This is a genomic window from Streptomyces sp. NBC_01306, assembly GCF_026340465.1.
Taxonomy (GTDB): Bacteria; Actinomycetota; Actinomycetes; order Streptomycetales; family Streptomycetaceae; genus Streptomyces.
In genome coordinates, this window is sequence record NZ_JAPEPC010000001.1 from 7,156,164 (window position 1) to 7,213,262 (window position 57,099).

The 57,099-nt window shown below is 70.8% G+C and carries 53 protein-coding genes and 2 pseudogenes (2 of these 55 running past the window's edge); 30 read left to right on the forward strand and 25 right to left on the reverse strand.

What is annotated here, in order from left to right:
- Positions 1-372, reverse strand: the start of a protein-coding gene (locus tag OG385_RS31735) for a serine hydrolase (protein WP_266860011.1). 1,503 nt of this gene lie to the left of the window's left edge; only the first 372 of its 1,875 coding nucleotides appear in the window; its start codon is at positions 370-372; the stop codon falls past the left edge of the window.
- Positions 373-543: 171 nt separating this feature from the next.
- On the opposite strand from OG385_RS31735, the gene OG385_RS31740 reads away from it, so the two are divergent.
- The 4 genes from OG385_RS31740 (at position 544) to OG385_RS31755 (ending at position 6,046) form a co-directional block, all read left to right on the forward strand.
- Entirely contained in the window at positions 544-1,650 is a 1,107-nt protein-coding gene (locus OG385_RS31740) for a nitronate monooxygenase family protein (protein ID WP_266860013.1), read from the forward strand.
- Positions 1,650-3,212 carry an acyl-CoA synthetase gene (locus OG385_RS31745; protein WP_266860015.1) on the forward strand — a complete coding sequence of 521 codons (1,563 nt, stop codon included), beginning with the start codon at positions 1,650-1,652 and terminating at the stop codon, positions 3,210-3,212. Before OG385_RS31740 ends, OG385_RS31745 begins: the two co-directional genes overlap by 1 nt.
- 83 nt (positions 3,213-3,295) lie before the next feature.
- Positions 3,296-4,393 (forward strand): calcium:proton antiporter, encoded by a 1,098-nt coding sequence (locus tag OG385_RS31750; RefSeq protein ID WP_266860017.1) that lies wholly within the window; start codon positions 3,296-3,298, stop codon positions 4,391-4,393.
- Between the two features lie 111 nt (positions 4,394-4,504).
- Positions 4,505-6,046 carry an acyl-CoA synthetase gene (locus OG385_RS31755; RefSeq protein ID WP_266860019.1) on the forward strand — a complete coding sequence of 514 codons (1,542 nt, stop codon included), beginning with the start codon at positions 4,505-4,507 and terminating at the stop codon, positions 6,044-6,046.
- Positions 6,047-6,192: 146 nt separating this feature from the next.
- On the opposite strand, the gene OG385_RS31760 is transcribed toward OG385_RS31755, so the two are convergent.
- Complete coding sequence (locus OG385_RS31760) at positions 6,193-6,666, reverse strand: ArsI/CadI family heavy metal resistance metalloenzyme (RefSeq protein ID WP_266860021.1); 474 nt, start codon at positions 6,664-6,666, stop codon at positions 6,193-6,195.
- A gap of 78 nt (positions 6,667-6,744) precedes the next feature.
- On the opposite strand from OG385_RS31760, the gene OG385_RS31765 reads away from it, so the two are divergent.
- Together OG385_RS31765 and arsB are read left to right on the forward strand one after the other, a co-directional pair.
- Positions 6,745-7,143 (forward strand): helix-turn-helix transcriptional regulator, encoded by a 399-nt coding sequence (locus OG385_RS31765; RefSeq protein WP_266860023.1) that lies wholly within the window; start codon positions 6,745-6,747, stop codon positions 7,141-7,143.
- Positions 7,140-8,231: an ACR3 family arsenite efflux transporter gene (arsB, locus tag OG385_RS31770; protein ID WP_266860025.1), complete on the forward strand. Its 1,092-nt coding sequence runs from the start codon at positions 7,140-7,142 to the stop codon at positions 8,229-8,231. Before OG385_RS31765 ends, arsB begins: the two co-directional genes overlap by 4 nt.
- Here arsB and OG385_RS31775 read toward each other — a convergent pair whose 3' ends face one another.
- Positions 8,232-8,729, reverse strand: a complete 498-nt coding sequence (locus tag OG385_RS31775; protein WP_266860027.1) for an SRPBCC family protein — start codon at positions 8,727-8,729, stop codon at positions 8,232-8,234.
- Between the two features lie 47 nt (positions 8,730-8,776).
- On the opposite strand from OG385_RS31775, the gene OG385_RS31780 reads away from it, so the two are divergent.
- Together OG385_RS31780 and OG385_RS31785 are read left to right on the forward strand one after the other, a co-directional pair.
- Entirely contained in the window at positions 8,777-9,385 is a 609-nt protein-coding gene (locus tag OG385_RS31780) for a TetR/AcrR family transcriptional regulator (protein ID WP_266860029.1), read from the forward strand.
- A 335-nt stretch (positions 9,386-9,720) separates the two neighbouring features.
- The gene (locus OG385_RS31785) at positions 9,721-9,897 is read left to right on the forward strand and encodes a hypothetical protein (RefSeq protein ID WP_266860031.1); all 177 of its coding nucleotides are present in this window, start codon (positions 9,721-9,723) and stop codon (positions 9,895-9,897) included.
- Between the two features lie 666 nt (positions 9,898-10,563).
- Here the strand turns inward: OG385_RS31785 and OG385_RS31790 are convergent.
- The 3 genes and pseudogenes from OG385_RS31790 to OG385_RS31800 all read right to left on the reverse strand — a co-directional run.
- Positions 10,564-10,740 (reverse strand): annotated as a pseudogene (locus OG385_RS31790) (repressor LexA); the annotation flags it as partial.
- Positions 10,740-10,979, reverse strand: coding sequence for a hypothetical protein (locus OG385_RS31795; RefSeq protein ID WP_266860042.1), 240 nt, complete (start codon positions 10,977-10,979; stop codon positions 10,740-10,742). The gene OG385_RS31795 and the pseudogene OG385_RS31790, both read right to left, overlap by 1 nt.
- Positions 10,980-11,122: 143 nt before the next feature.
- Positions 11,123-12,202, reverse strand: a complete 1,080-nt coding sequence (locus OG385_RS31800; RefSeq protein ID WP_266860044.1) for a cation diffusion facilitator family transporter — start codon at positions 12,200-12,202, stop codon at positions 11,123-11,125.
- 120 nt (positions 12,203-12,322) lie between these two features.
- Here OG385_RS31800 and OG385_RS31805 point away from each other — a divergent pair, with 120 nt between their 5' ends.
- Positions 12,323-12,706 carry a metalloregulator ArsR/SmtB family transcription factor gene (locus OG385_RS31805; protein WP_266860046.1) on the forward strand — a complete coding sequence of 128 codons (384 nt, stop codon included), beginning with the start codon at positions 12,323-12,325 and terminating at the stop codon, positions 12,704-12,706.
- Between the two features lie 357 nt (positions 12,707-13,063).
- Positions 13,064-14,224 carry a glutathione-independent formaldehyde dehydrogenase gene (locus OG385_RS31810; RefSeq protein WP_266860048.1) on the forward strand — a complete coding sequence of 387 codons (1,161 nt, stop codon included), beginning with the start codon at positions 13,064-13,066 and terminating at the stop codon, positions 14,222-14,224.
- Between the two features lie 214 nt (positions 14,225-14,438).
- On the opposite strand, the gene OG385_RS31815 is transcribed toward OG385_RS31810, so the two are convergent.
- Positions 14,439-14,891: a GNAT family N-acetyltransferase gene (locus OG385_RS31815; protein WP_266860050.1), complete on the reverse strand. Its 453-nt coding sequence runs from the start codon at positions 14,889-14,891 to the stop codon at positions 14,439-14,441.
- A gap of 11 nt (positions 14,892-14,902) precedes the next feature.
- Positions 14,903-16,069 carry a helix-turn-helix domain-containing protein gene (locus tag OG385_RS31820; RefSeq protein WP_266860052.1) on the reverse strand — a complete coding sequence of 389 codons (1,167 nt, stop codon included), beginning with the start codon at positions 16,067-16,069 and terminating at the stop codon, positions 14,903-14,905.
- A gap of 204 nt (positions 16,070-16,273) precedes the next feature.
- Between OG385_RS31820 and OG385_RS31825 the strand changes: the two genes are divergently transcribed.
- The 8 genes from OG385_RS31825 (at position 16,274) to OG385_RS31860 (ending at position 23,063) form a co-directional block, all read left to right on the forward strand.
- Positions 16,274-16,651, forward strand: coding sequence for a DUF6415 family natural product biosynthesis protein (locus OG385_RS31825; protein WP_266860054.1), 378 nt, complete (start codon positions 16,274-16,276; stop codon positions 16,649-16,651).
- Positions 16,644-17,045, forward strand: coding sequence for a hypothetical protein (locus OG385_RS31830; RefSeq protein WP_266860056.1), 402 nt, complete (start codon positions 16,644-16,646; stop codon positions 17,043-17,045). Before OG385_RS31825 ends, OG385_RS31830 begins: the two co-directional genes overlap by 8 nt.
- 396 nt (positions 17,046-17,441) lie before the next feature.
- A complete protein-coding gene (locus OG385_RS31835) occupies positions 17,442-18,647 on the forward strand; it encodes a hypothetical protein (RefSeq protein ID WP_266860058.1) in 1,206 nt (401 codons plus the stop codon).
- Positions 18,644-19,042, forward strand: a complete 399-nt coding sequence (locus OG385_RS31840; RefSeq protein ID WP_266860060.1) for an NAD(P)-binding domain-containing protein — start codon at positions 18,644-18,646, stop codon at positions 19,040-19,042. Before OG385_RS31835 ends, OG385_RS31840 begins: the two co-directional genes overlap by 4 nt.
- Positions 19,043-19,555 (forward strand): hypothetical protein, encoded by a 513-nt coding sequence (locus tag OG385_RS31845; protein WP_266860062.1) that lies wholly within the window; start codon positions 19,043-19,045, stop codon positions 19,553-19,555. It abuts the gene before it with no gap.
- Complete coding sequence (locus OG385_RS31850; protein ID WP_266860064.1) at positions 19,552-20,685, forward strand: hypothetical protein; 1,134 nt, start codon at positions 19,552-19,554, stop codon at positions 20,683-20,685. The genes OG385_RS31845 and OG385_RS31850 overlap by 4 nt, the downstream gene beginning before the upstream one ends.
- Before the next feature lie 368 nt (positions 20,686-21,053).
- A complete protein-coding gene (locus tag OG385_RS31855) occupies positions 21,054-21,929 on the forward strand; it encodes a radical SAM/SPASM domain-containing protein (RefSeq protein ID WP_266860066.1) in 876 nt (291 codons plus the stop codon).
- Positions 21,930-21,938: 9 nt separating this feature from the next.
- Complete coding sequence (locus OG385_RS31860) at positions 21,939-23,063, forward strand: 50S ribosomal protein L11 methyltransferase (protein WP_266860068.1); 1,125 nt, start codon at positions 21,939-21,941, stop codon at positions 23,061-23,063.
- 199 nt (positions 23,064-23,262) lie between these two features.
- Here the strand turns inward: OG385_RS31860 and paaK are convergent, their stop codons facing one another.
- Complete coding sequence (gene paaK / locus OG385_RS31865; RefSeq protein ID WP_266860070.1) at positions 23,263-24,573, reverse strand: phenylacetate--CoA ligase PaaK; 1,311 nt, start codon at positions 24,571-24,573, stop codon at positions 23,263-23,265.
- A gap of 408 nt (positions 24,574-24,981) precedes the next feature.
- Between paaK and OG385_RS31870 the strand changes: the two genes are divergently transcribed.
- Positions 24,982-26,196 carry an NAD(P)/FAD-dependent oxidoreductase gene (locus OG385_RS31870; protein WP_266860072.1) on the forward strand — a complete coding sequence of 405 codons (1,215 nt, stop codon included), beginning with the start codon at positions 24,982-24,984 and terminating at the stop codon, positions 26,194-26,196.
- Positions 26,197-26,328: 132 nt separating this feature from the next.
- Here the strand turns inward: OG385_RS31870 and OG385_RS31875 are convergent, their stop codons facing one another.
- Positions 26,329-27,636, reverse strand: a complete 1,308-nt coding sequence (locus OG385_RS31875; RefSeq protein ID WP_266860074.1) for an MFS transporter — start codon at positions 27,634-27,636, stop codon at positions 26,329-26,331.
- Between the two features lie 70 nt (positions 27,637-27,706).
- Here OG385_RS31875 and OG385_RS31880 point away from each other — a divergent pair, with 70 nt between their 5' ends.
- Positions 27,707-28,795, forward strand: coding sequence for a GlxA family transcriptional regulator (locus OG385_RS31880; protein ID WP_266860076.1), 1,089 nt, complete (start codon positions 27,707-27,709; stop codon positions 28,793-28,795).
- On the opposite strand, the gene OG385_RS31885 is transcribed toward OG385_RS31880, so the two are convergent.
- Positions 28,756-30,378: an acyl-CoA synthetase gene (locus OG385_RS31885; RefSeq protein ID WP_266860078.1), complete on the reverse strand. Its 1,623-nt coding sequence runs from the start codon at positions 30,376-30,378 to the stop codon at positions 28,756-28,758. The genes OG385_RS31880 and OG385_RS31885 overlap by 40 nt on opposite strands.
- A gap of 206 nt (positions 30,379-30,584) precedes the next feature.
- On the opposite strand from OG385_RS31885, the gene OG385_RS31890 reads away from it, so the two are divergent.
- The 7 genes from OG385_RS31890 to OG385_RS31920 all read left to right on the forward strand — a co-directional run bounded on the left by OG385_RS31890 (position 30,585) and on the right by OG385_RS31920 (position 37,364).
- Positions 30,585-31,385: a crotonase/enoyl-CoA hydratase family protein gene (locus OG385_RS31890; RefSeq protein ID WP_266860080.1), complete on the forward strand. Its 801-nt coding sequence runs from the start codon at positions 30,585-30,587 to the stop codon at positions 31,383-31,385.
- Between the two features lie 116 nt (positions 31,386-31,501).
- Positions 31,502-32,473, forward strand: a complete 972-nt coding sequence (locus OG385_RS31895) for a Zn-ribbon domain-containing OB-fold protein (RefSeq protein WP_266860082.1) — start codon at positions 31,502-31,504, stop codon at positions 32,471-32,473.
- Positions 32,473-33,519 carry a thiolase domain-containing protein gene (locus OG385_RS31900; protein WP_266860084.1) on the forward strand — a complete coding sequence of 349 codons (1,047 nt, stop codon included), beginning with the start codon at positions 32,473-32,475 and terminating at the stop codon, positions 33,517-33,519. Before OG385_RS31895 ends, OG385_RS31900 begins: the two co-directional genes overlap by 1 nt.
- A complete protein-coding gene (locus OG385_RS31905) occupies positions 33,516-34,715 on the forward strand; it encodes a thiolase domain-containing protein (protein WP_266860086.1) in 1,200 nt (399 codons plus the stop codon). Before OG385_RS31900 ends, OG385_RS31905 begins: the two co-directional genes overlap by 4 nt.
- 142 nt (positions 34,716-34,857) lie before the next feature.
- Positions 34,858-35,100 carry a DUF397 domain-containing protein gene (locus OG385_RS31910; RefSeq protein ID WP_266860088.1) on the forward strand — a complete coding sequence of 81 codons (243 nt, stop codon included), beginning with the start codon at positions 34,858-34,860 and terminating at the stop codon, positions 35,098-35,100.
- 190 nt (positions 35,101-35,290) lie between these two features.
- Complete coding sequence (locus tag OG385_RS31915) at positions 35,291-35,791, forward strand: hypothetical protein (RefSeq protein ID WP_266860089.1); 501 nt, start codon at positions 35,291-35,293, stop codon at positions 35,789-35,791.
- A gap of 241 nt (positions 35,792-36,032) precedes the next feature.
- Entirely contained in the window at positions 36,033-37,364 is a 1,332-nt protein-coding gene (locus tag OG385_RS31920) for an N-acetylmuramoyl-L-alanine amidase (RefSeq protein WP_266860090.1), read from the forward strand.
- Positions 37,365-37,528: 164 nt separating this feature from the next.
- Here OG385_RS31920 and OG385_RS31925 read toward each other — a convergent pair whose 3' ends face one another.
- Entirely contained in the window at positions 37,529-38,668 is a 1,140-nt protein-coding gene (locus tag OG385_RS31925) for an aminoglycoside phosphotransferase family protein (protein WP_266860092.1), read from the reverse strand.
- Between the two features lie 233 nt (positions 38,669-38,901).
- Here OG385_RS31925 and OG385_RS31930 point away from each other — a divergent pair, with 233 nt between their 5' ends.
- Complete coding sequence (locus OG385_RS31930) at positions 38,902-40,401, forward strand: hypothetical protein (RefSeq protein ID WP_266860094.1); 1,500 nt, start codon at positions 38,902-38,904, stop codon at positions 40,399-40,401.
- Positions 40,402-40,454: 53 nt separating this feature from the next.
- Here OG385_RS31930 and OG385_RS31935 read toward each other — a convergent pair whose 3' ends face one another.
- Entirely contained in the window at positions 40,455-41,903 is a 1,449-nt protein-coding gene (locus tag OG385_RS31935; protein ID WP_266860096.1) for a PP2C family protein-serine/threonine phosphatase, read from the reverse strand.
- 641 nt (positions 41,904-42,544) lie between these two features.
- On the opposite strand from OG385_RS31935, the pseudogene OG385_RS31940 reads away from it, so the two are divergent.
- Positions 42,545-42,937 (forward strand): annotated as a pseudogene (locus tag OG385_RS31940) (hypothetical protein); the annotation flags it as partial.
- 154 nt (positions 42,938-43,091) lie between these two features.
- Here the strand turns inward: OG385_RS31940 and OG385_RS31945 are convergent.
- The 10 genes from OG385_RS31945 to OG385_RS31990 all read right to left on the reverse strand — a co-directional run bounded on the left by OG385_RS31945 (position 43,092) and on the right by OG385_RS31990 (position 53,067).
- Complete coding sequence (locus OG385_RS31945) at positions 43,092-44,132, reverse strand: NAD(P)-dependent alcohol dehydrogenase (RefSeq protein ID WP_266860098.1); 1,041 nt, start codon at positions 44,130-44,132, stop codon at positions 43,092-43,094.
- 60 nt (positions 44,133-44,192) lie between these two features.
- Entirely contained in the window at positions 44,193-44,960 is a 768-nt protein-coding gene (locus OG385_RS31950; protein ID WP_266860099.1) for an SDR family NAD(P)-dependent oxidoreductase, read from the reverse strand.
- Positions 44,961-44,999: 39 nt separating this feature from the next.
- A complete protein-coding gene (locus OG385_RS31955) occupies positions 45,000-45,620 on the reverse strand; it encodes a TetR/AcrR family transcriptional regulator (protein WP_266860101.1) in 621 nt (206 codons plus the stop codon).
- 134 nt (positions 45,621-45,754) lie between these two features.
- Positions 45,755-47,011, reverse strand: a complete 1,257-nt coding sequence (locus tag OG385_RS31960) for a chitinase (RefSeq protein ID WP_266860103.1) — start codon at positions 47,009-47,011, stop codon at positions 45,755-45,757.
- Between the two features lie 139 nt (positions 47,012-47,150).
- Complete coding sequence (locus OG385_RS31965) at positions 47,151-47,672, reverse strand: hypothetical protein (RefSeq protein WP_266860105.1); 522 nt, start codon at positions 47,670-47,672, stop codon at positions 47,151-47,153.
- A 62-nt stretch (positions 47,673-47,734) separates the two neighbouring features.
- Complete coding sequence (locus tag OG385_RS31970; RefSeq protein WP_266860106.1) at positions 47,735-48,148, reverse strand: nitroreductase family deazaflavin-dependent oxidoreductase; 414 nt, start codon at positions 48,146-48,148, stop codon at positions 47,735-47,737.
- A gap of 57 nt (positions 48,149-48,205) precedes the next feature.
- A complete protein-coding gene (locus tag OG385_RS31975) occupies positions 48,206-48,532 on the reverse strand; it encodes a hypothetical protein (RefSeq protein ID WP_266860107.1) in 327 nt (108 codons plus the stop codon).
- A gap of 90 nt (positions 48,533-48,622) precedes the next feature.
- On the reverse strand, positions 48,623-49,681 hold the full coding sequence (locus OG385_RS31980; protein ID WP_266860109.1) for a glutathione S-transferase family protein: 1,059 nt from the start codon (positions 49,679-49,681) through the stop codon (positions 48,623-48,625).
- Between the two features lie 213 nt (positions 49,682-49,894).
- Positions 49,895-51,619 carry an adenine deaminase C-terminal domain-containing protein gene (locus OG385_RS31985; protein WP_266860111.1) on the reverse strand — a complete coding sequence of 575 codons (1,725 nt, stop codon included), beginning with the start codon at positions 51,617-51,619 and terminating at the stop codon, positions 49,895-49,897.
- A gap of 68 nt (positions 51,620-51,687) precedes the next feature.
- A complete protein-coding gene (locus OG385_RS31990) occupies positions 51,688-53,067 on the reverse strand; it encodes an NCS2 family permease (RefSeq protein ID WP_266860113.1) in 1,380 nt (459 codons plus the stop codon).
- 255 nt (positions 53,068-53,322) lie between these two features.
- Here OG385_RS31990 and OG385_RS31995 point away from each other — a divergent pair, with 255 nt between their 5' ends.
- Positions 53,323-54,321, forward strand: coding sequence for a LacI family DNA-binding transcriptional regulator (locus tag OG385_RS31995; RefSeq protein WP_266860115.1), 999 nt, complete (start codon positions 53,323-53,325; stop codon positions 54,319-54,321).
- A 79-nt stretch (positions 54,322-54,400) separates the two neighbouring features.
- Here the strand turns inward: OG385_RS31995 and OG385_RS32000 are convergent, their stop codons facing one another.
- Positions 54,401-55,729: a NarK/NasA family nitrate transporter gene (locus OG385_RS32000; protein ID WP_266860117.1), complete on the reverse strand. Its 1,329-nt coding sequence runs from the start codon at positions 55,727-55,729 to the stop codon at positions 54,401-54,403.
- A 207-nt stretch (positions 55,730-55,936) separates the two neighbouring features.
- A protein-coding gene (locus tag OG385_RS32005) for a hypothetical protein (RefSeq protein WP_266860119.1) crosses the window boundary here: on the reverse strand, positions 55,937-57,099 show its 3' portion. It continues 37 nt past the right edge of the window; 1,163 of the gene's 1,200 nt are visible here — the last part of the coding sequence; its start codon lies off the right edge, out of view; the stop codon is at positions 55,937-55,939.

Below are 57,099 nucleotides of genomic sequence, written 5' to 3' on the forward strand. Positions count from 1 at the left end.
GCCGCCGCGCCCGGCGAGCAGAACGGCGCCCGCGTACCACGGGTGGGTGGGGGAGGGGCCGAGGAACGCCCGGGCGTCGCTGACCAGTTGGCGCAGTGGGTCCGGCAGCAGACCGGCCTGCTCGGCGGTGCCGCGCCGGAGCGTCGTACGCCCGGAGCCGGAGCCGGAGCCGGAGCCGGAGTTCGAGTTCGGGCCCGAGTTCGGAGCGCCTGGGTCCGCGCCGTGCCCGGATCCGGGACCCGCGGCCGGTCCCGCGGCCGCGGCGGCCGGTCCCAGCGGGAGCGAGGCCAGGGCGAGTGCCCCTCCCAGGGCCAGCATTCCGCCGCCCAGCCCGCGCCTGCTGATGTCCCCGCCCGCCGCGTTGCCGCTCATCCCAGCACTCCTTGAAAGTATCTTTCGGGGCCTTGATCGACTGCGGAAACTTTCTGCCATCGGTGCGGGGGTGTCAACCCTCGTACCGCGTGTCCCCGGCGCTCCAAAGAATCTGACACAGCATCAGAAAATCTCTTCCCTCGGCTGCTCCGCTGGGGCATCCTGCGCCCCATGGAGACGGAGCTGAGCAAGAAACTGGGGATCGAGCACGCAATCTTCGGCTTCACGCCCTTTCCCGCCGTGGCCGCCGCCATCACCCGGGCCGGCGGATTCGGGGTACTCGGAGCGGTCCGGTACACCGCCCCCGACGAACTGGCGCGTGATCTCGACTGGATGCAGGAGCACACCGGCGGGCTGCCGTACGGCCTCGACGTCGTCATGCCCGCGAAAAAGGTGGAGGGGGTGACGGAGGCCGAGGTCGAGGCGATGATCCCGGAGGGGCACCGCCGGTTCGTGGAGGAGACCCTCGCCAAACACGGGGTTCCCGCGTGGCCCGAGGGGGAACCTTCCGGCTGGCGGATCACCGGGTGGATGGAACAGGTCGCCCGCAACCAGCTCGACGTCGCCTTCGACTATCCGATCAAACTGCTCGCCAACGCCCTCGGCTCGCCGCCCGCCGACGTCATCGAACGCGCCCACCGCCACGATGTCCTGGTTGCGGCACTGGCCGGCAGCGCCAAGCACGCCCGCCGCCATGCCGAGGCCGGCATCGACATCGTCGTGGCCCAGGGGTACGAGGCGGGCGGCCACACCGGGGACATCGCCTCCATGGTGCTGACACCCGACGTGGTCGACGCCGTGTCCCCGCTGCCGGTGCTGGCCGCCGGCGGGATCGGCAGCGGGGAGCAGATCGCCGCCGGTATCGCGCTCGGCGCCCAGGGCGTCTGGCTCGGCTCGCTCTGGCTCACCACGACCGAGGCCGAGATGCACTCCCGCGCCCTCACCCAAAAGCTCATCGAGGCGGGCTCCGGCGACACCGTGCGCTCCCGCGCGCTCACCGGAAAACCCGCCCGTCAGCTCCGTACCGAATGGACCGACGCCTGGGACGACCCCGCAGGGCCCGGCACTCTGCCCATGCCGCTCCAGGGTCTGCTCGTCGCCGACGCGGTCTCCCGGATCCAGAAGTACGAGGTCGCGCCACTGCTCGGCACCCCGGTGGGCCAGATCGTCGGCCGGATGAACTCCGAACGCGGTGTCCAGGAGGTCTTCGACGAGCTGACCCGCGGCTTCGAGCGGGCCGTCGACCGGATCAACCGCATCGCAGGACGGAGTCACTGATGGCAGCCAAGGACAGCGGAACCCCCAACGGCTTCTGGGCCCAGGCCACCGCCGACCCCGGCCGCACGGTCGTGATCGCACCCGACGGCGAGGAGTGGACCGCCGGACGGCTGCACACGGCCGTCAACCAGCTGGTGCACGGACTGCGCGCCGCCGGTCTGGAGCGCGGGGACGCCTTCGCGGTCGTCCTGCCGAACAGCGTCGAGTTGCTCACCGCGTATCTGGCCGCCTCGCAGGCCGGTCTCTATCTGGTCCCGGTCAACCACCACTTCGTGGGTCCTGAGATCGCCTGGATCGTCTCCGACTCGGGGGCCAAGGTCCTCATCGCCCACGAGCGGTTCGCCGAAGCGGCGACCACAGCGGCGGACGAAGCCGGGCTCCCCGCGACCCACCGGTACGCGGTCGGCGCCATACCGGGCTTCCGTCCCTACGGCGAACTCCCCGGCGGCCAGCCGGGATCCGTACCGGAGGACCGCACTCTCGGCTGGGTGATGAACTACACCTCGGGCACCACCGGACGGCCCCGCGGCATCCGCCGGCCGCTGTCCGGCAAGCTGCCCGAGGAGACCTACCTCGGCGGGTTCCTCGGGATCTTCGGGATCAAGCCCTTCGACGGCAACGTCCACCTCGTCTGCTCGCCGCTCTACCACACCGCCGTGCTCCAGTTCGCCGGCGCTGCCCTGCACATCGGCCACCCCCTGGTCCTGATGGACAAGTGGACGCCCGAGGAGATGCTGCGCGCCATCGACGCGCACGGATGCACGCACACGCACATGGTCCCGACCCAGTTCCACCGCCTCCTCGCCCTGCCGGACGAGGTCAAGGGGCGGTACGACGTGACGTCGATGCGCCATGCCATCCACGGCGCCGCGCCCTGCCCCGACCACGTCAAGCGGGCGATGATCGAGTGGTGGGGCCACTGCGTCGAGGAGTACTACGCGGCCAGCGAGGGCGGCGGCGCCTTCGCCACGGCCGAGGACTGGCTGAAGAAGCCGGGCACCGTCGGCAAGGCCTGGCCCATCAGCGAACTCGCCATCCACGACGACGACGGCAACCGGCTGCCGCCCGGCGAACTCGGCACCGTCTACATGAAGATGTCCACCGGCGGCTTCAGCTACCACAAGGACGAGGCCAAGACGGCGAAGAACCGCATCGGCGACTTCTTCACCGTCGGCGATCTGGGCCTGCTCGACGAGGACGGCTACCTCTTCCTCCGCGACCGCAAGATCGACATGATCATCTCCGGCGGGGTCAACATCTACCCGGCCGAGATCGAGTCCGCGCTGCTCACCCACCCCGCGGTCGCCGACGCCGCGGCCTTCGGCATCCCGCACACCGACTGGGGCGAGGAGGTCAAGGCCGTCATCGAACCGGCCGAGGGCGCCGAGCCAGGCGATGCGCTCGCCGCCGAGATCCTCGCCCACTGCGAGTCCCGGCTCGCCGGGTACAAACGCCCCAGGACCGTCGACTTCATCGAGACGATGCCGCGCGACCCCAACGGCAAGCTCTACAAGCGGCGGCTGCGCGAACCGTACTGGGAGGGCCACGAGCGCGCCGTCTGACCTCTCCGGGCGGAGCCCTGCCGTCCCGCCCGGCAGGGCGGGCTCGCCGGGCAGCCGCTGATCATCTCTGCCAGCGTGGCCCCATGAGAGCGCCGAACCGGGCCCTGGCGGCACAGTGGACCACCGCGGTCCCCGTGGTCGCTGTCGTGGCCCTGATCCTCAGCTGGGGCCGCGATCTGCCGGTCTTCGCCGTGGTCCTGGTGGCGCTCTGCCTGGCCGGAGCGGTGCTGGCCGCCGTGCACCACGCCGAGGTGATCGCCCACCGGGTGGGGGAACCCTTCGGGTCACTGGTGCTGGCGGTCGCCGTCACCGTCATCGAGGTGGCGCTCATCGTCACACTGATGGCCGACGGCGGCTCCAAGTACTCCTCACTCGCCCGGGACACCGTCTTCGCCGCGGTGATGATCACCTGCAACGGGATCGTGGGTCTCTCCCTGCTCGTCGGCGCGGTACGCCGCGGGGTCGCCGTCTTCAACGCCGAGGGATCGGGCACCGCGCTGTCCGCCGTGGCGGCGCTCGCGACCCTCACTCTGGTCCTGCCGACGTTCACCAGGACGCCGGGACCGGAGTTCAGCGGCCCGCAGCTGGCCTTCGCCGCCATCGCCTCACTCTGCCTGTACGGCCTCTTCGTCGCCGTCCAGACGGTGCGTCACCGGGACTACTTCCTGCCCGTCACCCAGGAGGGCGAGATCCAGGACGAGGACGGCCACGCGGCGCCGCCCGGCCGACGGGCCGCCCTGCTCAGCCTCGGGCTGCTGCTGGTCGCGCTGATCGCCGTGGTGGGCAACGCGAAAGCCATCTCGCCGACCCTGGAGTCGGGCGTCGCCGCGGCAGGGCTGCCCCACGCGGTCGTCGGCGTGGTGATCGCGCTGCTCGTGCTGCTGCCCGAGACGCTCGCCGCGGTACGGGCGGCGCGCCGCGACCGTGTCCAGACCAGCCTCAATCTGGGGCTCGGCTCGGCCATGGCGAGCATCGGACTGACGATCCCCGCCATCGCGCTGGCCTCGGTCTGGCTCACCGGCCCGCTGCTGCTCGGCCTCGGAGCCACCCATATGGTGCTGCTCGCGCTGACCGTCGTGGTCGGCGCGCTGACCATCGTCCCCGGCCGGGCGACCTTGATGCAGGGCGGCATCCACCTCGCGATCTTCGCCGCCTTCGTCTTCCTGGCCGTCAGCCCCTGAGCCGGGGCGCGCTGTCGCCGGGAGCCGACGGCCGGCCCCTGGTGGTCCCGCCGTTCACCCACCCGGGACGGCTCCCTTGACCGGGCCCCCGGTGAACCGCAGGATCACGCCATGACACAGGACCACGCCACGACACAGGCCACGACAGGTGTACGCGCCAGCACGGTCGACGGAATCCTGCGCCGCAGCGCGCGGCGGGTGCCCGGGCGTACCGCGGTCCGGTACGGGGACCGCTCCTGGACCTACGCGGCCCTCGACGAGGCCGTCAGCACGGCGGCCGCCGTCCTGACAGCACGCGGGCTGCGGACCGGCGACCGGGTCGCCTCCTACGGCAACAACTCGGACGTCTACCTCATCGGCTTCCTCGCCTGCGCCCGGGCCGGGCTGATCCATGTCCCGGTGAACCAGAACCTTTCGGGTGACGAACTGGCCTACATCCTGGGCCAGTCGGGCAGCGCGCTGGTACTCGCCGACCCCGGCCTCGCCGACGCCGTACCGGACGGGTTCCCGGTGCTCCTGCTGCGCGGGGGCGACGACTCGCTGCTGACCGCGCTCGGCGCTCCCCGGTCCTTCACCCCCGAGCGCCCGCCCGGCTCCGAGGACCTGGTGCAGCTGCTCTACACCTCGGGCACCACCGCACTCGCCAAGGGCGCGATGATGACGCACCGGGCGCTCGTCCACGAGTACGTCAGCGCCATCACCGCCCTCGGCCTTCAGGAGTCGGACCGGCCGCTGCACGCGCTGCCGCTGTACCACTCGGCCCAGCTGCACGTCTTTCTGCTGCCGTATCTGGCGGTGGGCGCCGAGAACACGATCCTGGACGCCCCGGACGCGGCCGAGGTGTTCCGGCTGGTCGAGGCCGGGCTCGCGGACACGCTCTTCGCGCCGCCCACCGTGTGGATCGGCTTCTCGCACCACCCCGGCTTCGCCACCCGCGATCTGAGCGGGCTGCGCAAGGCGTTCTACGGCGCGTCGATCATGCCGGTACCCGTCCTGGAACGCCTGCGGGAGCGGCTGCCCGGTCTGGCCTTCCACAACTGTTTCGGCCAGAGCGAGATCGGCCCGCTGGCCATGGTCCTGGGGCCGGACGAGCACGAGGGGCGGATGGACTCCTGCGGCCGGCCCGTTCTCTTCGTGGAGGCCATGGTGGTCGACGAGAACGGCGACGAGGTACCCGACGGCACGGCGGGCGAAGTCGTCTACCGCTCACCGCAGTTGTGCGAGGGCTACTGGGGCAAGCCCGAGGAGACCGCGGAAGCCTTCCGCGACGGGTGGTTCCACTCCGGCGATCTCGCGGTGCGCGACGCCCAGGGGTACTTCACCGTGGTCGACCGGCTGAAGGACGTCATCAACTCCGGAGGCGTACTGGTCGCCTCACGCCAGGTCGAGGACGCGCTCTACACCCACCCCGGGGTCACCGAGGCAGCGGTCGTCGGACTGCCCGACGACCGCTGGATCGAGGCGGTCACGGCCGTGGTCGTGGTGTGCGACGAGATCACCGAGGCCGAACTGCTCGCCCACGCCCGCGCATCCCTCCCGCACTTCAAGGCCCCGAAGCGGGTCCTGTTCGTGGACTCGCTGCCGCGGAACGCCAGCGGGAAGATCCTCAAGCGCGAGCTGCGGGACCGCTTCGCGGATCCACGATCCGTTTGAACGTGCCCGCCGGCCGTTCGAGCGTTTCGGGGTCAAGCCGGCAACTTTCCAGGGCGATGCCGGGTTCGAGCAGGGCGATGCCGGGTTCGAGCCGGCGACCTTCGAGAGCAGCGCCAGGTCATCTCACAGTCCAGGAGGGCGATGAGTCAGCTGCCGCATGCGCAACCAGCTGCTGCAGGGGAGGGATCCGTAGGAGCGGGCTCGCTGCTGCAGCACGCGTTGCCCTCCAAGACAGGACTCTTGCCCAGCTGGTCTGCGTCGGCCTTGACAACGTAGACCTCCCACGGCTCCTTGCCGGGGGCGTGCACCCACACCTTGTCCTGTAGGGCGTAGCAGCACGAGGTGTCGTTCTCCTCGAAGGTGGCCAGGCCGGCGTCCTTGAGACGAGTCGTTGCGGCGGTCACCTGCTCGGTGGCTTCCACCTCTACGCCGAGGTGGTCGAGGCGGGTCTCCTGTCCGGGCTCGCCCTCGATCAGGACGAGCTTGAGCGGCGGCTCCGTAATGGCGAAGTTGGCGTATCCCGCACGCCGCTTGGACGGTTCGGTGCCGAACAGCTTCGAGTAGAAGGTCACCGACGCTTCAAGGTCGCTGACGCGCAGGGCGAGCTGTGCACGGGACATGGCAGGGCTCCGATCGGCTGTATTGAGGTCTGTCGATTCAAGGTTGCATCTTGAATCGATGGACGTCAACATAGAAGCATGTCGAAACAAGAGCTTGCGGTGCTCGGCCAGACCGACGAGACCGGCGCCTGCTGCCCCGGGCTGCTGACCGCTCCCCTCGACGAGGGACAGGCCGTGGAACTGGCGAAGGTCTTCAAGGCGCTGGGCGACCCGGTGCGGTTGCGCCTGCTGTCGCTGATCGCCTCGCGCGCCGGCGGCGAGGTCTGCGTCTGCGACCTGACCCCCGCCTTTGAGCTGTCGCAGCCGACGATCTCGCATCACCTCAAGCTGCTTCGGCAGGCCGGCCTCATCGACTGCGAGCGCCGCGGTACGTGGGTCTACTACTGGCTGCTGCCCGAGATGACCGACCGCCTCGCAGGCGTCCTGACCCGCCCCGCCGGCGAACCCCTGCCCACGCCCGCCGAGGTGACCGCGTGAGCCCCGCGCCCGAGCGGGCGGTCGCCGGGCGCCTCTCCTTCCTCGACCGCTACCTCGCCGTGTGGATTCTCGCCGCGATGGCGCTCGGCCTCGGTCTCGGCCGCATCGTGCCCGGCCTCGGGGACGCGCTCGCCAAGGTCACCGTGACCGGCGTATCACTGCCGATCGCGCTCGGCCTGCTCGTGATGATGTACCCGGTCCTCGCCAAGGTGAGGTACGACCGGCTCGACACCGTCACCCGCGACCGCCGCCTGCTGCTGCCCTCACTGCTGCTGAACTGGATCGTCGGACCGGCGCTCATGTTCGCGTTGGCGTGGCTGTTCCTGCCCGACCTGCCCGAGTACCGCACGGGCCTGATCATCGTGGGGTTGGCACGCTGTATCGCCATGGTGATCATCTGGAACGACCTCGCCTGCGGTGACCGCGAGGCCGCCGCCGTCCTGGTGGCGCTGAATTCGGTGTTCCAGGTGATCGCGTTCTCTGCCCTCGGCTGGTTCTACCTGTCCGTGCTGCCCGGATGGCTCGGCCTCGAACAGGCCGGTCTCGACGTATCCGTGTGGGAGATCACCCGAAGCGTACTGATCTTCCTCGGAATCCCACTCGCCGCCGGCTACCTCACGCGCCGAATCGGCGAGAAGGCCAAGGGCCGTGCCTGGTACGAGGCGAAGCTGATCCCGCGCATCGGGCCGTTCGCCCTGTACGGGCTGCTGTTCACGATCATCGTCCTGTTCGCGCTGCAAGGCGACGCAATCACCTCGCAGCCGCTCGACGTCGTCCGCATCGCGTTGCCGCTCCTCGTGTACTTCGCGATCATGTGGGCCGGATCGATGGCGGTCGGCCGGGCCGTGGGACTCAACCACTCGCGTGCCACGACGCTCGCGTTCATCGCCGCCGGCAACAACTTCGAACTGGCCATCGCGGTAGCCATCGCCACGTTCGGCGCCACGTCCGGACAGGCACTTGCCGGTGTGGTCGGCCCGCTCATCGAAGTACCCGTACTGATCGGCCTCGTCTACGTCGCGCTGTACGCCCGCCGCTTCTTCACCGCCACCGCGCCCCTGGCCGAGGAAGACCGCGCCCCTGCCTGACTACGCATTCCCTCCGTGTTGTTCGTCTGCCTCCGCAACGCCGGCGGCGGGCACGTGGTGCGCCAACTCGGTGGCCAGGCGTCGCATGGCCACCGAGTTGGCGCGCCGCATCATGGTTCGAACGGCGGGGGCCAGCAGCCGGTCGGCGAGAGGGGCGTGCACCCACCTGTAGGTGAACGAGATGTGGGTCCCACCGGTTCGCAGCGGTTCCATGGCATAGGTGCCGTGGGCCACGCGTCGGCCGGCCGCGCTGACGTTGCGTTCGACGATGCGCCGCGGCACGTCGGCCTCCACGACCTCGATGGTGACGTCGGTCTTGGTCCCGCCCAGAGCGGCGGTCACCGTCACGCACGATCCGATGCCGCGGGCAGGGCCGCTGTAGCGCCAGTCGGTCAGGTAGTGGTTGGTGAACCGCTCGTGGTGAGCCATGACATCGAGGAAGCCGTAGACCTGCTCCGGCGTCTGAGGTACGTGGATCGACACGGTGACAGACTTCATGTACCACACGGTACATGCGGCATGTACCGATTGGTACACTCGCGTCCGTGGTGAATACGGACGACTCGCATACCGACGGCAAGGCCGGGCAACGCACCCATGGGGACCGGCGCGCCCAACTGGTGGACGCGGCCGTCGATCACGTCGCGGCACACGGCATCGGGGACCTGAGCCTGCGCCGCCTGGGCGCTGCGATCGGCGTCAGCCATCGCATGCTGATCCACTACTTCGGATCCAAGGAACAGCTGTTCGTCGAGATCGTCCGGACGTCGGAGCGACGTCAGCGCGATCTCCTGTCCCGGCTCCGCCTGGAGCCCGGGCTCTCGCCCGCCGGCATCGCGCGCCGGCTGTGGCAGCAGCTGACGGACCCTCGGCTGGCCGGTCAGGAGCGGCTCTTCTTCGAAATCTGCGGGCAGGCGCTGCGAGGCCGCCCCGAGGCGGCTCCGGTTCTCGAAGGGCTTGTGAAGGACTGGCTGGAGCCGCTCGTGGCCGCCGAGGTCAGCGCAGGAGCGGACCCTGCCGTGGCCCGGAGACGCGCCAGAATGGGACTCGCCACTGTCCGCGGTCTACTGCTCGACCTGCTCGCCACCGGTGACCGTGCCGGCGTCGACGCGGCGATGGAGGAGTTCCTCCGGCTGTACTACGGCTCGGAGTGACGGACAGCGACAAGGGCCGGCTCACGGGACACGGCTGGAAGCAGTCAACACCCTGATCTCGCGGGCTGAGTTTCCTCACGCGCGGCCAGGTCGAGCCGGTCGAGCCCGTCCCGGTCCAGATCGCCACGGTGCCGACCAAGCCCACCGACTGAGGAGCACCGTGTGCCTGACGAGCTGTCGAACGCCGAGCTGGGGCGTCGGTTCGGCTACCTCCAGAAGAGATCGACCGGCGGCCCGACGCGCTCGCCATCCAGCTCGCGTCCTTCACCCCGCAGCTGATCTTCGAGGCCGAGAAGCGGTACACCGGCCAGGAACTCCCTCGCATCCAGAACGAATTGCAGGTCGTCAAGTCCGAGCGGGACAAGCTCGAAGACGACTTCGAGCAGTACCAGCGTGACGAACGCGACCGCCGGGAGCGGGACCGGCAGACCCGCCTGTACTCCGCGATCGTCCCCGTACTCATCGCCGTCGTCTCCTCGGCGGTCGCGATTCGGGCGGTGGTCGCACAGTGAGCGAGCACAAGGCCCCGCCCCAGCCACGCGCCCAGGTCCGCCGGATGCGCCGTGTCGAGTTCGTGATCGCCGGGACTGGGCTGCTGATCCTCGCGGGCATCGTCCTGATGGCCATCCTGGTCATCGGCCTCTCCTCGGACCTCCGGGAAGCCAACCGGGCGCGTGACCAGCTCTCAGCACAGGTGGAATACCTCGGCGGCACACCCGTGGCCGGTCCGCCCGGCAGCCGCGGCGAACCAGAGAAGGGCGCAGCGGGTCCCTCCGGTCCCGGAGGGCAGACCTGCTCCGACCATCACTCCGAGCCGTGGACCCGCGGGCAAGCGGGGGCAGTCCGGCGCCGACTCAGTGGTTCCGGGTCCGACTGGCGCCGCCGGGCAGCCCGGCACCGACTCCACCGTCCCCGGGCCAGCTGGCCTTGCCGGCCCGGCAGGCACTGACGGAAAGGACGGTGCGGATGGCAAAGGCGGTGCGGACGGCAAGGACGGGAAAGATGGTCAGACCTGCCCGGACGGCTACACCCTCCAGGCGCCAGCCGACGACCCGGACGCACTCATCTGCCGGCGCACGCCCGCCGACGGGCCGACCTCTCCGGCGAGTCAGAGCGTGCTCGGGCTGGGCGCGCTTTCGCATGTCCGGCACCAGCCCGGTCAGCGCGGCTGCCATCCCTGGGCGGTGCGGGTGACGAGCCCCTGTGCCTGTAGGCGCCGCAGCTGGTAGTTCACGGACGACGTGCTGGACAGGCCGACGGCATTGCCGATCTCGCGCATGGTCGGGCAGTGCCCGTGCTCTGCCACCGAGTCGCGCAGCCCGCAGGATGCGGGCTTGCCGGTCGGTGATGTCCATTACGGCCGTGCTCCGGCCAGGCTCCGGGATACCTCGCGGAGCGCCATCCGCGCGGCCGGGGTGTTCCCGGGCGGCGTCCGCCAGTACGGGTGGGCGGCGATGCGGGCGGAGAGCTGCTGGAGTCGCCGCCGGTGCGCGGCTGTCCCTGTCTGCTTTTCGGCGGCGTCTGCGAGCTGCCGGTAGGTGGCGTACCACTCGGTCTGCGCCCGCAGCAGATCGTGGGGGAAGGTGTACCTCATGACACCGAGTAGAGCACATGTTCGAATTTGTTTGTGTCGTCATGGCCGCTCCGGAGTGTGGGCCGCTGCGACTGAGCGCGTCAGATGGCAGAGCAGCGGCTGGCTCGGCGGGGGCTGGCGGATGAGCGGCTGAGGCCGGGCCGTCAGCCCGTGCCGTGATGCGCGAGCACCGCGTGCTGGTTGCCGCTGTGGGTGTGGTCGGTGTGGACGGTCGCGGCGGTCAGGCGGGGTACCGCGTGGATCAGTGCGTGTTCGGCCGCGACGGCCAGTGCGTGGGCCTGCACCACCGTCAGGTCCGGGTCGACGACAATGTCGGTCTCCGCGCGCAGGGTGTGGCCGATCCACCGCATCCGCACCTGTCCCAGGCCGCGCACGCCCTCCACGCCGCGCAGGGCATCTTCCGCGCTGTCGACCAGTGCCGGGTCTACGGAGTCCATCAGCCGCCGGTAGACCTCCCGCGCGGCGTCCCGCAGCACCATCAGGATCGCGAGCGTGATGAGCAGACCCACGATGGGGTCGGCGTACCGCCAGCCGATCGCCACGCCGCCCGCACCGATCAGCACGGCGAGCGAGGTGAACCCGTCGGTGCGGGCGTGCAGTCCGTCTGTGACCAGGGCCGCCGAGCCGATCCTGCGGCCGGTGCGGATGCGGTAGCGGGCCACCCACTCGTTCCCGATGAACCCGGCCACTGCCGCGACGGCGACCGCCCACAGATGAGTGATCTCCCGCGGGTTGAGCAGCCGGTCCACGGCCGTGTACGCGGCCAGCGCGGAGGACGCGGCGATGGTGAGCACGATGGCGATGCCGGCCAGGTCCTCGGCGCGGCCGTACCCGTAGGTGTAGCGGCGGTTCGCCGCCCGCCGGCCCAGTACGAAGGCGATGCCCAGCGGGATGGCGGTCAGCGCGTCGGCGGCGTTGTGGATGGTGTCGCCCAGTAGTGCCACCGACCCCGAGAGGGCGACGACCGCCGCCTGGACCACGGTGGTCAGGCCCAGGATCCCCAGCGACAGCCACAGGGTGCGCATGCCCTCCCTGGAGGTCTCCATCGCCGAGTCGACCTTGTCCCTCGCCTCGTGACTGTGCGGGGTCACCAGGTGCGCGGCCTGGTGGCGCAGCCGCGACCAGCGCGAATCCGCACGGCTATGACCGTGGTCGTGGTCATGCGGGTGGCTCTCGCCGTGCCCGGCGGAGGGATCGTGATCGTGTTCGTGGTGGGTGCTCACGGCGAAGGCACCTTTCGGGGAGCAGGCGGGACAGCCCAGACACAGGCGGCCCTGTGCGGCAACACCACCATACAAGAACACCTGAACAGGTCTTCATGTTTCGCCGGTAGGATGGGCGGCATGGGCCACGAAACCGACGGCAGACACCACGCCACCACCCGCGAACGCCTGGACGCCGTGGGGACCGCCGACGTCGCCGCCACCCTCCAGGCCCTGGCCACCCCATCCCGGCTATGGATCCTCGCCCGCCTCCAAGAAGGTCCGTGTGCCGTCGCCGCACTCGCCGAAGCCGTCGAGATGGAACCGTCCGCCTGCTCCCACCAACTACGCCTGCTGCGCAACCTCGGCCTGGTCACCGGAGAACGCCAGGGACGCTCGATCATCTACGCCCTCCACGACCACCACGTCGCCCAGCTCCTCGACCAAGCCCTCTTCCACGTCGAACACCTGCGCCTGGGCCTGCGCGACACCCCGCCCGCCCAGGTGGCCGCCGACGCCGGATGATCCTGGCCGCCGCGAAACCCGCTGCCGGCCGGATCGGGTACGCCCGCACCCCGACTACCCGACAGGAACTGGCGAGCCAGCTCCCTCCGCCGGGTGCCACCCCGTTCATGACCATGCCCCGGCTGTGAATAACCCGGGCGGAGGCGCCCGAGGTTGCTGCACGTCAGGGCGCTGCGAAGTGAGTCGCGGCCGGCCGGGGCAAGTGGGAAGGTGGAAAGAGAGGAGAGGGAGCGCCGACGCCCTTCTCGGGACGAGCCGGACGGCAGAGCACGCCGCCGGTGGCGCCGTCGACTACCCGCCGCTACGCGCAAGCTGTGATGGCGCTCGCGCGTAGCGGCGAAAAGGGAATGATTGATCATGAAGGCAGCGGTGTACGAGGGACCCCGCACCATTGCGGTGAAGGACGTACCGGACGCGAAGATCGAGCACCCCAGCGACATCCTCGTGAAGATCACGAGCACCAACATCTGCGGCTCCGACCTGCACATGTACGAAGGCCGCACGTCGTTCGAGACTGGCCGCACGCTGGGCCACGAGAACCTGGGGCAGGTCGTTGACGTCGGCTCCGCGGTCACCAAAGTCAAGGTCGGCGAGTACGTGTGCCTGCCGTTCAACATCGCGTGTGGTTTCTGCAAGCAGTGCGAGCAGGGCTTGACGAACTACTGCCTGACCATGCAGCCCGAGCCTGCCCTCGCCGGCGCCGCCTACGGCTTTGCTGAGATGGGCACCTACCAGGGCGGGCAGGCCGAGCTGCTGCGCGTACCGTACGGCGACTTCAACGCCCTGCGGCTGGGCGAGGACGCCGCCGAGCGCCAGCTGGACTACGTGATGCTGTCCGACATCTTCCCCACCGGCTACCACGCCACCGAGATGGCAGGCGTCAAGCCCGGCGACCAGACCCTCGTCTTCGGCGCCGGTCCGGTAGGACTGATGGCGGCCTACTCCGCGATCCTCAAGGGAGCCGGCCGGGTGTGGGTGGCTGATCACCAACCGGACCGGCTCCGGCTCGCGGAGGAGATCGGCGCGATCCCGATCAACACCAACGACCAGGACCCGTCCGAGGTCGTCAAGGAAGCAACGCTGGGGCTGGGCGCCGACAACGGCTGTGAGTGCGTCGGCTACCAGGCGCACGATCCGCAGGGACACGAAAACGCCGCCCTGACGATGAACGGGCTGATCGACGCGGTCCGGTTCACCGGCGCCCTCGGTGTCGTGGGTATCTTCCTCCCCGAGGATCCAGGCGGAGCCGAAGCGCAGGGAGAACTCCAGGCGAAGGGCAAGACGCCGATCGATTTCGGCATGATGTGGTTCAAGGGCCAGAAGGTCGGCACGGGACAGGCTCCAGTGAAACGGTACAACCGGGCGCTGCGCGACCTCATCGCGGGCGGCAAGGCAGAGCCGAGCTTCCTGGTCTCGCACGAGCTGAACCTCGACGAGGCCGCAACGGCGTACGACCACTTCGACGCCCGCGACGACGGCTGGACGAAGGTCGTGCTGCACCCGAACGGTGCCAACTAACACTGCCGCGAGCTGCATTCCGGGTCAGCCACCGGACACCTCGGATTCCGTGCGGAGCCCGTTGTCAGTGGCCGGTGCTGCCGTGGTCAGCACAACCCCAACTAGCACAGTCGGGGATTGCTTGGCCGCCCCGCCCCCGTGACGCAGGAGCGGGGCGGAGCTGCCCGGACGGACGCGAGATCCGGCGGGTGCACACGTGGCACGCGGAGGCGCCTCAGCGTTCGTTATGTTCCAGCCGGTAGAAGACCTTCCCCGCTCGACGCTCAGCACCCTGAGCAGCGTAAAAGGCGAGTGCCGGGGGGTTCTCCGTGTCGGCCGTCCACTCGATCCGGGAGCACCCGGCCAGCCCCGCGGCCTCGGACAGCGCCATCATCAGTTCTGCGGCCACCCCCCGGCGCCGGGCATGTTCCCTGACGTACAGCTCCTTGAGGTACAGGCTGCTGTCTGCACCTGCCGCTGGCCACAGGAATGTGTAGCTGGCGAGTCCGACCACATCGTCATCATCGAGGGCCAGGAGCACGGAAGCGTGCGGGCGTTCACCGAACAGCGCGGTGCGGATCTGAGCGTGGTCACCGGGGGTGTTCTCGCCGCCGTAGTACTCCTCGATCTCCCCGAGCATTTCGGAGATCACATCGAGGTCTGCCACCGTCGCTGATCTGATCTTCAAGCTTGTTGTCCCTATTCTCCGGGGCGCAACGCCAGAACCTCACGCAGCACCCTCACCTCTGATACCTCTCGTGCCTCGGGAACCTTAACGGCCACGTCCTGAGCGCGATAGATGATCAACGGAGAGCGGTGACTCAACGGAAGGCCGACCACCGTGTTCGTCGCGTGCAGGGCGGCGCCAGCAACATCCCCATCGATCGCAAGGCACATCGCCTGATCCAGGTGGATCAGGGTGCGGTCCATGTGGTCGGAGGCCGGATACAGCTCCAGTGCGCGGTCCTGTTCCGTGCGGGCTCGGCTTGTGCTGCCCAGATGCGTCAGTGCGTTCCCGGAGTGAAATCTCAGCTGCGATTCCGAGTACCCGAAAGCACTGTCAATCTGGTCTGCGACCGGCAGCCGTTTCAGGGCCACTTCGGCGCGGGACAAAGCGTCCGCAGCAGCCTCCGGCTTCGAGAGCCTGGCCAGCGCACGGGCCTCCAGAGGTGCGGCAAGGGCGGGGCCGACACAGGGCAGACCGCCCGCCAGGTACTGGGCCCGACAGGCCAGTTCCACCGCCCCCTCTATGTCCCCGCAGTAATAGTGCTGGTACGCCTCCTGTGCATACATCCAGCTGAGGGTTGCTCGGTCGTCCGCTGCTGCTGCTGCGGCTCGACCGGTTCGCCACCAGGCTCTGGCCCGGTCGTCACCGAGCTTGAGCAGAGTGAGGGCCATCAGGCTCGACATCTGGGCCGCGACGATCGTCAACCGCTTTCGGACGGGCCCGCTCTGACGTCCAGCCAGGAGAAGACGCAGATCAGCGAAGTCCTCCAGCAGCTCCGTGAGAAGCTCCGTCTCTGAGCGGTGGCGGGTCGCCCGCCCGTACCAGGCCACCGTGTACTCGACCTCGTCCAAACTCGCGTCTGACATGGGGCCAGCGGCGAAGTCCTCTTTCAGGCCCCGCTGTAGTGCGTCAGCCTGCTCCAGAGGATCGCTGCCCGGCCGAACTTGCGCGAGCATCACCAGCCGCCCCTGCGCGCCCAAGGCGTGGTCCAGCGCGGTCGCTACCTCGATGGTCGGCGGACGCTTGTTGTTCTCCAGATCTGAGACATAGCTCTTCCCGCAGTTCGCAAGTTGAGCGACGTCACGCACAGAGCGCGTGCCGCGGAAGCGGCGCAGAGCCTGGCCGAAGGTCTCGTTCATGGTGCCCCCGCTGTCCGCGGTGTCCGCAACCTTGCGGACGGTTGCGGACAGGAAATGTCTGTCCGTGATGGTCCGTATCGGAAACGCTACTCCCATAAGCCGGGTCGCGAACACGAGTTGGCCGTTCGTGACCCAAAGGGGAGAAGACCCCTGCGACCGCGCGAACGGCCCAGGGGCGTGGCCAACGCACGCTGGAGCGTCGACATGTCTGAACTTACAGTCCTGCCCGCCGCTCCCGGGAGAGATCCCAGGCCCCTGGACTTCGAGACGATGCGGGCCGTGGCTGACCGGCTGCTCGCCCAAGGAGAGGTGCCCCAGGCGGATGGCCTCCTGACCGAGATCATGATGCTGCGCGGCTTCCTCGCGCTGCTCGTCCCCGCAGTCGGCGAACTGGCCGTCGCGCGGCCCGTGGACGACGTATGGCGCGGCGCCGCTCAGGCCGGTCTCGGGGAGGCGCGCCGCCGCCTGAGCCACACCACCGGGCACACCGTGCCCGTGCTGCTCGCCGAGGAGCAGCGCCTGTCCAGATCTGTTCTCGCGCTGTGTACGCACCTGGAGAACCTGGAGTCGTGCGATGCGTGAGGCCATCGCCCCCTGGTCGCCGCCGCAGGGGAACACTGTGGAGCTGGTTGCCATGGGCACGTCGTGGGACGCCGTACGCGTCTCGGCCCGGTTCGGTCGAGCCGTCATCGATCGTCTCGGTGATCAGTGCGGTGCGGTGATCGTGGACGGTTACGGATCGGTCCTGTACTGGTTGATCAAGCCCGGCTCTGCTGACGCCTGGACGCTGCCGTCCTACATCGTCGGCATCCTCGGGTCCAGCGCGTACGTAGCCGTGCCGCCGGTGAGGCGCACCAGCGGGCCCGGCCTGCACTGGGATGTGCCGCTGACGCCGCTGTGCTACCTCACGGACACCGTTCTGCTGCACGCCGCGCTCGCCGCGGAGATCGCCCTCGTCAACGGGCCGCGCCCGTGATCTGTGCGAGCTGTAACCGCGCGATCCGGCCCGGCGAGCCGTCGCAGGAGTACGAGATCAACAGTGGCACCGGGGCTGTCCCGACCGTGCGCTTCCACCTTGTGTGCCCGGTCAGCCGCCTGTACGTGCGCCGGTACCCGGTATGAACTCCCGCTCGTTGCCGAGCGCACCGCCCGGCCGCGAGCGGGGACCGACCCCGCCGGAAGGCGCCGCCCTCAGCAGGGGCACGGGGTGCTTGGAGACGCTGGCCACGCCGAGCTGCTTCGGGTTCCTCCTGTTCGTCAGCTTCTGGCTCCTGATCTGCGCCTGGCACGACCTCGCCATATGAGGCAGCTCGGCGCGCCCTGATTCACGGATCAACACCATCAGACAACGCAATCCCACGAGGAGGCGTCGGTGACCCTTACGACAGGTGAGAGCACAGCGGTGAGCGCAACAGCGCTGCACGCCGCGACCAGACAGGCCATATCCCACGCGGCCAAGGACCTGTGGCCGGACCAGCAGATCATGCTGGGGCAGGAGTGCCCCAGCGTCACGTCCTACGTCTGCCGACTCACGGTGGACGGCGAGGAGTTGATCGCCAAGTACAGCTGGCTGGGCATGTCCCTGGTGTCCATCCTCCGAGGCGCCGGGGGAACGTGGGCGCAGGTGCAGGAAGCCGAGAGCGCGTACGTTCACAGCGCCGATCTGCTGACCGCCCGTGAGGCTCGGAACCTGGCCCTCCTCCGTGAACTCGGGCGTCCTCGCGTATGCGAGACGGCCGGGTTCCACCGCGGGGTCCTGCTCACCCGGGCGGTGCCGGGGGAGACGCTGGCCGACGAGATGACGGCCCGCCCTGGAGAGACGAGCGCTCTCCTCGACTCGGCGCTCGCCGCCCTCGAAGAACTCCAAGGGCACCAAGGCGCAAAGCTCCTGCGCGATTCGGAGCCGATCGACGAGCGCTCCGTAGCCGGTGTCTTCCGCAGGAAGTTCAACGGCCTGAGCGCCGACACCTATCTGGGAACGCTCGGCCAGGGCCGCGGACTCCAGGAAGGCGAGCGGCTCGAAGTCGTGGAGCTGGTCCGGCACACGGTGTGGCGGCTGCTGCGGATGAGCAGCGGGCTCTCACCCCGTCGGGACACGGCGGTCTACGGAGACCTCAAGCCCGAGCACGTCTTCTTCGACGGCCCTCGGCTCCACTTCATCGACCCGGCCCTCCAGTGGGCTGCCGGACCGGAGCCCGACATCGCGAAGCTCGCCGGCAGGTCGCTACTCCTCGCTCTCGGGCACCCGGACCGGCGTGCCACACAGCAGATGGTGCAGGGCATCGCCTCGTTCCTTGCCCGCAACACGACGGCGTCCGCCGGGCGGCAGCGTGCGGAACGGCTGCGCGAAGTGCTGGTGCTGTGGCTCATGGACACCGTGAACATTCTGACCACCTGTCTCAGCGCACCCGCGGGGCTGCCGCTGGCTCCCCATCAGCAGACGCTCGTCAACCAGGCTTGGCCGGTGGCGGCCCTGGTGGACCGGGTGAGCGCCCTGCTCGTCGGTTCGATGGCCGGGCCCCGGCTCCTGGACGTCGTGCTCGGCGAGGTCGAGCACAGAGCGGGGAGCTACCGGTGAACGGGCCGCTGGTGGGGATCGTCGGCGCGGGGGCCGTCGGGCAGACGCTGGCCGCCGGTCTCGTTGCCGCCGCATTTCCCGAACGGCTGCTGGTCGTGTCCCGGCAGCCGGACCAGGCCCGCGCCCTGGCCGCCGACCTCCAGGACCTGGCGCTCACCTCCCGCTCGCGGACGCAGGCCGACGCCGGTGAGGTCGCTGATCTCCACGGCTGTGACGCCGTGGTCGTCGCTCTTCGCACCGACTTCAAGAACACCGCCGAGCACGACATCCGGCGCCAGGGGGCCACCGCGAACGCTCCCGCCCTCGGGGTCCTGGCGCGCGAGCTGCGCGGGTACGACGGCACCGTCATCGTCGTGACGAATCCGGTGGACTTGATGGCCCGCCGCTTCGGCTAGGTGTCCGGCTGCGCCCGGGTCTTCGGGATCGGATCGAATCTCGACTCCGCCCGGTACCGGCTGCTGTTGGCCAGGTACGCCCAGGTGTCCCCGGATCTCGTGCGCGGCCACGTGATCGGCGAGCACGGCGACCGCGCCGTCATCTGCGTGTCCACCACCACCGTCGACCGCCGCCCGGTCGCCGTCCCGGTACGTGCCGTCGTGGCCGACCTCCAGCGGCGGCCGGCCCTGATCCGGACCGCCATCGGCCGGACCCGCTGCGGGCCTGCCGGTGCCGTGCTGTCCACGCTCCGCATGGCCCTCGGTCTGGCCGACGGTATCGAGGAGCCGTCCGTGCCGTACGGAGACGTCTGGCTCGGAATCCCCATGCGCTTCACCGGCGGTAAGACCGTGCCGTGCCTGCCTCCGCTGACCCGTTCCGAACGCCTGCGTCTGGACTCTGCGGCCAGCAGCCTCCGCGACGCCTACACCCGGCTCCCTGCCCTTCCACCAACCGAGAGGACCGCCCCATGATCAGTGCCACCCGGCTCGGCGCCGCGACGGCCGTCGTCACCGTGCTGAGCAACCGTCCCGAAGTCACCGATTGGGCTCTGCGCTACTTCGGCCCCTGGTGGAACGCCACTTCCGTGGACGCCACCGGCGTGTGTGCCGACGCCGTCGTGACGGCGGACGTCAACCTGACCGCCTACGAGGAAATCACCCGTCTGGTTCACGACGGCCGGGCAACGGAGGCCGTGGAGTACGCGAAGCACCCCCTGTTCGTGGCCCGCGACGGTGAGGACATCCTCGCCACGTCGCTGGTTGAAGGGATCGCGTACCGCAGCACGCCGTCCTCCGGTCGTCTCCTCCTCGCCGGCACCCACGTACAGCCTCTCGCCCTGGCCGCCGCGCGCCTCGCACGGGAAGCGATTCGTGGCCAGCTCCTGCGGGACGGATGGGCGGTGCTCCACTCCTCCGCAGTCGTACGGCCGGACGACGGCGCGACACTCCTCACCTTCGGCGACAAGGGGGCCGGGAAGACGACCACGGCCCTACTGCTCGCCTCGCACGGCTGGCAACTCCTCGCCAACGACCGGGTACTCGTCCGGCCGACCGGCGAGGTGGACGTGGATGTGGTGCCCTGGCCGTCGGCCGCCGCTCTCGGCCTCGGCCTGCTCCACGCACTCGGCTGGGACGTCACCGCGCGCGAGCACCTGCAAGGCGGCGGCAGCTTCCACCCGACCCAGCACGAATCCGTGACCGAATCGCTGCTCGCCGGAGACAACACCCCGCTGTGGGACGCCAAGAAGCGGGAGCGCAAGGTCCAGGTGTTCCCCGACCAGTTCCCGGACCTGTTCAACGTCCCCCTGGCCACCCACGGACATGCCGCCGGCCTGCTCTTCCCCCAGGTCGACGCCGACGCAGCGCCCGACGTCATCGACGGCACCCGCACGCTGGGCGAGGCCGACTTCATGTCCGGGGCGACCGAGGACCGGTACCCGGACGTCTTCGGCCTGGCCCAGGGCGTCGACGGCGGCGGCCGGAAAAGCGCCCGCGCCGAGGTGGCGGCCCGTCTCGCCGAGCTGCCACACCGTGCGGTCCGGCTCAGCCACGACATCCCGGCCAGCGCAGCCCTGTTGAGCAAGGTCGCCGACACGATCTGACCCGGCGCCGGCCCGCGCGCCGGCAACCGCACACCACCCACGGCGACCGAATCGGGTCAAGGGCCGCACCCAAGAACGCCCGCTCCGGCCGGAGTCCGGAAGACCCGGCCGGGGCGGGTCTCCCACCGAGCGCACAGAGAGAACCCTCATGGCGAAGAGCGACGACGAGCTGTTCGAGTAGATCCGGAACACCGGGGCGGCGATCAATGCGTCGAAGGACCCGTCCCTGGACCCCGAGCTGCAAGCACTCGCCGCCCAGGCCGCCGAGAAATCAGCTGCCGAACTCGCCGATGGCGAGCGATGAACGGCTGACCGCAGCCAGCAGCACCGGTCTCGTACCCACCGAACTCATACGGAAAGGCACAGGCATGACCATCACCATCGAGAGCCCCGCACCGAACACCTCACCCGCGGACGGGATCCTCTCCGACGAATGTGAGCTGACGGGGAGCTGCCAACTGGAATGCTCGCACTGCTGCACCCTGTCCGGACCGAAGGTGAGCCACGGCAGGATGACGCGTGGGGACTGGCAGGGCGTGGTAGACGACATCGCCACTCTCGGAATCCCGGCCGTCCAGTTCATCGGAGGGGAGCCCACTCTATCCCCGGCCCTCATTCCCCTCATCGGCCACGCACTCGGACGCGGCCTGACCGTAGAGGTCTATTCGAATCTCACCCATATCCGGCCGGCCTTGTGGGCTGCGCTGGACCAGGGCGGGGTGCGCGTGGCGACCAGCTACTACAGCGACGACTCCGAACAGCACGACTCGATCACCGGGGGCCGGGGCAGCCACGCCCGCACTCTGGCCAACATCACCGAGGTGCTGCGCCGTCGCATCCCGCTGCGCGTCGGCCTGGTCGACCTCGGCAATGGGCAGCGCGTTGCCGAAGCCGAAGCCCAACTGCGTTCACTCGGAGTGCAGAACATCAGGGTGGACCAGGTACGTGCGGTTGGACGTGCGGCAGCGGACTCCGCCACCATCCCCGATGTGAGCGAGCTATGCGGGCGATGCTTCCACGAGCGCGTCGCTGTCTCCCCGGACGGTGACGTGTACGGCTGCATCCTGTCCCGGCACCTGCGAACGGGGAACGTGCGCACCACGCGCCTCCGGGACGTCCTGTCCGGATCCCGACGGGCTGACGCCCGATCCGGCGTGCCGAAGGTGCCGACGAACGCGTGCCCGCCCAACGACGGCGGGGATTGCAGCCCCGCCAGCACCCCCGCCTGCAACCCCAAGTTCTAGGAGACGCCGGTGAACTGGAAGCCCCACGCCGTGACACTGGCGCACAGCGTCACGCACGCTGGGTCGCGCTGGCACGCACCCGTTGCGGCGCTCCCACGTCACCTGTTCATCCCCCGCTGGTGGGCCGGCGGGGACGGTTGGTCCCTGCGGGCCGGGGCCGACGATGACCAGGCGTGGCTAGCCGCCGCGTATGCGGATGACTCGCTCGTCACCCGGGTCGGGAGCGCGCACGCGGACCAGGCGCAGCCCGGCGACCGCCCAGCAGGCCGGCCGACGTCGTCGGCCACGCTGCCGAGCCTGCTGGTGCGGATGTTCCAGCACGCCAGGCTCGGCGACGGACACACGCTGCTGGATGTCGGCACCGGGTCGGGATACGGCACCGGGCTGGCTTGCCTACGACTGGGCGAGCGCCAGGTATCCAGCGTCGACGTGGATCCCTACCTCACCGAAGCAGCTGGACAGCGACTCGATCAGGCCGGGCTGCGCCCCCAGCTCCACACCCTGGACGCGAGCGGTGAGCTGCCAGGGAACTACGACCGCATCGTGGCCACCGTCGGCGTCCGGCCCGTGCCCACCAGCTGGCTGACGGCGCTCAAGCCGGGCGGGCGGTTGGTGACGACCGTCGCAGGCACGACGCTCATCGTCACCGCAGACAAGCAGGACGACGGCACCGCCCGGGGACGAGTCGAATGGGACCGGGCCGGATTCATGCACGCCCGGCACAGCACCGACTACCACGCTCTGCCGGACGGGCTGATCGAAGCCGCCCGCACCGAAAAGGGGGAGTTCGTTACGGCCAGTCGGTATCCAGTGGTCGATGTAGAGCAAGCGTGGGACCTGTCGTCCATGCTCGGTATCGAGGTACCCGGCATCGTCTACGGCTACGAGGAGACCGGGCAGCAGCGCACAGCGTGGCTCGCCCACCCGGACGGCTCATGGGCCCGAGCCACCAGCAAGGAGGGGGGCGATCCTGTCGTACACCAGAGCGGTCCACGCCACCTGTGGGACGTTCTGGATGAGATCCGTTCGTACTGGCTTCAGCACGGCGAGCTGCCCGTACGCGGCGCCCATGTGCTGATCACTCCGGACGGCCGGACACGGCTTGCCCGAGGAGGCTGGCGCGCCACCCTCTGAACTTCGCACCCCGTGTGATGGCCCCACACTGGGGGCGGCCATGCACCCCTGCTGAACCGTCAGTTCCACCCGCAGAGTATGGAGGAGCCCCGGTACAGAAGGCCCGGAAGCCTTCTGTACCGGGGCTACGCCGTCGCCGTGAGATCAGCGGACACGGCTGCTGCGGAGGCCTGGCGTGCCACCAGTCTTCCGATCGACTTCACGCGCCGCGCGGTGACTCCACGGGACCGCTCCGCAGGTCCACGATCCGCTTGAACTTGCCCACCGACCTCTCCAGCGTCTCGGGGTCGACCACCTCGACCCCGACCGAGATCCCGATGGAGTCCTTGACGCCGGCCGCGACCGAACGGGCCGCGGCCTCCCGTGCCTCCGGCGTGGCGTCCGGCCTGGCTTCCGCCCGTACGGTCAGTGTGTCCATCCGGCCCTCGCGGGTGAGGCGCAGCTGGAAGTGCGGGGCGAGGCCGGGGGTGCGCAGCACGATCTCCTCGACCTGGGTGGGGAAGAGGTTCACCCCGCGCACGATGACCAGGTCGTCGCTGCGCCCGCTGATCCGCTCCATCCGCCGGAACACCCTGGCGGTGCCCGGCAGCAGCCGGGTCAGGTCCCTGCTCCGGTAACGGATCACCGGCATGGCCTCCTTGGTGAGCGAGGTGAAGACCAACTCCCCCTGCTCGCCGTCCGGCAGGACCTCACCCGTGACCGGGTCGACCACTTCCGGGTAAAAATGGTCCTCCCAGATATGGAGGCCGTCCTTGGTCTCCACGCATTCCTGGGCCACGCCGGGCCCCATGACCTCGGAGAGGCCGTAGATGTCGACGGCGTCGATCGCGAAGCGTTCCTCGATCTCGCGCCGCATCTCCTCGGTCCATGGTTCCGCGCCGAAGATACCGACCCGCAGTGAAGTGGACCTGGGGTCGATGCCCCGGCGCTCGAACTCGTCGAGCAGGGTGAGCATGTAGGTCGGTGTCACCATGATGATCTCGGGGCGGAAGTCCTGGATGAGCTGCACCTGGCGGGCCGTCATCCCGCCGGAGGCGGGGATCACCGTGCACCCGAGGCGTTCGGCGCCGTAGTGCGCGCCGAGGCCGCCGGTGAACAGCCCGTATCCGTACGCCACATGGACCTTGTCGCCGGGCCTGCCGCCCGCCGCGCGGATGGACCGGGCCACCACGTCCGCCCAGGTGGACAGGTCGCGCTCGGTGTAGCCGACGACCGTCGGGCGGCCCGTCGTGCCGCTGGAGGCATGGATGCGCCGTACGTCGGACTGCGGTACGGCGAACATCCCGAACGGGTACTGGTCGCGCAGGTCGGCCTTGACGGTGAACGGGAAGCGGGCCAGGTCGGCGAGTGTGCGGCAGTCCTCAGGACGCAGCCCTGCCCTGTCGAAGGACTCACGGTAGAAGGGCACGTTCTCGTAGGCGTGCCGGAGCGTCGCGCGCAGCCGCTCGGTCTGAAGCGCTTCGAGCTCGTCGCGGCTGAGCCGCTCACCCGCGTCCAGCAGGGCTGTCATGTGGTCACTCCCGTCCCGATGTCCCCGACCGGCCAGCCAGCCGACCGATCATTCGGTCGCTCTGCTGTGATCAGTAATTCAGGAGCGGGCCGGAGCGTCAAGAGGTGCGCGCGGGTGAATGCCCGGCCGGGCACGGGCTCCGGAGGCAGGCATTCGACGGCGCCCGGCCGCCGTCGCCCCAGGGGCGGCCGAGCCTGAAGCAGGGGCCGTCCGCGGTCCCCGGAGCGCCAACTCCCGGGCAGGGGTGCGGGGTGGCATTGGCGAGGTCGGGGCACGGGTGTAAATTTTCGGACGTTCACTCACCGTGGTGTACGGCGCGGCGCCGGGCACCGTGACGATCGGAGCGGCCATGCGCATCACCACCGAAGAGGACGGGCGCCGCGGCGCCGGACTGCCCGGGGCCCTCGCGTGAGCGGTCCGCGCCGGGTCGTGGTCGTCGGCGCGTCCGCCGCGGGCCTCGCCGCGGCGGAGGGGCTGCGCCGGTCCGGTTACGACGGCGGGCTCGTGCTCGTCGGCGAGGAGGCGCACCTTCCGTACGACCGCCCGCCGCTCTCCAAGCAACTTCTCGCCGGTGAGTGGGCGGCCGACCGGGTCCTGCTGCGGAGCGCCGATGCGCTGGCCGACCTGGACATCGAGCTGCGCTCCGGCACCAGGGCCCGGGCCCTCGACCCGGCCGCCCGGGAGATGGACACCGGCGAGGGCGGCACCATCGGCTATGACGCGCTCGTCATCGCCACCGGAGTCCGGCCCAGGGTGCTGCCGGGCACGGACGGTATCGCGGGGGTTCATGTCCTGCGCACGCTGGACGACGCGACAGCCCTGCGCGAGTCGCTCGCCGGCCGCCCGCATCTGGTGATCGTCGGCGGAGGCTTCATCGGCGCCGAGGCCGCCGCCGTCGCCCGGGAGGCCGGCTGCGAGGTCACGCTGGTGACCGACCGGGCGGTGCCGCTCGCCGACGCGGTCGGCCACGACATCGGGAGCATGCTGACGGAGGTGCACCACGAACACGGTGTACGGACCGTGACCGATGCCCTCGTCGAGAGCATCGTCACCGATGGCGGCCGTGCGACGGGCGTACGCCTCTCCGACGGCCGCACCCTCGCGGCTGACGCCGTGCTCGTCGGCATCGGGGCGCGGCCCAACACCGAATGGCTCGCGGGAAGCGGGCTCCGCCTCGGCGACGGCGTCGAGTGCGACGCCACCCTGCGCGCCGCCGAGCACATCTGGGCCGCCGGCGACGTGGCGTCCTGGCCCGACGCGGTGACCGGGGAGCGGCTGCGGATCGAGCACCGCACCAACGCATCCGAACAAGGCCGCGCGGTCGCCCGCAACATCCTCGCCGGAGAGGCGGCCACCGCCTTCACCACGGTGCCCTTCGTCTGGTCGGACCAGTACGACCTCAAGGTCCAGATCCACGGCAGGACCCGGGGCGCCGACCAGGTGCACATCGTCGAAGGGAGCCTCGCCGAGCGGAAGTTCACCGCACTGTTCGCCCGTGCGGGACAGGTCTGCGGCGCGGTCGGTGTGAACATGATCCGTCCGCTGCGCACCCTGCGCCCCCTGGTCGCGGCCCGCACACCGTGGGCGGAGGCGCTCGCACCGCAGGGAGCCGGGGCCGCCTGATCCCCGTCCGCCGGGGGCGTCGCGCCGCCCCCGGCGGACCTTCCGGGGACCGTGGCTCCGACCGCCACGGCGCCGTACCGGGCCACGGTCACCGGAACTCCGCCCCGCCACCGGGCCGTACCGGAGCCATGGTCACCCGAACTCCGGACCGGCCACGGTGCCGCACCGGCCGGCGGGCCGCGCGATCACCAGCGCGAGCAGCGCACCGGCGCCGCAGACCGCGCCGATCGCGACCCACAGCGGGTCGTACGAACCGAACGCGTCCCGTGCCACCCCGCCGAGGAACGCGGCAAGCCCGGCGCCCAGTTGGTGCGCGGCGGCCACCCAGCCGAAGACGATCGCACTGTCCGCCCCGTACAACTCCCGGCAGAGCGCGAGAGTCGGCGGCACGGTGGCCACGTCGAGCAGCCCGAAGAGCACCACGAAGGCGACCATCGGCGGCTGGACCGTTGCCGACATCAGCACCGGCAGGCAGAGCAGCGTCACCCCGCGCAGCGCGTAGTACACGGCGAGCAGCCTGCGCGGGTCGAGACGGTCCGTCAGCCAGCCGGAGAGGATCGTGCCCGCGACGTTGAAGACACCGATCAGCGCGAGCAGCGAGGACGCGGCGGTCGCGGGCATCCCGTGGTCATGGGCGGCGGGTGTGAAGTGCGTCCACATCACGCCGTTGGTCGAGGCGCCGCAGATCGCGAAGGTGGCCGCGAGCAGCCAGAACGGGGCACCCCGCGCCACCGTGCCCAGGACCCGCACCGTACGGGCGGCCGCACCCGGCAGGGCGGCCGGCTTCGGGGTGAACCGCTGGGCCCCGTAGGCCCGTACGCCCGCATCGGCGGGGTGGTCCCGCAGCAGCACCAGCGCCAGAGGCAGCGCCGCGCACGCGACCAGTGCCGGCAGCACCGCGGCCGTCCGCCACCCGTGGCCGTCGACCACCCACGAAAGCACGGGCAGGAAGACGAACTGGCCGAAGACCCCGGCGGCCGTGAGCACCCCGCTGACCAGCCCGCGCCGCCGGACGAACCAGCGCTGGGTGACGGTCGCCGCGAAGGTCAGCGCCATCGCACCGGAGGCGAGTCCGATCAGCAGGCCCCAGGTCAGTACGTACTGCCAGGGGGCGCTCATCGCGGTGCTGAGCAGGGCGCCGACGGCGACGGCGGCCAGCGCCGCGCCCACCACCCTCCGCATCCCGAACCGGTCCATCAGCGCGGCCGAGAACGGGGCGACGGCCCCGTACACCACCATGTTCACCGAGGCCGCCAGGCCGATCTCCCCGTGCGACCAGCCGAACTCCCGGTGCAGCGGCTCCGTGAACAGCCCCGCCATCGTGGTGAACGCCCCCGCCGCCACGATCGCCAGCGCCGCAACGGCCGCGACCGGCCAGGCGGGATGCAGCCGCCCGCGCTTCGTCGGGCCACCCGTGTACTTCGTCGCGATATCAGCCATGCACCGACCCTGCGCCCCGGCCGTGACCGGTACCAGTGGCGAGATGGACATGATGTGCAAGGATCTCGCCATGACTCTCTTCGGTGACGGAGCAGGCCCCGGCGGGCGCCACCGGGTGGCCGTCCTCGTGCGCCACGGGATGCTGCCCATGGAGCTCGGAATCGTCCACCGGCTGTTCAGAGGCGCGGTGTCGGCGGCGGGCGAGCCCCTGTACACCGTCCTGACCTGCACGGTCGAGCCGGGGGAGATCCGGACCGAGGCCGATGTGACCGTCAACGTCACCCTCGGGCCGGAACTGCTCACCGAGGCGGACACCGTGGTCGTCCCGGCATCGGACGAGGACTACTCCCCGCGCGAAGCCCCGTATCTGCCGCCCGCGCTCGCCGACGCCTTCGCGCGGATCCGCCCCGGGACCCGTCTCGCCTCCATCTGCACCGGCTCCTTCGTGCTGGCCGCGGCCGGGTTCCTGGACGGCAGGCGCGCCACCACCCACTGGCGCTCGGCCGCCGATCTGCGGCGGCTCCACCCGGCGGTGGACGTCGATCCCGATGTGCTCTACACCGACGACCGGGGTGTCCTCACCTCGGCCGGTGTGGCCTCGGGCATCGACCTCTGCCTGCACATGATCCGCAGCGACCACGGCGCCGCCGTCGCCAACGCGGTGGCCCGCGCCACGGTGGTTCCGCCCCACCGCGAGGGCGGCCAGGCGCAGTTCGTGCCCTGCCCGGTCCCGGCACCCGCACCGCTGCCGACCGGCGCGGCGCGCGCCTGGGCGCTGGAGCACCTGGGGGAGCGCATCACCCTGGACGCGCTGGCGGCCCGCGCCTCGATGAGCACCCGCACCTTCTCGCGCCGCTTCTGCGAGGAGGTCGGCCTCACGCCCGTCCAGTGGCTCACCCAGCGCCGTGTCGACCTGGCAAGACAGCTTCTGGAGGAGACCGATCTGCCGGTCGACCGGGTGGCGGCGGACGCCGGGTTCGGGACCGCTGCGTCCTTCCGCAACCATCTGCACGAGGCGCTCGGGGTGTCCCCGAGCGCCTACCGTGCCACCTTCCGCGGTTCCGGTTCTGTCCGGCCCGGTCGCCCGTACGCGGGTCAGCCGGCTCGCCCGGACACGGTTCAGTCGGCGGCGACCGCCACCCCGCGCGCCCAGCGGTAGTCGGCCTTGCCGCTCGGCGAGCGCTGGATCTCCGGGGCTATCACCAGCTGCCTGGGCACCTTGTACCCGGCGATCTTGCTGCGGCAGTGTGCCTGGATGTCGTCCAGGCTGGGTTCGTCCGCCCCCGGGCGTACCTGCACCACGGCCGCCACATGGTTGCCCCACCGGGCGTCCGGCACCCCGGCGACCAGGGCGTCGTACACATCGGGGTGGGACTTGAGCGCCTGCTCGACCTCTTCCGGATACACCTTCTCGCCACCGGTGTTGATGCACTGCGAGCCGCGCCCCAGGACGGTGACGATGCCCTCCTCGTCGACGGTCGCCATGTCGCCGAGCAGTACCCACCGCTCGCCGTCGCTCTGGAAGAAGGTCTCGGCCGTCTTCTGAGGGTCGTTGTAGTAGCCGAGCGGGACATGCCCGCGCTGCGCGATCCGGCCGACCTCGCCGACGGCCACCTGCCGGCAGGTGGCCGGATCGACCACCGCGGTACGGGAGTTCATCCGCAGCCTGAACCCCTTGTCGGGGCCGGAGTCGGGGGTCGCCGTTCCGTTGAACCCGGACTCCGACGAGCCGAAGTTGTTCAGCAGCATCGCCGTCGGCACCAGCTCCTGGAACTGCGCGCGCACCGTCTCCGACATGATGGCGCCCGAGCTGGAGACGCTGAACAGCGAGGAGCAGTCGGTGCCGCTGAGCGGGCCGCTGAGCGCGTCGATCAGCGGTCGCAGCATCGCGTCGCCGACCAGCGAGACACTGGTGACCTTCTCCTTCTCGATGGTGCGGAGCACCTCTTCCGGGGCGAACTTCCGGTGGATCACGATCCGCTGGCCGAAGTTGAAGGCGATGAAGGCGGTCAGGGTGGAGGTGCCGTGCATCAGCGGGGGAGTGGGGAAGAAGGTGATCCCGTCGCCGCCCGCGGCCACCCGCTCCGCCAGTTCCTCCGGCGCGCCGACCGGCTCGCCGGTGGGGGCGCCGCCGCCGAGGCCGGAGAAGAACAGGTCCTCCGCACGCCACATGACGCCCTTCGGCATCCCGGTGGTGCCCCCGGTGTAGATGATGAACTGGTCGTCGGCCGACCGGGGTCCGAAGCCGCGCTCCGGGGATCCGGCGGCCTCCGCATCGGCGTACGCCACCGGCCGGACGCCGGGCTCCGGCGCCCCCTCGGGGGGCTCGCCGACCCGTATCAGGTGGCGCAGCTTCTCGGTCTTCGGCAGCGCCGCCGCGACCCGCTCGGTGAACTCGCCGTCGAAGACCAGCGCCGCCAGATCCGCATCCCGGTAGAGGTAGACCAACTCCTCTTCCACATACCGGTAGTTGACATTGACCGGCACGACACGCGCCTTGAGACAGGCGAGCACGGTCTGCAGGTACTCCACCCCGTTGTACAGATGCAGCCCCAGGTGCTCGCCGGGGCGGATTCCGCTGTCGGCCAGATGGTGCGCGATCCGGTTGGCCGCCTCGTCCAGCGCGGCATACGTGAGCCTGCGCTCCGCGCCCGTACCGGGATGGTCGATGAACACGAGCGCCTCGCGGTCCGGAACCGCGTCGACGACGGACTCGAACAGGTCGGCAAGGTTGTACTCCACCACATCTCCTGACGCCGGCGTCCAATGACCCGGCGTCATTACAGCGCCGCGCGCGGAAAGTGGGAAGGCCCCCCGCGAAGAAATCTGACTGACTGTCAGAAAACTATTGAACTGCAACCCCGCCTCCTGCAACCTGTCTACGCGCCGCTCATCGATCCGGCTCACATCCTCTGAGGGCGCCCAGGTCTTGAAACGGGAGGACGGTCATGGGTGGTACGGAACACCTCACCGTGCGGCGCGAAGGCGCCACGCTGGTGCTCACTCTGAACAGGCCGGAGGCGAAGAACGCGCTCTCGCTGCCGATGCTGGTCGGGCTCTACGACGGTTGGCTGGCGGCCGACGAGGACGACGAGGTCCGCTCGGTGGTGCTCACCGGAGCGGGCGGCGCCTTCTGCGCCGGCATGGACCTCAAGGCCCTGGCCGGCGCGGGGATGGAGGGCGAGCAGTACCGCGACCGCCTCAAGGCCGACCCCGATCTGCACTGGAAGGCGATGCTGCGCCACCACCGGCCCCGCAAACCGGTGATCGCCGCGGTCGAGGGCCACTGCGTCGCCGGAGGCACCGAGATCCTCCAGGGCACCGACATCCGGGTCGGGGCCGAGAGCGCCACCTTCGGCCTCTTCGAGGTCAGGCGCGGACTCTTCCCGATCGGCGGCTCCACGGTGCGCCTTCAGCGCCAGATCCCCCGCACCCACGCGCTGGAGATGCTGCTCACCGGCCGCCCTTACACCGCGGCCGAAGCGGCGGCCGTCGGTCTCATCGGCCATGTGGTGCCCGACGGCACCGCACTGGAGAAGGCCCTGGAGATCGCCGCGCAGATCAACGCCTGCGGGCCGCTCGCCGTGGAAGCCGTCAAGGCCTCGGTCTACGAGACGGCCGAACTGACCGAGACCGAGGGGCTGAAGGCCGAACTGGACCGCGGCTGGCCCGTCTTCGACACCGCGGACGCGAAGGAGGGCTCACGCGCCTTCGCCGAGAAACGGCCGCCCGTCTATCGCAGGGCCTGACCGTGCGCCGCATTCCGCACCGGCCCCCGGCCCCCGGCCGGCACCGGTTCCCCTTCCGACGCTCCGGCACCCGCCGGACGAGCCCCCGCCCGCAGCGGAGAATTTGGAGCCCACCCATGACAGCCGCTCCCTCACCGGAGGTGCTCCGCGCCCCCCTCGTCGTCGAGTTCCCCTTCACCCGCTCCCTCGGACCCGTGCAGAGCGCCTTTCTCACCGGGCTGCGCGAGCGCACTGTCCTGGGGGTGCGGACCGGCGACGGCACGATCCTCGTCCCACCCGTCGAGTACGACCCCGTCACCGCCGACGAGATACGCGACCTGGTCGAGGTCGCCCCCACCGGCACCGTCACCACCTGGGCCTGGAACGCGTCCCCGCGCCGCGGCCAGCCACTCACGACCCCCTTCGCCTGGGTCCTGGTGAAACTCGACGGCGCCGACACCGCGCTGCTGCATGTCCTCGACGCCCCGGGACCCGACGCCGTGCACTCCGGGCAGCGCGTACGCATCCGCTGGGCCGCCGAGCGCACCGGAGCCATCACGGACATCGCCTGCTTCGAGCCGTACGAGAGCGAGAGCGAGGGCGCGGCCGGGACCGCCGCGCCCGCACACAGCGGACTGTTCGACGACCTCGTCACCGGCATCACCGCCCCCGCACGCCTCGACTACGTCTACAGCCCCGGCCGCGCGCAGACCGACTACATCAACGCGCTCGCCGACCGGAAGACCGTCGGCGAGCGCTGCCCCTCCTGCGCCAAGGTCTACGTACCCCCGCGCGGCGCCTGCCCCACCTGCGGAGTCGCGACGACCGACCGGGTCGAGGTCGGCCCCGCCGGCACCCTCACCACGTACTGCATCGTCAACATCAAGGCCCGCGGCCTCGACATCGAAGTGCCCTACGTCTACGGGCACATCGCCCTCGACGGCGCGGGTCTCGCGCTGCACGGCCGGATCGGCGGCATCCCGTACGACCAGGTGCGGATGGGGCTGCGCGTCGAACCGGTGTGGACCGAGGGCGCCCGCTTCCCCGACCACTACCGGCCCACCGGCGAGCCCGACGCCGACTACGACACGTACAAGGAGCTGATCTGATGCGGGACATCGCGATCGTCGCCTTCGCACAGAGCGACCACCTGCGGCGCACCGATGAGTGCTCCGAGGTTGAAATGGTGATGCCGGTCCTGCACAGCGTGCTCGCGCAGACCGGGCTGAAAACCAGCGACATCGGCTTCACCTGCTCCGGGTCGAGCGACTATCTGGCGGGCCGGGCCTTCTCGTTCACGATGACGCTCGACGGCGTCGGAGCCTGGCCCCCGATCTCCGAGTCCCATGTGGAGATGGACGGGGCCTGGGCGCTGTACGAGGCGTGGGTGAAACTGCTGACCGGCGAGGCCGACACCGCCCTCGTCTACTCCTACGGCAAGTCATCGCCCGGATCGGTCAGGGACGTACTGACCCGGCAGCTCGACCCCTACTACGTCGCCCCGCTCTGGCCCGACTCCGTCGCGCTCGCCGCGCTCCAGGCGCAGGCGCTGATCGACGCCGGCGAGACCGACGAGCCCGCGCTCGCCGGGGTCGCCGCCCGCAGCCGCGGCGACGCGGCCGACAACCCGCACGCCCAACTCCCGGGCGCCCGGCCGCAGGGCGACTACCTCGTGCGGCCGCTGCGCACCGGCGACTGCCCGCCCATCGGGGACGGCGCGGCGGCCGTCGTGCTGGCGGCGGGCGACCGGGCACGCGACCTGTGCGAGCGTCCCGCCTGGATCCGGGGGATGGACCACCGCATCGAGGCCCACAGCCTCGGCGTACGCGACCTCACGGACTCGCCGTCCGCCCGGCTGGCCGCCGAACGGGCCGGGGCCTTCGAGCGCCCCGTCGACACCGCCGAACTGCACGCGCCCTTCACCTCCCAGGAGGTCGTCCTGCGCAAGGCGCTCCGGCTCGGCGACGACGTACGCGTCAACCCGTCGGGCGGCGCCCTCGCCGCCAACCCCGTCATGGCGGCCGGGCTCATCAGGCTCGGCGAGGCCGCGGCCCGGATCCAGCGCGGTGAGTCCGACCGGGCCCTCGCGCACGCCACATCCGGCCCGTGCCTGCAACAGAATCTGGTCGCCGTCCTCGAAGGAGAGGCCCAGTGAGTAACCAGCCCGCGAACAACCGAGGCGCGACCGGCAAGGAGCCCGTGGCCGTCGTCGGTATCGGCCAGACCCACCACGTCGCCGCCCGGCACGACGTGTCCATCGCCGGCCTCGTCCGCGAGGCCGCCGCGCGTGCCCTGAGCGACGCCGAACTGACCTGGGCGGACATCGACGCCGTCGTCATCGGCAAGGCCCCGGACTTCTTCGAGGGCGTGATGATGCCGGAGCTCTATCTGGCGGACGCGCTGGGCGCCGTCGGCAAACCCATGATGCGCGTGCACACGGCCGGCTCGGTCGGCGGATCGACCACGCTCGTCGCCTCCAACCTGATCGCCTCCCGGGTGCACAGGACGGTGCTGACCCTCGCCTTCGAGAAGCAGTCCGAGTCCAACGCCATGTGGGGCCTCTCCCTCCCCGTACCGTTCCAGCAGCCCCTGCTCGCCGGAGCCGGCGGGTTCTTCGCCCCGCATGTGCGGGCCTATATGCGCAGGGCCGGGGCGCCCGACACGGTCGGCTCGCTCGTCGCGTACAAGGACCGCCGCAACGCGCTGAAGAACCCCTACGCGCATCTGCACGAGAAGGACATCACCCTGGAGAAGGTCCAGGCTTCCCCCATGCTGTGGGACCCGGTCCGCTACTCCGAGACCTGCCCGTCGTCGGACGGAGCGTGCGCGATGGTCCTCACCGACCGTACGGGGGCGGCCCGTTCGCCCCGGCCGCCCGCCTGGATGCACGGCGGCGCGATGCGCAGCGAGCCGACCCTCTTCGCGGGCAAGGACTTCGTCTCCCCGCAGGCGGGCAAGGACTGCGCCGCCGATGTCTACCGGCAGGCCGGGATCACCGACCCGCGCCGGGAGATCGACGCCGTCGAGATGTACGTCCCGTTCTCCTGGTACGAGCCGATGTGGCTGGAGAACCTGGGCTTCGCGGACGAGGGCGAGGGCTGGAAACTCACCGAGTCCGGCGCCACCGAACTGGACGGCGACCTTCCGGTGAACCCCTCGGGCGGAGTGCTCTCCACCAACCCCATCGGCGCCTCCGGCATGATCCGGTTCGCCGAGGCCGCCCTCCAGGTGCGCGGCGCGGCCGGGGAGCACCAGGTGGACGGCGCCCGCAAGGCGCTCGGGCACGCCTACGGCGGCGGCTCGCAGTTCTTCTCCATGTGGCTGGTCGGCTCCGAACCGCCCACCGGCTGACGGCTGGGGGCTGACGGCTGGGGGCTGACGGCTGGAGGCCGGGGGCTTTCGATCGGATCAGGCACCGAACAGCTGTGGCCTGTCCGTCGCCCGTACGGATCGCTAGGGTGGCCACGGACGACGAACCGGGAGGAGCACGGACGTGGGCGAGAGCACCACCCCTCAGCGGACCCTTGCGGGCTGGGACAAGCCGGACCTCGATCTCACCGACGCGGACTGGCAGTCGGGGAGCCAGGGGCGGGGCGACGTGCAGATCGCCTTCGTGGAGGGTTTCATCGCGATGCGCAACAGCGGCAAACCGGGGAGCCCGTCACTGATCTTCGATCCGGGCGAGTGGCGGGCCTTCGTCCTGGGTGCCCGGGAGGGCGACTTCGACCTGACCTGAGGGTCGGCCCGGCGCCCCGGTCCGCAGTGTGCCGGAGCGGGCCGCAGGCGCCCGTGGCACCCGGTGCACAGGGTGTGCCCACCGGCCTACGCTGGGCTTCGCCGCGGGAGGGTGCCAGGACGATCAGGGCCGGTCCGCACAGCCCCGGCCCCGGCTTCGCCGGGCCGGCGGGGCCACGTACCATGGCTGTATGTCCTTCCTCCGCCGCCGCAGCGCCGCCACTCCCGCGGGCCCGGACTTCGACGTCCTGGCCATGGACCCGGGTGACTGGCCCGGAAACCTCGGCGCCGGACTCCTTCCCGCACCCGACGGGACCTGCCAGGGCGTCTTCCTGCGGTACGACCTCTTCGGCGGCCGCGGCCCGGCGATGATCATCGGGAATCTGCCGGAGGGCTCGCCCGCCCGTGAGGTCGCCGATGGCCAGATCCCCTTCGAGGTGGCGCAGCTGCTCGTGGCCCTGGAGAACGACGAGCCCATCGAGGTGCTCGACACCGAGGACATGCCGGTGATGCAGGGCGACAACCTCCTCATCGTGCGGCGCCTGAAGCTCTCGGAGAGCCGGATCTCCTGCGTCCAGTTCGACCGCAGCGACAAGGTCCTGGTCACCATCGCCAGCTGGGACCGGCCGATCACCGACGACCTGTACGCCCTTCTGAAGCCGCTGCCCGCGGAGATGTTCCAGCAGGGCTGAGTCCCGCGCGCCAGGACCGGCAGGGACGAGCACTCCCGTACGTAAAGGTCCGGTAACACGGCTCCGTCAGAGCCTGGTTGCCGCGCCCTTCGCGCTGGTCATCGGCCATGCCAGTGGTCTGGACAACTGTTTCAACAGCCGCCCTGTGCGGCGCTCTTGACGTGCCATCACTCACGTCGGAGAGTGCGCCCATACCGTTCGAGAGATCACCACGGCGCAACTCCCGGCAAGAAGGGCCGTCATGACGTCCAAGCAGCGGATCAGACTCGCGCTCGCGCTGACCACCGCGAGCACCTTCGGCCTCGCCCTGATCGGCCCGGCGGCGCAGGCGAGCCCCCCGAGCACCCGGCCGGAGTGCCCCCGCACCCTCGACTGCGAGTGGGCCCCCGCCGCCTATCAGCAGACCGGGGATCCCGCCGACAAGGAGACGTACGGCAACTACGACACCGCGGACCGCCCGCACACCGGGAAGATCAAGTACATCGTCCTGCACGACACCGAGGAGACCTTCGACAAGACGCTGCAGATCTTCCAGGACCCGCACAGCCAGACGTCCGCGCACTACGTGGTCCGCTCCGGCGACGGTCATGTGGCGCAGATGGTCAAGGACAAGGACATCGCCTGGCAGGCGGGCAACTGGTACATCAACCAGCAGTCCATCGGGATCGAGCAGGAAGGCGTGGCGGCCGACGGCTCCACGTGGTTCACCCCGGCGATGTACCGCTCGACGGCCGCCCTCGTACGCTATCTCGCGGCCAAGTACGACATCCCGCTGGACCGCCAGCACATCATCGGCCATGACAACGTCCCGCCCACCAGCACCGCCGGGACGGCGGCCATGCACTGGGACCCCGGGACGTACTGGGACTGGGACTACTTCATGAAGCTGGTGGGCAGGCCCACCGTCCCGACCGCCTCGCCCCACAGCCAACTCGTCACCATCAGCCCGGTGTTCAAGGAGAACATCCAGGAGTTCCGCGACTGCGAGAAGAACGTGGACCTCCCGGCGCAGGCATCGAGCGCGGTGCCGCTCCACACCGGGCCCTCCACCGGATCACCGCTCTTCTCGGACCCGGCACTGCACACCGACGGCAAGCCCGGCACCAACTGCATCGCCGACTGGGGCAGCAAGATCAGCGCATCGCAGCAGGCAGTGGTCGCCGGCCACGCGCCCGGCTGGACCGCGATCTGGTGGTACGGCCAGAAGGCCTGGTTCCGGAGCCCGGCGCACACCAGGACCACCACACCGACCTCCGGATACGTGGTCAGGCCGAAGGCCGGCCGGACCGATGTGCCGGTGTACGGGGTGGCCTACCCCGAGAAGAGCGAGTACCCGGCGGACTTCACCGCCGCCCGCCTCGGCACGCCCCTCCCGTACACGATCAAGCAGGGCCAGGCCTACCCCGGCGGCGGCGAGGCGCCCACCGGCTACTACTACGCCCCGACGATCGACGCCTCCTACCCGTACGACCACACGTACTTCCCCGGCGCCACCAAGTACGTGACCGTGCAGATCGGACACCGGGTGGCCTTCGTCAAGGCGTCCGACGTCGACATCGTGCGCACCCACTGACGACCACTCAGCTCCGTGCGCACCCACTGACGGCCACTCGGTTCGGCGGCCGGCTCCGGCGGAGACCGCACACGAACAGCACGGTGCGCGCCTGGTGTGTCGGCACCGGGCGCGCACCGTGCTTCCCCCTCACCCCTCAGGAGCCTGGCGTCGGGCCCCGCGGTTCAGCGGGTCCCGACAGCCGCGCGGACGGCGCGGCGGGCCAGGGCGCAGTCGTCGTGCAGCCTCCTGAGCAGCAGCCGCTGCTCCTCGCCGTGCGAGAGCACACCGGGCTGCGGCTGATGGCCCGCGCCGGTGGGCGCGGCCTCGCGGATGGTGCGCTGGACGGCCGTCTCGTACGTACGGATCTCGCGGGTCAGCACCAGCATCAGGTTCACCAGGAAGGCGTCCCTGGCCGCGGGGCCCGCGGCCTGCGCCAGCTGGCTGATCTGACGCCGCGCCACCGGCGCCTCGCCCAGCACGGACCAGAGCGTCGCCAGGTCGTACCCGGGCAGATACCAGCCCGCGTGCTCCCAGTCGACCAGTACCGGGCCCGCCGGTGACAGCAGGATGTTGGAGAGCAGCGCGTCACCGTGGCAGAACTGGCCCATGCCCTGCCGGCCGCCGGAGTACGCGAGACCGTGCAGCAGTTTCTGGAGGTCGCCGAGGTCCCGGTCGGTGAAGAGACCGAGCTCGTGGTACCTGGCGATCCGGGAGGCGTAGTCGAGGGGCTGGCCGAACAGCCCGCCCGGCGGCCGCCAGGCGTTCACCCGGGTCACCGCGCCGAGCACGGCCCGCAGATCCGCACGCGGCGGGGTGTCCACGGGGTGGCGCTGAAGTGCCGCAGCCCGTCCGGCCATCCGCTCGATCACCAGGGTGCAGTTCTCGGGATCCGCGGCGATGAGCCGCGGAACCCGGACCGGTGGGCGGTGCCGGACGAACGTGCGGTATGTAGCTATTTCGTGGCGGAAGCTCTCCGCCCAGGCGGGGGACTGGTCGATCAGACACTTGGCAACTGCCGTCGCCCGCCCGGTCGTTCCGACGAGCAGAACCGAACGGCTGCTCCGGCGCAGTATCTGGACGGGGTTGAACTCCGGGCAGATGCGGTGCACCGAAGCGATCGCCATCCGCAGCTGCGCACCCTGGGGGCCGGACAAGTCGAGCCTCCCGCTGAGCGGTTGGGTGCCCGGTCCCGCCGCCCGCCGGATCCGCCCGGTGCCGAGCGCCGCAGCGGCGTGGGAGGGATCCAGGAACGGTCCGCCACCGGCAGGGAGGGAACGGTGCGGCCGGGATGGGGCGGACACGGAGGACGATGCTGTGTACATGGGGAAGACAGATCCCTTCGTGTGCCGACGGGTTACGTGCGCTGCCCGCCCCGGTGGCCGGTGCGTACCCTGGGGAGTACGGTCCGGCCACCGGGTCGGGGTGGCGCGTTCCTACCTCACAACGGCCTGCGGGTGGCACACCATCTGGCGGACCCTGGCGGACCCTGGCGAATAGTCGCGAGGCATCTGACACAGGGTTACTGTCGAACCAGCCGAGAACCTGGGGGCTTGACGTGACCGGAGAACCCAACACCCGCCTGGCAGACCTGTTCGGCCTGGCCGGCTGGTCCAAGGGCGAACTCGCGAGACTCGTGAACCGGCAGGCGGCCGTCATGGGCCACCAGCAGCTGGCGACCGACACCTCGCGGGTCAGGCGCTGGATCGACATGGGCGAGAGCCCGCGCGACCCGGTGCCGAAGGTGCTGGCAGCCCTGTTCACCGAGCGGCTCGGCCGTGTCGTGACCATCGAGGACCTCGGGTTCGTACGGCCTGGGCGCGCTGGGAAACGGCAGACCGCCGGGAACGCGGAAGAGACAGCGAACCCGGACGGCCTCCCGTGGGCGCCAGAACGGACGGCTGCGGTCCTCACCGAATTCACGGGAATGGACCTCATGCTCAACCGACGCGGCTTGGTGGGCGCGGGCGCTGCGCTTGCCGCAGGCTCCGCACTCAGCAGCGCCATGCACGACTGGCTCCACACCGATCCGGCCCTCGCTTCGGACGCCCCACGCATCGACCGCCCCCTGCACGCCGAGCCCGCCGCCTCCGACCGCTACGAGGCCGCGCCCATCGGGTCGCAGGAGATCGAGGCGCTGGAGCACTCCGTCGAGATCTTCCGCGCCTGGGACGCCTCACGCGGCGGCGGACTCCAGCGCAAGGCGGTCGTGGGCCAGTTGAACGAGGTGGGAGGCATGCTCTCCTACCACCACCCCGACTCCCTCCAGCGGCGCCTGTGGGGTGTCGCTGCCAACCTCGCCGTACTCGCGGGCTGGATGTCCCACGACGTCGGCCTCGAACCCACGGCCCAGAAGTACTTCGTCATCGCCGCCCACGCGGCGCGCGAGGGCGGCGACCGCCCACGTGCCGGTGAGGCGCTGTCCCGCGCCGCCCGTCAGATGGTCCACCTGGGCCGTCCCGACGAGGCGCTGGATCTGATGAAGCTCGCGCAGAGCGGCTCCGGCGAGCGCAACCTGCCGCGCACCCGCGCCATGCTGCACACCATCGAGGCCTGGGCGCAGGCTTCGCTGGGCCACGGCCAGGCCATGCGGCGCACGCTCGGTGAGGCCGAGGAGCTGTTCGTCTCGGACCGCGGCGACGAGCCCGCACCGAGCTGGATGCAGATGTTCGACGAGGCTGATCTCCACGGGATGCAGGCGCTGGCGTACCGCACACTGGCGGACCACGATCCGTCCGCTGCGGCCATCGCCCAGGGCCACGCCAAGCGGGCGCTCGAACTGCGGATCAACGGCCGTCAGCGCTCGAAGATCTTCGACTACATCTCGCTGGCCTCCGCCTGCTTCATCGCGGACGACCCCGAACAGGCCGACCGTTACGCCCGGCTGGCACTGGTGTCGATGGGGGAGACCTCGTCGCACCGCACCTGGGACCGGCTGCGTGAGATGTACCGGCTCACCGGGCAGTACGCGCGCCACGGGAGCATCCAGGAGCTGCGGGAGGAGATCCGGCTCGCCATGCCCCAGCAGGTGAAGCGTCCCCGGAACGCCCAGGCGTAACCGGGCGACGGGGAGACGGGCGGAAGGCGGCGGAGCGAGGAGGGGGTGTTCCCCTACGGGGTGCCGACGCGGGCGATCAGCACACAGGAGTCTTCCTGGCGTTCCGTGTGGCCGTACTGCTCGACGATCATGCGCATGCACTCCTGTGCGGTGCCGGCACCGGCGAACCGCGGTGCCAGTGCGAGCAGTCCGTCCTCGCCCGGTGCGTCCGCGCCGTGCGCGGTCAGTCCGCCGGTGTGCAGGACCAGCACGTCCCCGGTCCGCAGCTGCTCCTGCGCCTGTCCGTACGCCGTCCCGGGCATCGCTCCGAGCAGCACTCCGCTCGGCGGCGTGAGGGCGCACCCCGTTCCCCCGCGGAAGAGCAGGGGGGCGGGGTGCCCCGACTGGGCCCAGGCCAGGGTCTGTTCGACGGGGTCGTAACGGCAGCACACCGAGCTGCCCAGCGCGGGCTGCGCGGACGCTTCCAGAAGTTCGTTGAGATGACCCATGAGGGCGCCGGGGGCGATCCCGGCCACCGCCATTCCCCGCAGCGCGCCCAGCAGCATCGCCATCGCGGAGGTGGCACCCACGCCGTGGCCTGTCAGGTCCCCCACGGTGAGGAGCGACTGGCCGTCGGGGAGTGCCATCGCGTCGTACCAGTCGCCGCCGATACGGGAGGGCGCGGCGGACGGCAGATAGTGCGCCGCCAGGTCGAGTGCCGCCGGGCCGCCCTGCGGAAGCCGTACCGGGCCGCGCCAGGGCGGCAGTACGGCCTCCTGTAACTCGACGGCGACCTGGCGCTCGGTGCTGGCGATCCGCTCCCGGCGCTGGAGCGAGTCCTCCGTCTCGCGCACCGTGCGTTCACTGCGCCGCAGATCGCTGACATCGCGCAGTACGGCCCACATGGACGCCGTGCAGCCGTCGCTGTCGAGAACGGGCTCGCCCATCATGTGCAGGGTGCGGACGGTCGAGTCGGGGCGCCTGATCCGGAATTCGCCGTCGATCGGCTTCCCGTCGACCAGGCAGTCGGTGACCATCGCGGTGAGCCGCGTCTGGTCGTCGGGCAGTACCACGGAGGGGAGTTCGTCCAGGGAGAGCGGCCCGCTCTCCGGCGGGCGGCCGAAGATCTGGTACAGCTCGTCCGACCAGCTGACCTCGTCGGTGAGGAGATTCCAGTCCGCGCTGCCCACCCGGCTGAGCAGCGACGCCGGCCCGCCGCCGGACCCGGGGTGGGCATGGGCGCCGTGCCCGGAGGGTTCACCCGCGAACGGCTCCGCCCCGGCCGCCGGCAGCCCTTCCTTGAGCTGTCCCAGATGCGTGCCCAGATCGTCGAGGTGGTGGACGGCCAGGTCGCACAGCGCGCGCTGCCAGCGGCCCTGCACATCGTCGTCGTCCGCGCCGGCGTCACGCCGCACGGCGTCCATGTCCCCGCGCAGCAGGCGGGTCCGGGTGATGAGCGCGTCAACCGTGCCCCGCTCGGGTGGCTGGGGGGCGGGACGGTCCGCGAACACATGGGACGGCATGACGTACTCCGATACGGGCGCGGCGCGGCCAGGGCTGCGGGATGGACCGGTTACGACTGTTGCACAGGGAGCGAAGGCCCGTAAGGGAATTGGCAACACTCGATGCGGTGGTGCTTCTGGCATATGTCACCGGCTCGACGGGGGTGGGGCGGTGCCGGGGCGGGCCTCCGAGGCCCGGCGGCGCTGGGTGTCGCGTCTCACATACTCTGCCCGGTTGGGGATGGAACATCCAGGCTTGGTTCCCCGTTCCCCTTTATGTGGGAACGGAGCGGAGCGCCCAGGCGCCGACCCTCCGTCCCCGCGTACGGACCGCCCCGGCTGGCCTCCCCCGACCAGCCGGGGCTCTTCTGTATCCGGCGCGGTATCCCCTTGCGTGTCCGGTGCTGTATCCCGTTCCGCATGGCGTTCCGTATGGCGTGCGACCGGAATCATTTCGGCCATGGTCGACAGGGAATATGCCAGAGATATGGCCAGAACCCTATGGTGACAATGCGCCCGGAGTGACGATACTCGTTGACTGTGAAGGTTGAATTCCGCTCGATTCAACCGTGATCCACCAGCGAAAGGCCCGCACTTTCCGGCCGGGGATCGACCGGTCCTGGAGTGGGGCCCTGGCCGCGAACTGCCCTGGGGGAGTGGCTGTGCACGACGAATTCCTGTGCCATGTCACCGCGTACGGAGTCTGCGGTGGACGACGCGTCGGTGTGCCGCTCGGCACCTATCGCGCGCCCACTCTCCCGCTGGCCCTGTGGTGGCTGCGGGACCGGGCGACCTGGATCGCGGAACGGCTGGATCCCAGCCCCGGCCGTGACTGCTTCCCGGTCCGGGCGCTCTTCGAACTGCCCGCCGACGCCCCCGACGTACCAGGTGCTCTCCGCGCCTGGCGGGACGGCGGACCGCAACAGGACAAGGCCGCCGAAGTGCTGGCCGGCGGCGGTCTCATGCGATTCGCGATCAATGACGACACCACCGAGTACGAACTGCTCGCGGAATCGGTCGACGCACTGCGGATGCAGCGCGCAATTCCTTCGCTCGCCCCGGCGGGCGCCGAATCCGTACCGGAACACCGCAGCCCTCTGTCGGTGCATACGCAGGGCAGAGGGCGCGGTGACTTCGGTAATCCGCACCTGGCGGGTCTTCCCTCGGGGGCCGTTCTGCTGGCCACGCTGGACAGCTCCACCGTGGTCTTCAGCTCTGCGGCAGGATGACCGCGCGTCCCTTGATCTGTCCGGCGTGCAGCCTCTCGTAGGCGAGCGGGGCTTCGTCGATCGAGTACGTCTCCACATGGACGTCCACCGATCCGGCGCGCGCCAGATCGAGCACCTCGGTGAGTTCCGAGCGCGAGCCCCAGTAGGGCGCGGCCACCGACACCTCGAAGGCGAGTGTGCCGAAGCCGACCGGCAGCGTGCCGCCGCCGATCCCGACCAGCGCGACATCGGCCTCGATACCGGCCACCGCACCGGCCAGTGCCACCGTGGCGGGGACGCCCACGAAGTCGAAGACGGCCTGGGCGCCGAGCCCGCCGGTCAGCGCACGGACCTTGCCGGCCGCGTGCTCGTCGGAGAGCACCGCCTCGTGGGCGCCCACCGTCTTCGCCAGCGCGAGCTTGTCCTCCGTGACATCGAGCGCCACGACCCGCGCTGCGGACATCGCCCGCAGCAGCTGGATGGCCACGTGCCCGAGCCCGCCGGTACCGATGACCACAGCGGTGGAGCCGGGGGTGAGCTTCGCCAGCGAGCGCTTGATGGCGTGGTACGGAGTCAGACCGGCATCGGTGAGCGGCACGGCCCCGACCGGATCGAGGTCGCCGAGCGGCACCAGATGGCGCGGGCTGTCCACGATCATGTACTCGGCCATCGCGCCGGGGGAACCCAGGCCGGGCGGGCGGATGCCGAGTTCGGCGGCGCGCAGGCAGTAGTTCTCCTTGCCCTCGGCGCACTTGATACAGGTGCCGCAGCCCCACGGCCCGTAGACCGCGACGGACTCGCCCTCGGTGAGGCCGGTGACACCGGCGCCCAGCGCGGCGACCGTGCCGGCCCCCTCGTGCCCGAGAGTGAGCGGCAGGTCGTACGGCAGGCTCTCCGCGGGCCGGCTCATCACGGCGATGTCGGAGTGGCAGACGCCAGCGGCGGTGACCTTCAGGAGGACCTGTCCCGGTCCCGGCTCGGGGTCGGGGACGGTGACGACCTCGGGTGCGGCGCCGACGGTGCGGTACTGAACTGCTTTCATGGTGTGCTCCTCAGCTGAGCAGCGGGCCCGCCCCCGGTGTCGGCCCGCCGCGGTGATCGGTCAGCGCGCGGCGTAGCCGCCGTCGACGAGGTGGTAGCTGCCGTGGATGAACGAGGCGCGGTCCGAGAGCAGGAACGCCGTCAGCTCCGCCACTTCGTCGGCCGTCCCCAGACGGCCCGCCGGGTGCAGCGAGACGAGCTGCTCCCGCATCGGGTTTTCGGTGCCGTGCAGCAGCGGGGTGTCGATGAAGCCAGGACCGACGGCGTTGACGCGGATGTTCTGTGCGGCGTATTCGAGCGCCGCGGTCTTCGTCAGCCCGACGACGCCGTGCTTGGCGGCGACATAGGCGGGGGATCCCGCGAAACCGTTGGTGCCGAGGATGGAAGCCATGTTGACGATCGCGCCGCCGCCCGCCGCGAGCATCGCGGGCAGCTCGTACTTGAGCGAGTAGAAGACGCCGTTGAGGTTGGTGTCGATGACGCGCTGCCAGTCGGCCACCTCGTACTCACCGGTCGGCCGGCTATGGCCGCCGATCCCGGCGTTGTTCACGGCGAGGTGCAGTGCGCCGAAGGTGTCGGTGGAGTGCCGCACGGCACGCTCCACCGACGCGGGGTCGGTGACGTCCACGGTGACGGCGGTGGCGCGGGCCCCGGACGCCTCAAGACCGGCGGCGGCCTTGCGGGCGCCTTCCTCGTTGTAGTCGGCCACGACGACCGCGGCGCCGCCGCGGGCGAGCCGGCCGGCGATGGCCAGGCCGATGCCGGACGCGCCGCCGGTGACCAGCGCGGTCCGGCCGGCGAACTCATCTGTGGGGGTGGTGTTGCTCATGGTGCCTGTGTTCCTTTCGTGCTGTGCGCCGCGGTGGCGTCACGACAGAGGCAGTTCGCCGGTGAGTGCGGCGAACGCGGCATGAACGAGGCCGGGGAGAGCGTCCTGGCGGGAGCCCCGGACCCAGGCGGACTGGGCCGCCACGAGGGCCCCCGCACCCACGGCCACCAGAACGGCGGGGCGCAGGTCGTGCTCGTCGCGGATGCCCATCCGGGCGGCCAGGATCCGGATCGAGTCCGCCTGGGCCTCCACCCGGATGTGCTGGAAGGCCGCGTACAGCGTCGGCTCGCCGTCCGCGATCCGCATGAGTTCGAAGATCCTCGGGCGCCGGTGCCAGGCCGGGTGTGCGTCGTCCGTGAGCCAGTCGTCCACCGCGTTGCGGTAGGCCGCGAGCGGGGTCTCTTCGGCCGGCCGCCCGCTGAGGGCGGCGTTGATCCGGTCGCCGTCGGCCCGTACGGAGTCCAGCACCGCGTCCTCCTTGCTGGAGAAATACCGGCTGAACGTCCGGCGGGCGACGTCGGCGCGGTCGGCGATGTCCTCGACCGTGACGGCCTTGAGCCCACGGTCGCACACGAGGGTGCAGGCGGCTTCCGCAAGCGCTTCACGGGTGCGGCGGGCCTTGCGGCTCCGCCGGTCGTCGGTGGTTCCCGCATCGTTCATACATGCACCGTACACCTAAAAATGTCCCACTGGGACATGATGCCCAGTGGGACATTTCTGCGTGCACGGGTGCGCTCAAGTGCTCCGGTGCTGCTCGGGCGGGCCGGGGTTCCGGCGTTGCGGGCGGTGCCCGGTCAGCAGGCTCCCTTGTCCCGCCAGGCGCCCCAGTCGCCCGTGGTCCCCGGCTCCTCGTTCTGGGTCCACCACTGGGCCTGCCAGGTGTGTCCGCCGTGGGAGACCGTGTCGCCGCCCGTGTAGGTCGCGGTGCTGCTCCAGGCGGCCGCGGTGCAGGTGCCGCCGGGCGGTGTGGGGGAGGTGGAGACGGGTGGTGTCGTCGGAGGTGTGGTGGGTGGTGTTGCCCCGGCGAACGTCACCGCGTACTTGGCGAACTCCCAGTCCGTCTGCGGCACGCTGCTGCACGTTCCGGATGTGGTGCCGTTGTCCGGCGGGCTGCACTGGCGGTCGCGGTTGAGCGACCAGAAGGTGAAGCGGTCCATGTGGTGGCTGGTGGCGAAGTCCAGGACGGTCTGGAAGTCCGCCTGCTTGAAGTACTCGCCGGTGTCGCTGCGACCGTTCATGCCGGAGAAGCCCTCGTGGGCGTAGGCGGTCGCTTCGTCCCAGCCGAACGTGGACTGCAGGATGGTGTTGAAGTTGGTGAGCGCGCTCGTCTGCGAGGCGGCCCCGCTGAACCCCCCGTCGAAGGGCATGATCGAGAAGTTGTTGGGCGTGAACCCCTGCGACTTGGCCTCGTTCAGCATCTGCTTGCCGAACCAGCCGGTGCCGTCGGCCGTGCCCGCGGTGGTGACCGACACATACAGGCCGGGGTTGTTCTGCTGGAGGATCTTCGCCGCGCCGATCTCGTGCGCGACGGCCGCGGTGTTCTCGTACTCCGGCTCCTCCAGGTCGAAGTCGATCGCCTTCAGCTGGTACTTGGTGATGACCTGCTGGTACGCGGCGGCAGTCGATGCCGCGTCGGAGCATGCCTGGCCGAGCTTGGTGCCGCCGTACCCGCCGATGGAGACTGAGACGTCGCCGCCCTTGGCGCGGATCGAGCTGATGACGGAGCCCACCGCAGTGTCGGACGACACGGCAGATGTGCCACCCCAAGTCGGGCTGCAGCCCCCGCCGTTGGGGGCCAGGATGAACGCGAGCTGGAAGGCCTTGAGTCCGGTGGCGTCCATGATGGCACCGGCGTCGGGCGGGTTGTTGTCGGTGGGCATGAGGTAAGGGGCCGCCGCGTACCAGCGGTTGCTGAGCGCGGTGGCCCCGTTGGTGCCGGCGCCGGTGGTCGCTCCGGCCGCCTGGCCGGTGCTGAATGCGGCCAGCCCGGCGGCGGCCAGTGCGGCGGTCGCCACGCCGCAGAACAGGGCGCGGATGCGAATGCGTTTCATCTGACGGTCTCCTGAGTGGGGGAGTGGCCGCCAGAATCGGTGCCTGTCGGGTGCGCGTCAACGACTTGGACTAGACCATTGCCAATCCTTGGGGAACGCCGCTGCGGGGAAACGGCTTGAGCGGAGGGCCGGCGGGGCTTCAGTCCGCCGACAGCTCTTCACCGCACCGGGAGCAGAAACGCGCGCCGGACTCCTGCGCGAGGCGCCCGCAGCCGGGGCAGACCAGATGGAGCAGACATGCCGCTTCGCCGCCTCCGTACTCGACGGCGGAGGAGGCGGAGGCGGAGGCGGCAGTGGGAGCGGGGCCGACGGTGAGGCCGGGGCGGCGGCGGTGCACGGTGAGGTAGCAGAGCCCGTCCGGTCCGGCGGTGAGCGAGCGCCGGACGCCGTGCGGCAGCCAGACGACCGCGCCCGGCGCCAGCTCCTGGCGTCCCCCGGCCGTCTCCAGCAGCCCGCCGCCGCCGACCACGCACACGAGCACGTCGAGGTCCGGTTCCACATGTCCGGCGACCTCGGCGTCCGGCGCCAGCCGGATCACGTTCGAGTCCAGCTGCCGCCCCGGCTCGGCCAGCCGCCAGAGCGCACCCCGGTCCCCGTCGGAGGCGTCGCGGACGAGGCGGGCGGTGTCGGTGACGACACCGGGGGCGGGGGTGCTGGACAACGGATCCTCCTGCTGCGGACGTACGGCCGTCGCAGCGGAAATGCTACGCCCGCCCGGCGCAGTCAGGACCTGGTGAGCACCACCACGGGGATCTCACGCTCGGTCTTGGTCTGGTACTCGTCGTACGCGGGCCAGGCGGCAGCCATCTTCCGCCACATGTCCGGCTTCTCGCCGGGCTGCGCGGTCCGGGCGTGCGCAGTGAACCGGTCGCCCTTCACCTGCACCTGCACCTCGGGCTCCGCCTGGAGGTTCAGATACCAGGCCGGCGGCTGGTCGGAGCCGCCCTTGGAGGCGACGACCAGCACGTCGTCCCCGTACTCCTGGTAGATCAGCGGAGTGCTGCGCTGCTGGCCGCTCTTGCGGCCGGTGGTGGTCAGGATCAGGGTCGTCGTGCCCTGCCAGTCATGTCCCTCGGCGCCGTCGGTTGCGACGTAACGCTCGACATGCTCCTTGCCGAACAGCATCTCTGACCCCATTCGTTGTCGGAATCCTCAGGTACTCCGGTGCCCAACCTACGCCGCTGCGAGGCTGGTTCAGCCGCCGACGCCCAGGCGCTCGGGCACGCTGCCGGGTGTGTCCAGCTGCTGTGTCGTGTCCTGGTGGAGCAGCCCGATCAGCCGGTCCGCCTCGGCGCGCGTCAGATGGAGGAGCATGGCGTCCTCGGGATGCGCGGGACCGGGCGGGGCGATCACCAGCCGCGCGGTGCTCGCACCGGCCGAGTCGGTGGTGAAGGACGGCGGGAACGCCTGGCGCCAGTTGACGAGCGCGTCCCTGAGCCGGCCGTGCGGAGAGCTGAGATCGCGCGCGACCCAGCCTGTCGTCACCTGGGCGAGATGATCCAGTTTCTGAGAATTCGTCACCGTTCCATAGTGGCCGCACGGCCGTTGGCGCGCTCGCTGGAGGCACGCGGAGGGGTGACGCCACCTGGCAGAGCCCTGCCGGGCCCCTCGTCAGTACTCGGGCGGGCGCCCGGCCGACGGGACCTCCTCGGCCGGTGCGACCGGAGCCGGCGGTGTGCCGTCCCCGAACGGGCGGCCGCCGAGCTCCTCCCGGTAGTGCGGGGTGAACCAGCCGCTCAGGTCCGGGCCGAGCGGCACGATGCCGGTCGGGTTGATCCCCGTGTGCACCTGGTAGTAGTGCCGTTTGATGTGGTCGAAGTCGACCGTGTCACCGAAACCGGGTGTCTGGTACAAGTCCCTCGTGTACGCCCAGAGCACCGGGTCCTCGGTCAGCTTCGACCGGTTGCACTTGAAGTGGCCGTGGTACACGGCGTCGAACCGCACCAGTGTGGTGAAGAGCCGGATGTCCGCCTCGGTGATCGTGTCCCCCACCAGATAGCGCTGCCCGGTCAGCCGCTCGGACACCAGGTCGAGCCGCTGGAACACATCGCGGTAGGCGGCCTCGTACTCGCCCTGCTCCGACGCGAACCCGGCCCGGTACACCCCGTTGTTGACGTCGCGGTAGATCCCCTCCATGACCTCGTCGATCTCGCCGCGCAGCCGCTCCGGATACAGGTCGGGCGCACCGGTCCTGTGCAGCGCGGACCACTCGGTGGCGAGGTCCAGCGTGATCTGCTGGAAGTCGTTGGTCACCAGCTGCCCGCTGGGTACGTCGACGATCGCGGGGACGCTGACACCGCCGGGGTAGCCCGACTCCCGTGCGTCGTAGGCCTCGCTGAGGAAGCGGATGCCGAGGACCGGGTCCCGGCCGCCCGGGTCGAGGGTGAAGCGCCAGCTGCGGTCGTCCTGGATCGGGTCGGTGATGCCCAGCGACAGCGCGTTCTCCAGGCCGAGCAGCCGCCGTGACACGAGCGCGCGGCTCGCCCACGGGCAGGCCCTGCTGACCACCAGCCGGTACCGCCCGGCCTCGGCCGGCCAGCCGTCGCGGCCATCGGCGGTGATGCGGTCGGCGAAGTGGCTCCTCGACCGTTTGAACGGCTTCCTGCCGTATCCGGAGTTGCCGTCGTCGCCGCTGTTGCCGGTGTCGTCGCTGTCGGTGGGGTGGTTCATCACCGTGATCCTTCCCGTCGTCCGGTGCCCGGTGCCCGGTGTGCGGTCGCCCGGTCTCCTGCCCCCACACCCGTCGGCGGATACGCGGGAACCGTGCGACCCCCTCCAGGCTGACACCGTTCGCCCGCACCGCACAGCCGAAGGCGGTACGGGCCTCGGCAGGGCGGGGCGGCTGCCGCGCTCAGGAAGAAGCGCACTCAGAAAGAAGCGCGCTCAGGAAGAAGCGGGCACCGTGGCCCCCACCGGCTCCCTCCGGACCACGTCCACCAGCGACCGATCCGTGATCTTGAGGCTGGGCGACACCGCGAGGGTCAGGGTCGACACGCTCATGAACGGGTTGAGGTGGTCCCAGCCCCACTCCGTCAGCGCGGTCCGCACCGCACCCGACTGCGCGGCGATGTCCTCGGCCGGTGCCGGGGACATCACGCCCCCGACCGGCAGCGGCAGCCTGGCCGCCACCGTCTCGCCGTGTACGACGGCGACCCCGCCGCCGTCGGCGAGCACCGCGGCCGCGGCCTTCGCCATCGAGGTCCTGGACGTCCCCACGGTCACCAGGTTGTGACTGTCATGGGCGTACGTCGTCGCGACCGCGCCCGCACCCAGCTCCCGGCCGAGCAGCGGGGCGAAGACCGTACCGGAGCGGCCGTAGCGGTTCCGCACCCGGACCAGTGTCACCCGGCCCTCCCACTGCACCTCGCCGTCCTGGACCGGCAGTTCGGCCTCCGCGGCCTCGGTGTACGTGTCACGCGGGTTGACCCGCATCGCCCGGAAGCGGTGCATCCCGTCGGGGAGCTCCACCTGCCAGCGGAAGCCCTCCGGGGTCTGCGGCTCGACGTCGAACGTGCCGGACAGCGCACCGGCCACCGGCTCCGTCGCGTACACCGGTTTCCCGTCCCGTGCCACGGTCCGGCCGCCCGCGATCACCAGTGCCGGGTCGAACGCGGCCAGCTCGCCGCGGAGCAGGACCAGATCGGCCCGCTTGCCCGGAGCGACCACCCCGCGGTCGTACAGCCGCAGCCGCTGCGCCGGGTTCCAGGTCAGGGCGCGCAGGACGTCGACCGCGGGCAGCCCGGCCCGGACCGCGACGCGCGCGATGTGGTCGAGGTGGCCGGTGGAGAGGATGTGGTCGGCGGCCAGATCGTCGGTGACCAGGCACAGCGGCGGCAGCTGCGGCAGCGCAAGCAGCGCCTCGACGACCTCGGGGAGCAGGCACTTCTCCTGGAGCATCATCAGCATGCCCATCCTGGCCTTCTCCAGGACGACTTCGGTGCGGTTCTTGGTGTGGTCCGAGTCGACGCCGGTGGCCATGTACGCGCTGAGTTCGGCCCCGCTGAGGTTCGGGCAGTGGCCGTCGAGGATGACCCCGCGGTCGCGGGCCGCGCCCACGATGCCCCGCATCCGGGGTTCGTCGGCCACCACGGCCCGGTAGTCCATGACCTCGCCCAGCGCGATGACGCCCGGCCACTGGAGCATCGCGTCGATGTCGTCGGCGGAGAGACTGGCGCCCGCGTGCTCCAGGCCTTCGAGCGCGGGAACACAGGACGGCACACCCCAGAGCTGGGTCTGCGGAGTGCCCTGCCCGGCCTCGGTCATCCAGCGCATCGCCTCGGCGCCCGCGACATTGACGATCTCGTGCGGGTCGGCAAGGACCGTCGTCGTCCCGCGGGCCAGCGTCAGCCCGGCGAAGGTCTGCGGGGTGAGGAACGAGCTCTCGATGTGCATGTGCGCGTCGACGAAGCCGGGCACGACGAGCATCCCGGTGGCGTCCACCTGCTCCCGCGCGTCGCCGGGCGCGCCGGGCGGCAGCACACCGGTGATGCGGTCGCCGCGCAGCAGGACATCGGCTGCGAACTCCTCACCCGTGAAAGTGGACACCACCCGGCCGCCGCTGATGCGGACGTCGTGCGGTTCCGGCAGGTGCTGCTGGTCAGTGGTCATGCGGTAGGTGCTCCTCAGCGAGCCGTCGGAGTCCAGGACCTCTGCCCCGAACCCTCGGGGCGGCGGGGTCAGGGGACGAGTGTGTAGAAGTAGTAGCCGAGCGGGATCATCACGATCCACAGCCCGAGCGGGATCTCCCGGAACCGGCCCGCGGCGGCCTTGACCAGGACGTGGGCGGCGAGGCCGACGGCGATCCCGGTGCCGAAGTTGCCGAAGAAGATGGTCGTCGCGACGACCAGCGCGGCCGGGATCGCGTCCGTCGGGTCCCGGAAGTCGACGTTGCGCAGAGCGCCGAGCATGCTCAGACCGATGTACATCAGCACCGGAGCGGTCGCGGCCGACGGGATCAGGGTGGCGAACGGTGTGACGAGCAGCAGCGCCGCGAAGCCGAGCGCCGCGTACACCGAGGTGAGGCCCGTACGGCCGCCGCTGTCCGCGCCCGCCGACGACTCCAGATACGCGGTCATGCTGGGCGCGCCGAGTCCGGCGCCGCCGATCACCGCGCCCGAGTCGACGTAGAACGGGCGCCGGATGCCCGGGACGTTGCCGTCCTTGTCGGTCAGACCGGCCCGGCCGGCCACGGCGAGCAGCGTGCCCGTCATGGAGAAGAACTCCGAGACGAAGAAGGCGAAGATGTACGGGAAGTACGCGGGCTTCAGCGCGCCCAGGATGTCGACGTGGAACATGACGGGACCCGGGCCGGCCGGCGCCCCGAAGAAGTGACCGGGCAGCTCGGTCACCCCGCACGGGATGCCCGCCAGGGTCACCACGGCCATGGTGATGAGGAACGCGCCCGGCACCTTCCGGGTCACCAGGGCCGTCAGCAGCACCAGGCCGCCGAGCGCGAGCAGGGCCGCCGGCTGCGAGATGTCGCCGATGCTCAGCGAATTGCCCGCGGGCTTCGCGATCACCAGCCCGCTGTCGCGGAAGCCCAGCAGGGCGATGAAGAGCCCGAGGCCGCCGCTGATCGCGTACTTGAGGTTGAGCGGCATCAGCCGGGTGATCAGGTCGCGGATACCCAGGGCGGTGAGCACCAGGAACGCCACACCGGACCAGAACACCATGCCCAGTGCGGAGCTCCAGGGGACCCCGTCCTGGCCGACGATCGTGACGGCGAGCAGCGCCACCCCGCCGAGACCGGGGGCGAGGACGAACGGCAGGTTCGCGAACAGGCCCATCGCGAGCGTGGCCAGCACGATCGCGATGATCACGGCGGTGGTGACCGGGCCGAGCGGGAGGCCGGCCTTTGCCAGCTGGCCGGGCACGACCACCGCCGCGTAGGCGGCCGCGACGAACATGGAGAGGCCGGCGACGGCCTCGGTCCGTGGTGTGCTGCCGCGCTCGCGGATGTGGAACACCCGTTCCAGCAGCGAGGAGCGTGGCCCTGGGGCGTGCGCGTCCTGAACGTCGGGCGCGTCCTGTACGTCGGGCGCGTCGGGTCGGTGCATGAGTACCTCGGCAGGATGAGGGGGCGAGGCCGGTGTTCCGGGTCTTGTGCACATCTCCGGCGCGACTCCGCTGTGCCGCGCCGCCGGACTTTCTGCAACCGGTCTCTGTAACCGGTTGCAGAGACCGGTTGCGGATAGGATGGCACGACCAGGCCGCCACGTGAACCCCGTGATCGGTCACACTGCGGTCACACGGTCCGTACGGAGGCGCGTGCCGACGGCCGACCCGTACGGCGGACGGAGGGGGATCCGACGATGGCGACGCTGGCTGACGTGGCCCGTGCGGCAGGTGTGTCCAAGGCCACGGCCTCCCGTGCGCTGATGCGCCCGGAGATGGTCGCCGAAACCACGCTCCAGCGGGTGCGAGGCGCCGCGGAACGTCTCGGCTTCCACCCGAATCCGGCCGCCCGCGCTCTGACCACCGGGCGTACCGGCATGGTCGGACTGATCGTACCGACCCTCGCCAACCCGTTCTTCGCACCGCTGGTCCTGGGCGCTCAGCAGGCCGCCGAGGAGACCGACAGTCATCTGCTGCTCACCGTCTCCGAGTACAGCGCCGAACGTGAGGCGGCGCTCGCCGACCGGATCTCCGAGCAGGTCGACGGTCTGATCATGGTCGCGCCCGTCGGCTCGGACGCGGCGCTGCGCGAGCGGGCCCGCCGCCGCCCGCTGGTCCTGGTCGACCGCCGCTCCGGCCGGCTGCCCGCCGTCGTCCTCGACACGGCATCCGGCACGTCCGCCCTGGTCCGGCATCTGCTCGACCTGGGGCACCGCGACATCGCGTATGTGTCGGGTCCGTCCGGGTCCTGGGCCGACGCGCAGCGCCGCGCTGCCATGGCGGAGCAGGCTGAGGCCGCCGGAGCGCGGCTGCGGGTGCTCGGGCCGCTGCCGCCCACCTTCGACGCGGGGATCGGGGCCGCCGGGGCGCTGCCGTCCGGGGCGACCGCGGTGATCGCGTACAACAGTTATCTGGTGCTCGGCCTGCTGCACGGTCTGAAGGCGGCCGGTGTCCGCGTCCCCGAGGACATGAGCCTGGCCGCGGCCGACGACCTCACGGCGCTCGGGGCGACATCCCCGGCCGTCACCGCGCTGGGTGTCCCGGTCGGTGAGGCGGGCGCGCTCGCGGTGACCCGGCTGCTGGAGGTCTGCGCGGGCAGCCGAAGGACCGTCGTGACCGAGCTGCCGACCGTGCTCCACCGCCGGGAGTCGACGGCCGCACCGGAGCGCCTGGCGGACGGTTCCCGTTCGGGCTGACACGGTCCGGACTGATCACGGTCCGAGCTGGTCACGGTCCGGACTGATCACGGTCCTAACTGGTCACGGTTCGGGCTGATCAAGTTTCGGACCGGTCGGGGGTCCGGGCTGATCGCGGTTCGGCGGGAGTCGATCCGCCGGCAGAGGATCGGCCGGCAGTCGATCGGCCGGCAGTCGTTCCTCCGGTGGACGGTCTGATCGTCCGCATCCGTCCGAACGCGTAGACGCACCCGGCCAGCGACAGGTCGGAGAGCAGCATGAAGCCGATCGAGTAAGTGCCCTTGGCGCTGTAGATCGCCCCCATGACCAGGGGCGGAACGAAGCCGCCCAGTCCGCCCATCGCCCCGACGATCCCGGTCACGCTGCCCACCTGGGGCTGCGGGGTGACCTGGGAGACCAGGGCGAACACACTGCCGCTCGCTGTGCCGAGGCCCGCCGCCATGAGGAGCAAGCAGACGGTGCCGGTGGGGTTCAGCTGCGGATCGAAGGCCTGGACGATCGCCATCAGCGCGACCAGGGCGAGGGCGCCCGCGGTGACGACGGCGGGGTGGATCAGGTCGGCGAGGCGTCCGCCGACGGGCCGGAAGACGACGGTGACGAGCGCGAATCCGGCGGCCTTGGTACCCGCGTCGGTGGGGGAGAGGTTGTACCAGGTCTTCAGATACGTGGGCAGATAGACGCCGAACGCCACGATCCCGCCGAACCCGATCGCGTACAGCGCCGACAGCTCCCACGTCACCCGCAGCCGTCCGGCGCTGCCGAGCCGGGTCGCCAGCGTGGTGGTGGGCACCTGCCGGTCCGGATGGTCGGTGATCAGCAATGCGCCGAGCACGGCGAACGCGGCCAGGGCGATCGCCACCACGATGAACGGCAGGTTGACGCCGTGCTCGGCGATCCGCGTCGTGAAGTAACCGGAGAGGGCGACTCCGCCCATGCCCATACCGAACACACCGAGCGCCAGGCCCCGTTCGGCGGGCGGGAACCAGGAGTTGACCAGCGGGATGCCGATCGCGAAGGTCGTACCGCCGAGCCCCAGCAGAAAGCCGACGGCGAGCAGCGCGCCGTACGAGTTCTTCGCGGGGATCAGCAGCAGCACCGGCACGATGGTGAACGCCGTGACCAGCGGGAACATCACCTTCGCGCCGTACCGGTCGGTGAGTGCGCCGACCGGGATCCGGCCCAGTGAGCCGACGATCACGGGCGCGGCGACCAGCAGCGACTGTTGAAAGGAGCTGAGCCCGAGCCGGTCCTTGTAGTCGCTGCCCAGCGGTGCGATCAGGGACCACGCCCAGAAGGTCAGAGTGAAGCCGATTGTCGCGAGCACCAGGTTCCGGTACGCGGATGCGGTGGGTTTCGTGGGCGCCGTGGGTGCGGGCGGCGGGGTGGCGATGGGTGTTGCGGTGCCCATGTTCCTCCGGCTTCCTCTGCGCTGCCTATTTGCGAGGCTCGGGTTCTTTCCGAGGCTCGGGGCGGCCGTGGAGTACCGCCACTTGGCGCACCCGAATGGATCTGTACGGACAGGCGCGACCGGGCTGAGCGGCGAGCGGGCTGAGGTGCGAGCGGGCTGAGGCGGGCTGCGCGCCGCCGGATCGCCGTGCGGCGCGCGCCCTGTGCGTCAGCGGGCCGAGGGGGCCCGCCCGAAGCCTTCGATCACCGGGTGCCACGTCGGCCGGAGCTGCGGCAGCGTCGAACCGACCGCCCAGACGGTGGGGCCTCCCGGCCTCGGGTGCGGGACGGTGGCGACGCCGAAGAGCGAGGCGCCCTTGCCGCCGGGTCCACTGTCGGCGGGCACGGTGTGCCACGCCCTGCCGTCCCAGCGCAGGGTGAACGCCGGTGTGGCGACGCCCTGTTGCTCGCCGGCCGCCCAGAGCCCGCCGTGCGCGTCCGCGGAGACGGAGTGCAGGTCGGCGTCGGCCGGGGGCGTCGCGACCGAGGCCCAGATGTGGCCGTCCCAGTGCAGGGTCAGCGGGTGCGAGGCCCCGGTGGCGGGCCCGCCACCACCGACCGCCCAGACGTCATCGGGCGCGACAGCGGTGACCCCGTCGAGCGACTCGCCCTGGCCTGCCGTGTGCGACGCGTCGACGATCCGCCAGGACCTGCCGTCCCAGTGCTCGGTCAGCGGGCGGCCGGCGCCCTGCGCGTCGTACGCCACGCCGACGGCCCACACGCCTCCCGCGCCGTCGGAGGCCGCGCCCTGCAGCAGGGCGTCGCCGCCGGTGGAGGGGGTGGGGACGGACGACCAGCGGTGGCCGTCCCAGTGGTAGGCCAGCGGCCGGGGTGTGCCGACCCGGTCCTCGGCGGTGACTCCGACCGCCCAGATGTCGTCGGGGCCCATGGCGGCGAGCGCCGAGGGATAGGCCGACCGGTTCGCGGGCTCGGCGGGCAGCGGGACGGTGCGCCAGGTCCGGCCGTCGAAGTGCTCGGCGAGCGAGCGGTCCTGCGCGGCCGGGGCATCGTTCCAGGTCCCCACCGCCCATACGTCGTGAGCGGAGAGCGGAGCCACGGCGTCGAGCAGGCCCGACCCCGAGTGGCCGGGCACGGACGTCGCCCGCCAGGCCCGGCCGTCGAAACGCTCGGCGACGGGCACGTCGACACCCGCGCCGTTCTCGCGGTATCCGACCGCCCAGGCGTCGGCCGGGCCGCGGGCCGCGACTCCACGCAACTCCTCGTCGCGCTGGGGCCCGGCCGGACTCCAGGTGTGCCAGCCGTCGCCCGGCGCCCCGCCGGCCGCCAGGGCCGGGGCCGCCATCGCCAGCGAGGCGGCCAGCGTCACGAGAG

Coding starts and splice junctions, on each gene's coding strand:
- OG385_RS31915 (WP_266860089.1), top strand. CDS start 35,291: ATGTCCTTCCTCCGCCGCCGCAGCGCCGCCACTCCCGCGGGCCCGGAC.
- OG385_RS31775 (WP_266860027.1), bottom strand. CDS start 8,729: ATGAAGTCTGTCACCGTGTCGATCCACGTACCTCAGACGCCGGAGCAG.
- OG385_RS31985 (WP_266860111.1), bottom strand. CDS start 51,619: ATGACCACTGACCAGCAGCACCTGCCGGAACCGCACGACGTCCGCATC.
- OG385_RS31890 (WP_266860080.1), top strand. CDS start 30,585: ATGGGTGGTACGGAACACCTCACCGTGCGGCGCGAAGGCGCCACGCTG.
- OG385_RS31765 (WP_266860023.1), top strand. CDS start 6,745: ATGTCGAAACAAGAGCTTGCGGTGCTCGGCCAGACCGACGAGACCGGC.
- OG385_RS31810 (WP_266860048.1), top strand. CDS start 13,064: ATGAAGGCAGCGGTGTACGAGGGACCCCGCACCATTGCGGTGAAGGAC.
- OG385_RS31825 (WP_266860054.1), top strand. CDS start 16,274: ATGTCTGAACTTACAGTCCTGCCCGCCGCTCCCGGGAGAGATCCCAGG.
- OG385_RS31955 (WP_266860101.1), bottom strand. CDS start 45,620: ATGAACGATGCGGGAACCACCGACGACCGGCGGAGCCGCAAGGCCCGC.
- OG385_RS31900 (WP_266860084.1), top strand. CDS start 32,473: ATGCGGGACATCGCGATCGTCGCCTTCGCACAGAGCGACCACCTGCGG.
- OG385_RS31980 (WP_266860109.1), bottom strand. CDS start 49,681: ATGAACCACCCCACCGACAGCGACGACACCGGCAACAGCGGCGACGAC.
- OG385_RS31820 (WP_266860052.1), bottom strand. CDS start 16,069: ATGAACGAGACCTTCGGCCAGGCTCTGCGCCGCTTCCGCGGCACGCGC.
- OG385_RS31970 (WP_266860106.1), bottom strand. CDS start 48,148: ATGGGGTCAGAGATGCTGTTCGGCAAGGAGCATGTCGAGCGTTACGTC.
- OG385_RS31920 (WP_266860090.1), top strand. CDS start 36,033: ATGACGTCCAAGCAGCGGATCAGACTCGCGCTCGCGCTGACCACCGCG.
- OG385_RS31855 (WP_266860066.1), top strand. CDS start 21,054: ATGACCATCACCATCGAGAGCCCCGCACCGAACACCTCACCCGCGGAC.
- OG385_RS31875 (WP_266860074.1), bottom strand. CDS start 27,636: ATGGCTGATATCGCGACGAAGTACACGGGTGGCCCGACGAAGCGCGGG.
- OG385_RS31950 (WP_266860099.1), bottom strand. CDS start 44,960: ATGAGCAACACCACCCCCACAGATGAGTTCGCCGGCCGGACCGCGCTG.
- OG385_RS31830 (WP_266860056.1), top strand. CDS start 16,644: ATGCGTGAGGCCATCGCCCCCTGGTCGCCGCCGCAGGGGAACACTGTG.
- OG385_RS31795 (WP_266860042.1), bottom strand. CDS start 10,979: ATGAGGTACACCTTCCCCCACGATCTGCTGCGGGCGCAGACCGAGTGG.
- OG385_RS31805 (WP_266860046.1), top strand. CDS start 12,323: ATGGGCCACGAAACCGACGGCAGACACCACGCCACCACCCGCGAACGC.
- OG385_RS31740 (WP_266860013.1), top strand. CDS start 544: ATGGAGACGGAGCTGAGCAAGAAACTGGGGATCGAGCACGCAATCTTC.
- OG385_RS31895 (WP_266860082.1), top strand. CDS start 31,502: ATGACAGCCGCTCCCTCACCGGAGGTGCTCCGCGCCCCCCTCGTCGTC.
- OG385_RS31935 (WP_266860096.1), bottom strand. CDS start 41,903: ATGCCGTCCCATGTGTTCGCGGACCGTCCCGCCCCCCAGCCACCCGAG.
- OG385_RS31760 (WP_266860021.1), bottom strand. CDS start 6,666: ATGTCCCGTGCACAGCTCGCCCTGCGCGTCAGCGACCTTGAAGCGTCG.
- OG385_RS31850 (WP_266860064.1), top strand. CDS start 19,552: ATGATCAGTGCCACCCGGCTCGGCGCCGCGACGGCCGTCGTCACCGTG.
- OG385_RS31755 (WP_266860019.1), top strand. CDS start 4,505: ATGACACAGGACCACGCCACGACACAGGCCACGACAGGTGTACGCGCC.
- OG385_RS31745 (WP_266860015.1), top strand. CDS start 1,650: ATGGCAGCCAAGGACAGCGGAACCCCCAACGGCTTCTGGGCCCAGGCC.
- OG385_RS31945 (WP_266860098.1), bottom strand. CDS start 44,132: ATGAAAGCAGTTCAGTACCGCACCGTCGGCGCCGCACCCGAGGTCGTC.
- OG385_RS31995 (WP_266860115.1), top strand. CDS start 53,323: ATGGCGACGCTGGCTGACGTGGCCCGTGCGGCAGGTGTGTCCAAGGCC.
- OG385_RS31880 (WP_266860076.1), top strand. CDS start 27,707: ATGACTCTCTTCGGTGACGGAGCAGGCCCCGGCGGGCGCCACCGGGTG.
- OG385_RS31960 (WP_266860103.1), bottom strand. CDS start 47,011: ATGAAACGCATTCGCATCCGCGCCCTGTTCTGCGGCGTGGCGACCGCC.
- paaK (WP_266860070.1), bottom strand. CDS start 24,573: ATGACAGCCCTGCTGGACGCGGGTGAGCGGCTCAGCCGCGACGAGCTC.
- OG385_RS31750 (WP_266860017.1), top strand. CDS start 3,296: ATGAGAGCGCCGAACCGGGCCCTGGCGGCACAGTGGACCACCGCGGTC.
- OG385_RS32000 (WP_266860117.1), bottom strand. CDS start 55,729: ATGGGCACCGCAACACCCATCGCCACCCCGCCGCCCGCACCCACGGCG.
- OG385_RS31925 (WP_266860092.1), bottom strand. CDS start 38,668: ATGTACACAGCATCGTCCTCCGTGTCCGCCCCATCCCGGCCGCACCGT.
- OG385_RS31990 (WP_266860113.1), bottom strand. CDS start 53,067: ATGCACCGACCCGACGCGCCCGACGTACAGGACGCGCCCGACGTTCAG.